The organism is Pseudomonas sp. 10C3 (assembly GCF_036346185.1).
Taxonomy (GTDB): Bacteria; Pseudomonadota; Gammaproteobacteria; order Pseudomonadales; family Pseudomonadaceae; genus Aquipseudomonas.
Window position 1 is genome coordinate 1 of sequence record NZ_JASJVE010000035.1, and the last position, 46,840, is coordinate 46,840.

Sequence of the window (46,840 nt, forward strand, 5' to 3'; positions counted from 1 at the left end):
GTTCGCGAAGCCGACATTATCAGCTTTTGCCGCGAGCATCTGGCAGGGTTCAAGGTGCCGCGCACCGTGGTGTTCACCCAACTGCCGAAGACCTCCACCGGGAAGATCCAGAAGTTCGTTCTGCGGGACATGGCCAAGAATCTTTAACCCTCGGCCCTTTAAACCTCGATAAGGCCCCTACCAAGCGACAGGTCCGACCTGTCGCTTCGGGGCTTTGCACGCCAAAGTGGCACGGCCATCCAAACGTGCCGTGCAATCCATACGCTGTTCCAACGAGGTTCACGTTATGCCTGAATTCAACGCCCCATTGCGCGACATGCGCTTTGTTCTGCAAGAAGTGTTCGACGCTCCAGCCCTGTGGGCACGCCTGCCAGCCTTGGCCGAAATCGTCGACGCCGCCACTGCGGATGCCATTCTCGAAGAAGCTGCAAAGGTCACCGGGCAACTGATCGCCCCGCTCAACCGTAGCGGCGACGAGGAAGGCGCGCAGTGGCTCGAGGGTCAGGTCAGCACGCCGAACGGTTTCAAAGAGGCCTACGCCACCTACATCGAGGGTGGCTGGGTAGGCCTTTCCGGTAATTCTGACTTCGGCGGCATGGGCATGCCGAAGATGCTCGCCGTACAGTTCGAAGAAATGCTCTATGGCGCCAACTCCAGCTTCGCTTTGTATTCGGCCCTGAGCTCGGGCGCTTGCCTGGCCATTGATGCCCACGCCAGCGAAGATCTGAAAAACCTGTACCTGCCTCCGATGTATGAAGGCCGCTGGGCCGGTTCGATGTGCCTGACCGAGGCCCATGCGGGCACCGACCTGGGCATCATCCGCACCCGCGCCGAACCTCAGACCGACGGCAGCTTTAACATCACCGGCAGCAAAATCTTCATCACCGGCGGCGATCAGGACCTGACCGAAAACATCATCCACCTGGTGCTGGCCAAGTTACCGGACGCGCCAGCAGGGCCAAGAGGCATCTCGCTGTTTGTAGTACCCAAGGTGCTGGTCAACGCCGACGGTTCGCTCGGCCAGCCCAACGCGGTCAGTTGTGGTTCGATCGAGCACAAGATGGGCATCAAGGCCTCGGCCACCTGCGTGATGAACTTCGACGGCGCCAGCGGCTGGCTGGTCGGCGAGGCCAACAAAGGGCTCGCCGCAATGTTCACCATGATGAACTACGAACGCCTGTCCATCGGCATCCAGGGCATCGGTTGTGCTGAGGCGTCTTACCAGAGCGCCGTCGCTTATGCCCGCGAACGCATTCAGAGCCGTGCGCCGAGCGGGGCGGTGGCAAAAGATAAAATAGCCGACCCGATCATCGTCCACCCCGACGTACGCCGCATGCTGCTCAGCATGAAAGCCATGACCGAAGGTGGCCGCGCCTTCGCCAGCTATGTCGGACAACAACTGGACCTGGCTAAATTTTCCGAAGACGCCCAGGAGCGGAGCGACGCGCAAAACCTGGTCGCCCTGCTCACTCCCGTCGCCAAAGCATTCTTCACCGACAGCGGTCTGGACAGTTGCGTACTGGGCCAGCAAGTGTTCGGCGGCCACGGCTATATTCGCGAGTGGGGTCAGGAACAACTGGTGCGTGATGTGCGTATCGCGCAGATCTACGAAGGCACCAATGGCATTCAGGCACTGGACCTGCTCGGGCGCAAAGTAGTCGCCAACGGCGGCGTCGCCCTGCGTCAGTTCACTCATGAAATTCGTGTGTTCGCCGACCAGCCCGACGCCAAGTATTCCGTGCCATTGCTCGACGCCGTCGAGCGTCTGGAAAACCTCAGCGACTGGCTGCAAGAACAGGCAAAGACCAACCCCAACGAAGTCGGCGCAGCGTCGGTCGAGTATCTGCACCTGTTCGGTTACGTCGCGTATGCCTACCTCTGGGCGCGCATGGCTCAGGTCGCCGAGAGCACGCGCGGCGAAGACGAAGCGTTCTATGGCGCGAAAATCGCCACTGCCCAGTTCTACTTCAGCCGCCTGCTGCCCCGCACCTTGAGCCTTGAACAGTCCATTCGGGCAGGCAGCGCCTCGCTATACGGCCTGGATGCCGAACAGTTCTAACTATTTAGCGTAACGCGGCGCCAGCCTGGTTAGGTGTCCGCGTATTTTTATCGATCTGCCCTCGCCCACTTGGCGAGGGTCGGGGTGACATTCGCCCTATGGAGTATTGAATGCGTGAAGTTGTCATTGTCGCCGCCACCCGTACTGCGGTTGGCACATTCCAGGGCTCGTTGAGCCGCATCCCCGCACCGGAACTCGGGGCTGCGGTGATCCGCCGTCTGCTGGCTGACACCGGCCTACCAGGGCAAGACGTGGATGAAGTGATTCTCGGGCAAGTACTGACCGCAGGCGCCGGGCAAAATCCGGCACGCCAGGCCACGCTAAAAGCCGGACTGCCACATACCGTCCCGGCAATGACCCTGAACAAAGTCTGCGGCTCCGGCCTCAAGGCGGTTCAACTGGCCTACCAGGCCATTGCCTGTGGCGATGCAGAGATCATCATCGCCGGTGGCCAGGAAAACATGAGCATGGCCGGCTACGTGCTGCCAGACGCCCGTACCGGGCTGCGCATGAACCACGCGTCACTGGTCGACAGCATCATCCAGGACGGGTTGTGGGATGCCTTCAACGATTATCACATGGGGATCACCGCCGAGAACCTGGCCGAGCAATACGGCATCAGCCGCGAAGAGCAAGACGCCTTCGCTGCGACCTCGCAACAGCGGGCCTGTGCTGCCATCAACGCAGGGCGCTTCCAGGAAGAAATCACCGCCATCGACATCCCCCAACGCAACGGTGAAAGCGTGCGATTCGAACAGGATGAGCAACCCCGTCCTAGCACCTCCGCGCAAACCCTGACCAAACTGCGACCGGCCTTCAAGCCCGGCGGTACCGTCACGGCGGGTAACTCGTCGTCACTCAACGATGGCGCCGCAGCCGTCATGCTGATGAGCGCAGATAAAGCCTCCGAGCTGGGCTTGCCGATACTCGCGCGAATCGTCACCGCCGCCAGCGCAGGCGTCGATCCGGCGATCATGGGCATCGGCCCCGTGTTCGCTACCGGCAAAGCGTTAAAGAAAGCTGGCTGGACGCTGGCGGATGTCGACCTCATCGAAGCCAACGAAGCCTTTGCGGCCCAAGCCCTGGCCGTAGGACGCGAACTTCACTGGAACAGTGACAAGGTCAACGTCAACGGCGGCGCCATCGCCTTGGGCCACCCTATTGGCGGATCAGGCTGTCGGATACTCGTCACCCTGCTGCATGAAATGGTCAAACGTGACGCCAAAAAAGGCCTCGCCACCCTCTGCATCGGCGGAGGCCAAGGCATCGCGTTGCTCATTGAACGCTAGGCCAGCCCCCATAAACACCCGTTTCACAGGCCCTGCAGCCTAACCGCTTGATCACACGCATAAATTTTCACTAACAACGCTTGACACATATTCGTTATCCGCGAATAATGCGCGCCACTTGGCTACATAGCTCAGTTGGTTAGAGCATAGCATTCATAATGCTGGGGTCCGGGGTTCAAGTCCCTGTGTAGCCACCAAGTACCGGTTTACAGACGTCTACAGCAGTCTATAAACCACCTCAAGAAGCCCGCCTCGTGCGGGCTTTCTTGTGTCTGGGGTATCGCGACTGGACGCCAGCGTTCTGTGGCGTTCACAAATTTCTGTTATCCAGAAAACCCGAAAGTTGATTCTTTAGCGCACCCTCATGCAGGCTTTTTTTGCCCGTCATCATCACGCGGCTTAATCTTTACGGCTTTTACCCCTCAGCAAACTCAGGGCTAATCACTCCAGTGAAGATTCACCGTACCGGTCGACGAACCTTCCAGCACGACGGTACTTCGTTTCTCATGGCCATTCTGGCTGGCGATGATGAGATAGTTATCTGCTGGCAACTTAACGTAAACGATGGGACCCACCTGACTCAACGACACTATAGAGCGGCCTTTGGCAGTCTGAATCACAACATCAACGCCACTGAGGTACTTATTGTCCGGCCCGATGGAGAAGGTGATGTGCAGGTTGTAACCCTTGACCTGCTGGATGGCCTGCGACTCGTCCTGGCCAACGCCACCAGACAGATAGGTGATGCCGTTTTGCTCCTTCGGCTCCAACTGCACAGCCGACATATCAATCGGTACTTCGCTGGCGGCCTGCAGTACCACAGGAGAGAAACTCAACAGCACGGCAAGGACAACTCTTGAAGGCGTTAACCCACGGACGGAAGTCACAATGAATACTCCTCAGTGTTATGGCCAGATTAGCGTTTGATCAGAGAGATTTTGGTTCCTTCAATGCTGACGCCCGCCATCAACCCTTGCTGATCGAACACAAACGCATACGCATCATCCTTCAGCGTCGAGCTCGACAGATTTTTTGCGAGCCCTTCATCAACGAGGACAACGGTTGGCCCTACGCCAATTTCCCAGCCCTTGGTTTCGCGCACATACTTCACCGCTTTTTCGGTCATCAAGAACAGCACATAGCCGTATGACTGCGCGCCTGCTTGTAGCCCCCATGACCCGGTCACGGAGTTGTAATAGCCCTCCACTTTCGAGCCTCTCAACAACTCGCCTTCACCATAACTGCCTCCAAACACAAGGCCCGCTTTGACAATATTAGGGAATACGAGCACAGCCTTGGCACTGCGCGAAATGGTCTCGGCAGATGGATTAGTTTTGTAGAGTGCTTGTAAGGCCTGCCGGGAGCTTTTATCCAGGTCCTCGGCAGTAGCAGCACTTGCGCTATTCAGGAAGGTCGCCGATGCCAGCGATACGGTAAGCAGGATAATCGAGAGAAAGAACCGGACTGACGTTGTCATTGCTGTACTCCTATGGTGGCAATAGAAGGGATGTGACAACAGTATCCGGCATAGACCCTACAGGCTCTGCAGCCCCAGGGTCGGAGTCCGGCGCCATGGGGGCCCGCACTACGACCCCTTACGTTGAGAGGCTGGCTCAAGAACGCCATGATCACCATCACCCTAAACATGGCTGTACTACCGGTCATCATCTACCAGCGATCTACTGTTCTCAACGCTGAGTCTAGTTGCTGTGCCACGTTTGCTCGGTAGCAAATACAGCGCCCGACGAATGGCACAGGCTCCGCACTTTCAACGTGGACGAGCACCCTGGTTAGAGGAATGGGCACGAGAGATCTTTCTGACGCCGGGCTTGCGGTATTGAACTGCTTGCCCGGCCACGTTGAAATTAACGGTCTTGTTTGGTCGTTGATATGGCCGCGTTGGACAACCCTTTGGCGTTGTGATCGCCCGGCGTGGTGCCAGAAATCGACGTTGCCTTGGACAGCCCACGAGTATTTTTAGAGTGCGCGACGCCAGAAGTGATCGAGCCGCGGTCATCCTTATCGGTAAGGGCATTGCCGATATGCTGACCGCTTACCCCTCTGTCTCTCACGGCCTTTCCATCATGATCGCTGCTCAACCCGTTGCTCTGCCCATTGCTCCCGGTTCCGCCAGAGTGCCCGCTACCTCCGCTGCCGCTGCTACCGCCGTGACCGCCAGCGCCAGCGCCACCGCCGCCACCGCCACCATTGCCGCCGCCATCTTTTGCATGGGCTGAGGAGATGAACGAAAACTCACCGGGCAGCATGGATATCGCTGAAAACACCATCAGGCATGCCGCAACAGCCATGCGCTTTTTTGTTATAAACATGACAACTCCACGAAGTTAAATTCAACGCGGATGTGACAGTTTTCACACGATTAGGTTCATAGCCAAGGAACAACAGAACGTGGTGTGTCTAGCCCGGCCCTGCGCCGGTTTTTTTCCATTTCTGCGACATGCTTTTCACGTCGCGTTCACTCCAGCCTCGCTAAATTTAATCTACTCCTTTGAAGAACTCCCTTGGCCCGCCCTCATCCGCGGGCTTTTTTTTGTGTCGCTTATTCCGTGCCAGGATTAGATCCATCCAAAGCCCCCCAGCACGGCTCCCGCCGCAATCAGCCAGAGCAAGTGGACCTTGGTTCGCCAGACAAGCAAAGCAGCGACCGCAGCCAGCAAGCTATAGCCCCATTCCCTAGCCGGATCGCCGAGCCCGACGATGAGTAACCAGCCAGTCGCCAAGAGCGTTGCAATCACAAAGGGAGCCATTCCAGTCTTGAAGGATCGAACTGCCAACAACTTGCTGTTGCGAGCGATCCAACCAGAGCAGAGATAGCTAACGATCAAAGCGGGGAGCAAAAAGCCCAGCAGGCTAAGCACCAGACCGAAACAGGCCGGAATCAGTGCCGGCCATCCAGCGCCGATCCCACCCACGGAGTTAAGGCCAACGTTCCAACCGAGCAACGCCACAAATAGAACGTTGGGGCCTGGCAGGGCTTGAGCGATGGCCATGGAAGAGGAAAATTGCAAGTCGCTAAGCCAATGCTGTTGATCGACTAAATAGCGGTGCATCTCGGGCGCCGGGCTCATCGGGTTACCCACTGTAAGCAATGAAAGCGAAACAAAATGCAGTAATAACGAGACCCAATCGAAGGCATGCATTGTGACGCTCATTCCGATGGGTCCTCAGAGGCATGACGCTCGCTGCGGACTCTGAAGTGCCGAAAATACGAATAAAGAATGCCAGCGCCCCCAACCCCCAGCAGGACCCAATACAGCGGCCATCGCATAAGTGCAAGCGCCACAAACCCGACGATCACCAACAGGATCGACGCCGTCCAACCCATTGGGTTAAGCCGCAGAGCCGAGAACAAATTCAAGCTGGTTCCCACTATCAGACCGGCCGCTACAGCACTTACGCCTCTGAAAGCGCCTTGAACGAAGGGCAGATCAATCACGTGGGCATACTGGGATGCCACGATAAGAATCAGAATCAAAGGGGCCGCCAACAGCCCAGCCAGTGCCGCGACGGCTCCGCCCAAGCCGAAGTGCCGCCGTCCGAACGCCAAGGCAAGATTCATCACGTTGGGGCCCGGCAGGATTTGCGCGACCGCAAATTCTTCGACAAATTGCTCGCGTGTCATCCATTCTTTTTTATCAACCAATACCCGTTGAGCCACAGGCATCACTCCACCAAACCCTTGGAGGGTCAGCGCAGAGAACGTCAGGAAAAGGTCCATCTTCGATTGAGGTGAATGAGTCATCGTGATTCATGCCATGCGTTGTGCTCTGAGCGGCGGCGCCCGCGGGCCGGGCTGATGGCGCAACAATCTGTATTGCGTAGAGCCCGCATTTATTCAAGCCTTACCACATCTGCGACATCCCTTTCACAAGACTTTCACGGTGTAGAACGCACATTGCAGGCTACTCTCTCGTGATAGATTTTTTAGCCCGCCATCGTGCGGGCTTTTTGTTTCTGCAGATCCCGTCATGAGTCACTGGCCTCGGTGAAATGATGGGGACCTGGATGGGGATGAGCCCGTGGCATCAGGGTTGCTTCTGATCGTCCTGCCCGCTGCCTTGCGGCTGGTCCCTCACCCATTGCCAGAACAACTGATAGCCGACCGCCAGCATTACCGGGCCGATGAACAGGCCTATGATGCCGCTGGCGACCATACCGCCCAAGGCGCCGATCAGCACCACCGGCATCGGTACGTTGACGCCACGCCCCAGCAGCAGTGGTTTGAGTACGTTATCGACCAGGCCGGCAACGAAGATATAGATGGCGAACACAATGGTCGCCGTGGTGGCACCCTGAGTGACGAAAACGTAGACGATCACCGGGAGGGTCACCAAGGTGGCCGGTAACTGCATGATGCCTATCAGCAGCACCGCCAAGGCGAGCAGACCCGCACCGGGAATGCCCATGAGCACAAAGCCGACGCCGATCAGCAGCATCTGGATGAAGGCGATACCCACCACCCCCAGCGCCACCGCACGAATGGTGGCGGTGCACAGCTCGGTGATTTGCGGCCCCTTGATGGGACCGGAGATGCGCGAAGCGATCTGCACCGCACTGCGGCTCCCCCCCTCGCCATACGCCATGACGATACCGGCGATGATCAGGGCGCAGAAGAATATGAGGAAGCCCATGCCGACGCCTGCGAGCTTACTCAACAGGGTGAGGCTGACGTTTTTGATTTGCGGTATGAATTTCTGCGTCAAACCGGGCAGGTCGGTGGCCGCTTGCAGCCAGAGACCATGCAGCGGCTTGCCCACCAGCGGCCAATCGGCTATCGAGTCGGCCGGTGGAGAAATATGAAAACTGCCGCTTTTGACCAAGGTGACGACACTCGCCACCGAGTCAGCAATCGAGGTGCCCAACAGGTAAATCGGCACCATGAGGATACTGATGGAGACCAGCACGATCAGCGTCGCGGCACGCCCCTCGCTGTGCCCCATAATACCGATGAGCCTGCCCTGCAGCGGGTAGAGAGTGATCGCCATGATCACCGACCAAAGCATCAGATCGATGAACGGACTGAATATCCGGAAACAGAACATCACCAGTACGGCAATCAGCCCGGCACGAATCAGTACATCGAGCAGACTACGGGAAAACGCCTTCTCGGAGTTGAGCGTGGGCCCCATTGATTGCCTCCTTGCAGACCGTTGCAAAGGTATGAAATCGGTAACATCAGCATAGACACCTCTCAGTAACAACAACATCAAACTCATCCACCGCGAACAGCGCAATCAGTGGCGCAAGTGATACCGGAAAATTGGAGCGAAAAATTCGAGCGTCCCCTTCTCGGCTGCACACCATAGGCTGTGCTTTACTTGATATGAATCAAGGGTGGCACTTCGAGGTAGCGTATGTTGAGTGCGCCACCACCCGTTGACCTATTGTCGGGGATGTATCATGTTCTGGTTTCGCTATCACCAATCAGCGTTCATGCGCTTCGCCATCGTGTTGTGGGTGTTAGCGTTTGGTCTGGCCGCGACCCAGGGATGCCTGACACAGCCCAGCCACAATCCCGCGACAACCCACGTCTCGCTCAACACCGTGCAAGATGACGATAGCCACGACGCCCATCCCCTTGGCTGCATCGAACACTGCGCCGATGCGGCGATTGCCGTGAGCCCTTCACAGCACCTTCAACTGTTTGACCTGTCCAGTTGGACGTTTCTGTTACTGATCCCTGCACTGCTGATTTTTTACCCCGTCAATTCCTCTGCTTTTGCCTTTCTTGCATTGCGGCGCCCTGCCCCTGCCAGACCGCCCGCTCGCCTGATTTTCGTCCGTTTCACTATTTAGACCGACCTTCTGCGCGCCGAATTCCGGCCGCACTTCTTGGCTGCGCCACTCTGGCGCGGCTTTGTATCGCCTGTGTTGCCCTTACCCTTTGGAGATTTGCCATGCATATGTCATTGAAACTGATCCTCGCTGCCCTGCTCATCAGTAGCCCACTCATGGCCTCGGCCGCCGACGAACCACAGCCAGAGCCGTCGTCGACCACGCCAGCTCAAACAAGCGAAATGCCCATGCAGAACAAAGCCATGACTGAGCAAATGCAAAAAATGCAGGCGGCGCACGACAAAGCGGCGGCGGCCAAAACCCCTGCCGAGCGACAGGCCGCCATGCAGGAGAACATGAAGACGATGAAAGACAGCCTGGGCATGGTGCAGAAAAACTGTAATGGCATGGGCATGTCCGGCAACAAAGACGGCATGGGCATGATGAGCATGATGATGAAAATGATGGATCAGCAATCGAGCATGATGGCGATGCCCATGAACCAGTGATCCTGGCGATAGCGTCGTGCATTGAACCTGTGCGACGCCTCACGGGATACCACGTCCTCAGGAGTACAAAAACATGATCAGTTCACCGCACTCAACTGATCCCCCCAACATTTTTGAGGAGTAAACCCGGCGTAGCGTTGCCCATGCGGCTGGTGATCACCTTGTTCTATCTGGCCAGGGAACACACGACCCTATGTTGGGCCTACCGATCCTAAGGAGGCCTGGCGACGCGCTGATCGGCGTCGGTGGCATTCAATGTATTGCGCCTGCGCAAGGTTTCGATGGATTGAGTGACGAAGGACCTTGACCTTGTCATAGCGACAAGGTTGAGGATAAATCCAAGGCCACAGAAAAAGCCGCATACAGCTGTCCTTCCACGATCAATTTTTTGTGAGGCGTCATCCATGAAAACCGTTGAACTGCAAGTCCAGGGCATGAGCTGTGGCTCATGCGTCAAACATGTCTCCGAATCACTACGCTCACTTGAAGGCGTCAGTGACGTGGCAGTGGATCTACCATCCGGACGGGTGAAGGTCAGCGGCGGTTCGGATAGCCATGCGCTGCTTGCAGCCCTGCAAGACGCGGGCTACCCGGCACAACTGGCGGCAGTGGAAAGTGTAGCCAGTAAAGAAATCTCAGGTTGTGGCGGGAACGGCGGTGGTTGCTGCTGCCGGTAAACGGTCTTTTTAAATTGGAGAGTTCCCATGAATACCAAACTTCGTATCGCTGTTCTTACTGCACTCTTCATGGCAGGCGCAGCACAAGCCGCTGAAGTCATCGACGTTTACCGCGACCCTAACTGTGGCTGCTGCGAGGAGTGGATCAAGTACCTTGAAGCCAATGGCTTTAGCGTGCGCGACCATGTCGAACCCAACATGAGCGAAGTCAAACAGCGCCTCGGCGTGGCTCCGCGCCTGGCCTCCTGTCACACCGCGATGATTGACGGAAAATTCGTCGAAGGGCATGTGCCAGTGGCACAGATCCTTGATCTGAAGAATCACCCCGACCTCGTTGGAATCGCGGTGCCCGGTATGGTATCGGGTTCGCCCGGTATGGAGTATGGCTCGACCAAACAGCCGTATCAGGTGATAGGTCTGACCGATACCGGTAATGATCGGGTAATCGCGGATTACCCAGGCAATTGACGATGACCTTTGGGGGGAACACATGGCGCCCGTCGGAGCGGCCAGATAACAAAAGCTGTTCAATCTCCGCGCGAGCCTGACCGCCCTTGCCAACCTGACTGAAATGTAATCATCCGCGTGCCTGTCATGTGGCATCTTGCTCGCTAAATAGCGGTTGGCAGCGGGTCCCTGAGGCGAATCCGTACCTGCCTGGATTCTGACTTATTGGATACCGTTCATGCATTCCAGAACATCAAGACGTACCTTCGTGAAAGCCTTGGCTGCGGGCGGGATACTCGCAGGCTTTGGGCTGTGGCGCAGTCCGGTGTGGGCGATTACCAGCCCGGGCCAACCGAATGTGCTTGCCGGCACTGATTTCGATCTTTCTGTCGGTGAGATGGGCGTGAATTTCACAGGTACTCCACGCACCGCCATGACCATCAACGACAGCCTCCCTGGGCCGCTGCTGCGCTGGCGCGAAGGCGACACGGTGACCCTGCGGGTCAGAAACCGGCTCAAGGAAAACACCTCGATCCATTGGCACGGGATTATTCTGCCGGTGAATATGGACGGTGTTCCGGGCCTGAGCTTCCACGGAATCGAGCCAGGTGGCCTGTACGTGTACTCGTTCAAGGTCAAACAGAACGGCACGTACTGGTACCACAGTCACTCCGGTTTTCAGGAGCAGGTCGGTGTCTATGGGCCAATCGTCATTGATGCAAAAGACCCCGAACCCTTCAGCTACGACCGCGACTATGTGGTGATGCTGTCCGACTGGACGGATGAAGACCCCGAGCGGGTCATGAAAAAGCTCAAGAAACAATCCGGCTACTACAACCAACACAAGCGCACCGTCGGCGACTTCATTGACGATGTCAGCAAGAACGGCTGGTCCGCCACCGTCGCAGATCGAAAAATGTGGGCGCAAATGAATATGAGCCCCACGGACCTTGCCGACGTCAGCGGCGCCACCTACACCTACCTGCTCAACGGACAGGCTCCGGACAGCAACTGGACTGGCCTTTTCCGGCCTGGCGAACGGCTAAGGTTAAGGTTCATCAATGGCTCGGCAATGAGCTACTTCGACGTGCGCATTCCCGGCCTGAAGATGACCGTCGTCGCGGCAGACGGGCAGCACGTGAAGCCGGTCAGCGTTGATGAGTTCCGCATCGCCGTGGCCGAAACTTTCGATGTGATCGTAGAACCCACCGAAAACGCGCACACCCTGTTTGCCCAGTCGATGGACCGCACAGGTTTCGCAAGAGGAACATTGGCGGTACATGAAGGGTTTTCAGCCCCTGTACCGCCGCTGGACCCACGCCCGCTGGTCACGATGAGCGACATCGGCATGGGTGATATGGGCGGCATGGACCATGGCGACATGAAGGGCGCTGGCCAGGATTCGATGCAAGGCATGGAGGGCATGGACCACAGCCAGATGGCGGCAGGTAGTGACGACTCCATGCAGGGAATGACGGGCATGGATGGCAGTTCGATCCAGGGCATGAGCGGCATGGGCACCATGGAACCCCACCCAGCCTCCGAAGCTAATAATCCACTGGTCGACATGCAGACGATGAGCCCCACGCCGAAACTCAACGATCCCGGCATGGGCCTGAGAAACAACGGCCGCCGGGTACTGACCTACGCAGATCTGAAGAGCACGTTTCAGGACCCGGATGGCAGGGAGCCAAGCCGGACGATCACCTTGCACCTGACCGGGCACATGGAAAAATTCTCATGGTCCTTCGACGGCATCAAGTTCGAGGATGCCGAGCCGCTTCGTCTCAAGTACGGAGAGCGCGTCAGAGTTGTCCTGGTAAACGACACCATGATGATGCACCCCATTCACCTGCATGGGATGTGGAGTGACCTGGAGGATGAAAACGGTGAGTTCATGGTTCGCAAACACACGATCGACATGCCGCCGGGAACAAAACGCAGCTATCGCGTGACCGCAGATGCCTTGGGACGATGGGCCTATCACTGCCATCTGATGTACCACATGGAAATGGGCATGTTCCGCGAAGTCCGCGTGCAAGAGTAGGAGAACGGCATGAACGTCGACAAAACCGCTAAACCTGTATTCGCCAGCCTTGTAGTTTTAGGGTTGGGCGTGATGCAGCTGCCTTTTGCCTATGCGCAAGCTGAGCCTATGCAAGGTACGGATGGCGGCCAGATGCAGGGCATGGAACCGAGTCCCCCCCAGGAAAGCCGAACGCCGATCCCGGTGCTCACAGACGCTGATCGCGCCGCTGTTTTTGAAAGTCACGCGGGACACCAAATGCCCGACCGCTCGATCAACTCGTTTTTCTTGATCGATCAACTCGAATGGCAAGACGCCGATAAGGGAAGTGCACTGAGATGGGAGGCGAACGGCTGGATTGGCACCGACACCGACCGCCTCTTACTTCGCTCGGAGGGCGAGCGGACCAATGGCGTCACTAAAAGCGCCGAAGTCCAGGCCCTGTGGGGACACGCCATAAGTCCTTGGTGGGACGTGGTAAGCGGCGTGCGGCAAGACTTCAAGCCCGGTGCGCCCCAGACTTGGGCCGCGCTGGGACTGCAGGGCATGGCGTTCTATGACTTGGAAACGCAAGCGACTGCCTACCTCGGCGAGGGGGGCCAAAGTGCACTCAGGCTCAAGGGTGACTACGATATTTTGCTGACCAATCGTTTAATTCTTCAGCCCACCGCCGAAATAAATCTCTACGGAAAAAATGACCCACAAAGAGGTACAGGATCGGGCCTGTCGGATACCGATATCGGCCTGAGGCTTCGTTATGAAGTTCGCCGCGAGTTTGCGCCGTACATCGGCGTGACCTGGAACCGTTCCTACGGGAAGACAGCTGATTACGCCCGAGAAGAAGGCGAAGACCGTAGCGAGACACGTTTAGTACTAGGCGTGCGTATGTGGTTTTAAACGCAATCGACACGTGAAATCCAAACCGGCTCAAACAATAAAACTCAACCAGCGGCCCACGCCGCCAGGAACCTTGCATGTCATATTTCAAAAGCATCACCGTCGCAACAGTACTCAGTACCGGATTGTTCCTGAGTGCTATAGCCCAGGCGCATCCAAAACTACTGTCATCTACGCCTGCGGAGGGTGCCACGGTAGCCGCGCCTGAAAAAATCGAACTGCACTTCTCGGAAAAGCTCATGACTCAGTTCTCGGGAGCGAAACTGATCATGACTGACATGCCGGGCATGCCTAATTCACCCATGGGCGTTAAGGCCCGTGTCGCAGGCGGCGCCGACCCAAAAACGATGGTGATCACTCCCGCGGCTCCGCTCACGTCAGGCACCTACAAGGTCGAGTGGAGAGCGGTCTCTTCCGATACCCACCCGATCACAGGCGCCGTGACCTTTAAAGTCAACTGATCCATGGGCGACTCAATCAATATAACGCTTCGCTTCATGCTGTATATCGACCTGATGTTGCTCTTTGGGCTGGCGGTGTTCGGTCTGTATAGCCTCAGAGGAAAAGAACGGGCCGGCGGTGCCGTTTTGAATTTTGAGTTGCTCTTGGCGGGCACCGCTGTTATCGGCATTTTGCTGTCGATGGCAGCGATGCTGCAAATGGCCAAGTCGATGAGCGGAGTGTCCAGTTTCATGGAACTCCATTACCATATTTTCCAAATGATGCTGATGGGGACTGATGTCGGGCTGACCTGGATGGTCCGAATAGCCTCGCTGACGCTGGCAGTCGTAGCCGCCCTATTCAACAGGCGCGCCCCTGCTTTCAGCCTGTGGATGGTCACTGTGTGCGGAGCCACCGCACTGGCTACTCTAGCGTGGACAGGGCATGGCGCCATGGATGAAGGCCCTCGTCGCTACCTGCATTTCACGAGCGATATTGTTCATATTCTGGGTGCTGGCGGCTGGCTGGGTGCTCTGGCCGCATTTGCGCTTTTGTTGCGTTCAAACAAGCTCACAGGCGAACTGCAAGTCCGGTTGCTGGCGCGAACGCTGACCGGTTTCGAATCAGCAGGGGCGCTCATCGTCGTCACCCTGACTATCACCGGGGTAGTTAACTATCTGCTGATTATCGGGCCGACATTCGAGACATTGACCACCAGCACTTACGGGGCCCTGCTGTCTTTAAAGGTCTTCTTGTTTGCCGGGATGCTAGTGTTTGCGGCGTTGAACCGCTTCCACCTGAGCCCGCTGCTCGAACGGTCCATTCAAACAGGGGTTTACACGGTCGCTATCAACGCCTTGCGGCGCAGCATGATTCTGGAGTTGTCGGCCGCCGTGATCATTCTGAGCCTGGTTGCCTGGCTCGGCACCCTCAGCCCGGAGATGGAGATGTCGGCTGAATAGACCACCGTAGAAGGTCTGGTGGTTAAAGATGGGGCAAAGATCGGGATTTAATCGCGGTAAGGTCTGGCTGCAGACCGATCCAGAAGCTTATGCAGCAGGACTTGCCTTATGATGAACGTCAGAAACAATACAAGGCGATCATGGGACCGTAGCGGGCTCGTGGTGCGACGTTTTTTTAGGGGGTTATCGTGGGAATCAAGAAGTCAGCGCAAGAATTGAAGCGCGACCTTAATAATGTGGCCTGCAATCTGGAGCAAACGGCAGGCGAAATCAGTCGGCTCGCCGAGCGAATTAACGATGTGGATGTTGTTGCGGTGTTGCACCTGATGAATCGCTTATACAAGGATTCCGACCGATTAAAAGCCTATGTCGATGAGATAAAGTCGGGACGGATCGTCAGGAATAAAGCCGAGTAAGGACCCTAGAGGTAACAGCCGGAGTCTTAAATCCAAACAGACTGAACGAACCGACTTCACTGACTTCTTACGTTCATGGCGTTCCACTCTGTTCGCTGTGCACACAGGGTCATTCCATGTACATCGAAAACAACTCCGCGCTGCTCCAATCCCTGATCGCTCAGCTCTCGATAGCCGAATTCAGGTCTTCGCTTGCCTTGATGGGTAACGCTGAGCGAAACCTTATGGGCTTGAGGGATCTGATTCAGCTCGATATGATTTCTGGCGACTTTACGTATGGCGGCCTAAGTGATCCGCTTGGCCTGCTGCTCGTCGCTGCGGATCACATACGGCTGACAAAGCGGGGTGCCTTGTTCAGCTATCGCTAAGTCGCAATGCTTGGCGAGTATCACTCTGCCCTCCGGTCATCGCCTGATCTCGGGTAGGCCCCTGACATTGGGTATGCTAGGGGCTCAACCGCGAGAATCAACCATGCGCAAACTCCGACCCCATGACGACCCGCTGCCAAAAATGATCGCAAATCTACTTGAATTGCGTGAGGCCCTTTCGAGCCTGAGTGCTAGCGAAAGAACACTCAGCTCATTGAGAGCAAGCGACAAGGTTTACGGGGTTATTTTGCCGATCAGCCGCAGGGCAGACTTTTTCGCCTCGAAGATCGGGCGCATGCTCGAAAGCCGGATAAAGACCATGAGCGAAGCGAACACCTCGAGCCCCCGGGCACGTCCTTAATGAGTGACCGAATAAAATAATTCGTTCTGTTCTGTCGCCTGTCATACCCCATCTAATTGTTATAGGTCACCGCACACTAAAAAGGGCTTACCTAAAGGTAGGCCTTTTTAGTCATCAGCGAAAAGTGGGCTGTGCAAGACGCCGTTGATGATGCCCAGCGCCGTTTATATTATTGCGAGCGCAGTAAGACCGATCTCTTTTTCCCTTTTTACTCAACTACATGTCCAACAGGCGACCTCGCATGAGGTACATTAAAATCCGATCCTCCCACCCAGGCGGCAGCCCTCAAGCTCAGCAAGGATGACACCGTGAATACCCATCAGAAGCTGCGAACCTTTGACCGTATCCGCGAAGCAGTGTTGCCGGAATATCGCGACCGGGTTGCCGAGTACCTGAGCCTCTACGAAGAGGCTCTACACGACGACAACATCCAGTCCGATGACTTGCGCGCATCGGCCAATCAGCTCAGGGGCTACCTGCGAGGCCTTAATACGACCAGGGTGCTGGGCATGGCTGACTGGGAAGAGTTGGACCGTCGTGTTGTCGAATCGTGGTTATGATCAATAGATCAATGGGGCAGGACGCTTAGCCTGAGTATAAAAAGTAAGCTCAGGTTATTTTATCCGGGACCAGAGCCCATGCAACGTGATCGAGGCGCCACCGATGTCAACACCAAGCCCGCAGTCCGGGCCTGTCAAAACAAAGCTGATCGACCGTGTGTCCTGGCTGGATATCATTGCCGGCTTGTCGTTGGCTGGATTGCTGTTACCGGAGGCAGTCGCTTACGCAAGCATTGCAAATCTGGCGCCTCAGGCCGGGGTCATTGCCCTGTTTGCCGGACTGGTCTGCTACGGATTGATCGGCACCAGCCGCTTCGCGATCGTCTCTGCAACGTCATCGTCTGCTGCCGTGCTGGCAGCTGCCTCCGCGTCGATGGCGGGCCCAGACAACACGCTCAGACTGGTTATTGCCATCGCCCTGGTCATGCTGACCGGTCTGTTTTTCACGGTCGCGGGACTTGCACGATTAGGCAGCATGTCAGCCTTTATTGCCAAACCGGTTTTGCGCGGGTTTGCCTTCGGCCTTGCCATCGTGATTATTTTCAAGCAGATCGCTCACGTGGTTGGCGTCCACCCCCAGCACACTGACCTGATCCGATTCTTGGTCGAGTTATTCAGTCAGACAGGATCATGGAATTGGGCCGCCGTGGCGGTGGCCGTCGCCGCGTGGTTATTGCTGTTCTTGTTTGCCCGTATGCCACACCTGCCCGGAGGGCTGCTGGTGATTGTCATCGGCATCACGGCCGGTGAATGGCTGAACTTTTCGCAGTATGGCATTAGTCTGGTCGGCTCCATAAACCTGCAACTCACCGCACCGACGCTCCCGACGCTGCTGTACACAGAGTGGCTACGAGTAGGAGAACTCAGTATCGCCATGGTGCTGATTCTCTACGCAGAGTCCTACAGTTCGATCCGCAGTTTTGCGATGAAGCATGGTGACAGTGTCTCGCCTAACCGGGATTTACTTGCCCTCGGTGCCGCTAACCTGGTGTCTGGACTTTTCCACGGCATGCCGGTGGGCGCCGGTTACTCAGCGACGTCGGCAAACGAGGCATCGGGGACTTTGTCGCGACTGGCGGGTTGGTCTGCTGCCCTTGCGCTCTTGATCATCGTGATGACGCTTCTGCCAACCATCGCCCTGACACCGGAACCTGTGGTGGCGGCGATTGTCGTGCATGCCGTCAGCCATACGCTTCGCCCATCGACTTTTGCTCCTTATTTCACGTTGCACCGCGACCGACTGGTCGTGATTGCTGCGGTATTGGCAGTGCTGTTATTAGGTGTACTGGATGGCTTGCTGGCAGCTATCGCTGTCAGCCTGGTGATGCTGTTGCGGCGGCTGTCCGAGTCATCGGTGACCATTCTTGGGCAGCTCAATCATGGCCATGATTTCGTCAGCACAACCCTTCATCCAGAGGCGCAAGCAGTCCCTGGCATTTTGATCTTGCGCCCACACACAGGTCTTTTTTTTGCGAATGCCGAACGGGTGTTTGCGCAGGTACAAAAATACATTACGGCCGCTGGCGATAGCGTGCATACCATTATCCTCAGCCTGGAAGAGTCTCCGGACCTGGACAGCTCAAGCGTGGAAGCGCTACAGGATTTTTGCAAAGTAGTCCTCGACCAGAACAAGCACTTGATGCTCGCCCGTTTAAAAACCCGGGTGCAACAGGTATTGATTCGAGCGGAGATTCCGGGACTTCCCATAGATGTGCTGTGTGCGCTCAGCGTGGATGATGTAGTCAGGGTCGCGCAGGAGCTTTATTCCGGGCCAAAAACCGGTTCATTGGATGCTATTTACAATGAACCGACTCTCTAGTTGCTGCGCTAAAAAGGCAGCGGCCCAAGGTTCCATGAACACTAGTGGACGCGTGCACACTGAATTTGCGAGAAGCTACCGCCGCTGAGCGTCACCACATTGCTGTTGGTCTTCTCTATTTCACTGGGGGGCGTAAGGTGAAGCGCGCTGACTGCTGCTGCGGGGTTCTCCCAGAGAATTTTTTTAAGGCTCACGTAGCCTGCCGCTTCTCCGTTCCCGGTGACAATACGTATCGCACTGCCGCCGGGCCGATAGTAGACAGTGGCAATGGCACCGGGGCAAACATAGGCGCTGTCGGCCACGGGCCTGGGCAGCAAGCCACCCGCGATGCTGCCAATGAAGCTGTACAAAACCCAGCTCACAAGACTTATAGCCCCAAGCCCTACCAATATCTGTACACGCCCCCCGAAGACGCGACGCCCACGGTCTGGCACTTCGGCCGGAACACTGCGCGCGACAGCTGCCGCTTCAGGCTTGTCCTGAACAGGGTTGACACTGGCGAGTACCCACTCGGCGCCTCCCGTAGAGGGCGCTGTAGCTGACGATTCTGCAGAACTGGTCGCGCCCACGCTAGCGCGCTCGGTGAGGGCATCGACGGCAACGATCAACACACTGTCCCGAGCGACTTCGGCAACTACGCTTGCCGCTATAGACTCCGATGCCGGAGGTGCTCTTCGAAGCTTTGGTGCCGGCTTGGCAACCGTCGCGCGCTGTCGATGAATAATGCGCGCTTGCAGGACCACAAAAGCCGCGCACAGGAGCGGCACCATTGTGTTCAGCGCAGGCGACTGAGTATTTACCCAGCCCACCACCGCAGGATCGGAAACGGCGATATCACCCGCAACATAGCCAAGCAGCGCGCCGCCAACCGAGACCAGAAAAGGCTGACGATGAAGCAGCCGGGTGATCTGCACGCTCCCGAACATCAACAGCGGCACGCTTAGGAGCAATCCCAGCACCAGATAGAAAATACTGCCCTGCGCCACTGCCGCCAGTCCGACCACGTTGTCCATGCTCATGACCAAATCAGCCACCAGTACGGTCGTCACAGCCCCGAACAGGGTGGTCGGCGTATTTTCGACGGAGTCACTCTCGTCATCCGGCTGTTCTTCGATCAGCAGCCGGATTGCAATGACGATCAGCAACCCCGCACCGATGAGCTTGAGAAAGGGCGCCAGCAGCAACCACCCGGCCAGTGTGGTCAGGAGCACGCGCAGCACGATGGCCCCGCCAGTACCGATCATCACCGCCTGTTTCACCTGATTCGCTGGCAACCCGCGGCAGGCCAGAGCGATCACCAGCGCATTGTCGCCGGACAAAATCAGGTCCAGCAGGGATATCTGAAAGATCATGCCTATCGCGTGCAGTAAACCTTCAAACATCATGGGACTGTTTCCAGGCAAGGAGATGTTTCATATAAAAATCACCCGAGTGAACCGGCGATGCTGGCATACAGGCCGAGTGTTGAAGTCAGTACAAAGATGACGCCGACAGCCAGTGCGTACCCTCCCCGCAATTGATGTGCTGCCGGCAAGACACTGCGCGCCAGCAAGAACAGCAACAACAGCATCACCGGGATCAGAATTGCATTAACCACGCCCACGGCAATCGACAGCCGGATGAGATTGACGCCCGAGGCCACCAGCAGCGCGCCAACGATTAGCAGCACCGCGAAAGGTCCATAGAACCAAGGTGCATCCAGTGGGTGTTGCTCCAGCGAGTGGCGTACCCCCATCGCCTCCCCCAACGCCAACACAGCTGTCAGGCAGACCACAATAGTTGCTACTAACGCACCGCCGGACAGCCCAATCGCGAAAACGACTTTGCCCCAACTGGGGCCGATCAGCGCACCAAACGCATCGCCGATCTGAGCGATGTTGTCCAGATTTCCACCCTGCTCGTGCGCACCCAGCGTGGCGGCGGCGGCGATCAATACCGAGGAAGTCAGCACCTGGCACAGCACCGTACCGACCAACGTATCGACTCGCGCCAGCCGAAGTCGGCCCGTGTCCAGCCCTTTATCGATCAGCGCCGACTGTTGGTAGAACAGCGTCCATGGCATCACGCTGGTGCCGACATTTGCCGCGACCAGATACAGATAGTCATGGTCGGCGAGAGGTATTTGAGTCATGTCGTGCAGCATCTGATGAACGTTCGGGTGGGCCTTGAACGCCATTACCAGAAAGGCAAGTCCGAACAACCCGATAGCAATGGTTACCCGCTCTACCGAGTGATAGGAGCCGGTCAGGACCATGCCGAGAATCATCACCACCAGCGCCACAAGAATTTGCCAGCCCAGGATTCCAAAGAGGCTGCCTGCACCAACCAGCCCGCTCATCTCCGTAACCAATGTACCGAAGCAGCTCAGCAGCAACACCGCTGCGGACACTATCGCGACCGCTTGACCGAAGCGCTGTCGGACCAGTTCGACATAACCTTTACCAGTGCACAACCCCAGTCGCACCGTCAGTTCCTGGGCCATGAACATCAACGGGACCAACAATAATTGCAGCAACAGCAAGCGGTATCCCCACTGTGCACCGCTCTGGGCAGCCGTCACCACGCTGCCGGCCTCGGTATCGGCCAGCATCACGACCAGTCCCGGCCCCATGACGGCGAACAAGCGTGTCAGCCGTTGCCAAAATGCTTTGTGGTCAGAAGGAAGCTCAATGACTCGCATTCTTTACTTCACGGTGGTCGCGGCAGGACCCGTGCGAAATTGCTTCAGGAACTCAGCGTCCGGCGTCAGCACCAGCGTCGGCTGACTCTCTGCCAGTGCCTGCCGGTAGGTCTGCAGCGAGCGGTATAGCTTGTAGAACGCAGGGTCTTTGCTAAACGCGGCCGACAGAATCTGGTTGGCATCAGCATCCGCTTCACCGTGAGTAATCGCAGCCCGGCGCTGGACCTCCGACAACAGGACCGTACGGTCCCGGTCAGCTTTGCCCTGGATCTGTTGCGCCCATTCAAAGCCCTGTGCACGCAGCTCCTTTGCCTCGCGCTGACGCTCGGATTTCATCCGGTCATAGATCGCCTGACTGGCCTCGAATGGCAGGTCGGCACGGTGTAGACGCACCTCGCTCACTTCGATCCCGAGTCCCACAGCCTTGCTGGCTACGTCCTTCTCGATGGTGGCGACTTCTTGCTGGCGTTCCGGCGACAACAATGATCGCAACGTCACCTGACCCAACTCACGCCGCAACGAAGAACTGACCATTTGCGTCAGTTGTGCGCTGGCCTGGTCCAGCGTACCCACCGCCTGGTAGAAGCGCAGCGGGTCGCTGATGCGAAAGCGCGTGTAGGTCTCGACCTCAATGCGTTTCTGGTCGCCCAAAATCACCTGCTCGGCCGGCGAGGTCAGTGTCTGCAACCGGCTGTCGTAGAACACCAGAGAGTCGCTGAACGGAACCTTGAACTTCAGGCCGGGCTCACCGGCCACGCCCATCGGCGCGCCGAAGCGGATAATTAACGCCTGCTGCGTTTCGTCGACAACATAGACCGACGATGCCAACACCCATAACGTAACGATGCCGACTCCGGCGATCAGCCATTTGAGCGCGGGGTTCATGGTTTGGCATCCTTCTGAACAGACTTGCCTGGGTCGGATAGCGGCATATAAGGCACCACGCCGGACATACCCTTTCCAGACGAATCGATGATGACCTTGGAGGCCTTCTTCAGCACCTCATCCATGCTCTCCATGTACAAACGCCAGGCAGTAACGTCCTTGGATTGCACATAGCTGTTGTAAACAGACAGAAAACGCTTGGCCTCACCCTCTGCCAGGTTGCCAACCTGCGACTTGTAGGCCTCGGCATCCTGTGTGATGCGCGCCGCATCGCCTCGCGCACGAGGGATCACATCGTTGGCGTAGGCCTCTGCTTCGTTACGGGCGCGCTCCTGATCCGCGCGTGCGCGCTGCACATCGTTGAAGGCATCGATAACCTGCGGCGGCGGATCGACCCGTTGCAGCTGAACCTGGGTGATGAGGATGCCAGCCTTCTCGCTGTCCAACAGCTGTTGCAGCAGTTCGCGTGTTTCATCCGCGATCTGCGCTCGTTTGTCGGACATGGCGGACTGGATCGGCGTGCGTCCAATGACTTCACGTAGCGCACTTTCGGCAATGATTTTTATCGAGCGCTCTGGATCGCTGATTTTGAACAGATACTGTCCAGCATCCTTGATTCGCCAAAAAACCGTGCAATCTGCCTCGACGATGTTCTCATCGCCCGTCAGCATCTGCTTGTCACGTGAACCGCTGTTACCCGTGGTGAGGGCACTGCTGGCGCTGCCTAGCTGCAGCTGATTGACTTGGGTAACCTTGGGCAGCAACACCGCCTCAAAGGGATAGGGCAGGTGGTAGTGCAACCCTGATTCGGTGGTGTCCACCCAACGACCAAAGCGCAACACTACGCCCTGCTCGTCCGGCTGCACTTTATAAATGCCCGACGTGACCCATGCCAAAGCGATGAGCCCACCGATCAATACCAAACCACGTCCCTGGAGGTCCAGAATGGCAACCCTGTAGTTGATCCGTTCACGCAGCGTGGAGAAGAGCCTGGCGGGTTCGGTCGAAACAGGAACAGGACTATCGGTCATGCAAGTGCTCCAGTCCGTCAAATGACGTGCGGACCTTACTTTTTGGGGGGTAGGGGTCGCCGAAGCCGCGCAGAATACCTGAACAGGCGACCGTCGTCACTGACCTGGATCATGCTAAAAATAGCCCTGAGCGGCGATGCGTTACACGGAAAAACAAGCGCTGCTGCGCCCGCTCTCCCCTGCGGACAAATCACCCGGCCCGCGCCGTCGTTTCCGACCAACCGGGCATTCACTGGCAGCCCGTGGGCCGGGCATCCGTCCGAAACGTACTCTTATCTTAAAGGCCGGGCAGACGCTGACCGATTTGTGCCGTGGCATAGCCGTCCAGAATCGCTGTCGCCAAAGGGCTGCCTTCGGCACCGGACCATGCGGCAAAGTCGGCTTCAGCTACGGGCATATACGGCCCGTGCTTCACTTCAAAGATCACACCGCCCTCATCCAGAGAGAGCACCGCATGCCAGCAGCCAGCGGGAATTTCCAGTACCGCACAGTCTTCGCCCAATACCGTGCGCTCGATGACGATACCCGCGTCGTCGAAAGTCAACACCACAAACCGACCGCGCAAGGGATAGAGCAACTCCCAGGTATGGGGATGACGCTGGGCACGTACGTAGGTGCCTGGCTCCATGGCGATAGCCAGGCGCTGGATCGGGTCAGCCAATTCCTCGTGCAGGTTGCGGTTAGCGCGCAGGCGCGGGGATTGCTGGGCTTGGGCACCTAGCGCGTCCAGGTCAGCCGGGGTGATCTGTTTCATTTGAGGTTACCGATAGAGGTAAAACGTGATTGAGGCCCCGTCCGCCTGTGCGCACAAAAGCGGCATCATCTGCCGGGGCGTGGTTGGAGGCCATTAGACACTATTCAGCGGCCGTCACGCACGCGAGCTGCTGTGTGCACAGCTCAGCGCAACAATATTTTTCGGCACGGCCAGCATAATGTTTAGTAGCTGCTACGCTAAATTTCGGCCCCCTGAGCACGCTCATGAAACGGCGATGCACGTGGGAAGCCTCAAAGTGTAACTGCCAGACGACGGATTGCGCGTTGTCTGGAAGGTCGGTGTGGCCTCTGTTCTCACGGACGACAAGCTTTGCTACACCGGTAATTGAATAGTTTAAAAGCGCTGAACGAATCGACGCACTATTAAACGTGCCCTCGGCATTATCAACCGTGCGCTACCCACGCGAGAGTGGGCATCACCCAACGCCGTTATCCATGTTGTGATGAGTGCCTACGAACGCCCCTTCTATTTCAAGAAAGTCGGGAATGTAGCCATGCAATACACAACGTTTTCAGATGAACAGATAAAGTCTCTCATTGAGGCGATCGATCTCAACGGTTATGCCGTGTTACCCGGCTGGGCGACGAGCGCAGAGCTGACCCAATTACAGGCCTTGGTCACAGACGCCGTCGTAGCGGCGGGTAACAACTACGTTGCCCTGACCGGGCACCAAGCTGTTGCCGGTTCGCTCCTGGACGAATGGGGCCGCTCCCCGTACTTCGTCGATCTATGCAAGCGTATCGTTACAGCCGCGACGGGGGAACATTCAACCGAGCAGCGTCTGTATCAGGTGTTGCGTTGCCTGACCGGTGAGCAAGGTCAACGTGAGTCCTCGATTTTCCACTACGACTCCTTCGTACTGACCACCATCATGCCGGTCTGTATGCCGGATAATCCTGGCGATTTAATCATGCTGCCAAACCACCGCCCCCTCCGGAAAACCTATGCCTTTAACCTGCTCGACAAGCTGCGCGTCGATAACCGCTGGGCACAACGTCGGCGGCTAAAGGAGTACACGAAGCACCCCGAGCGGTTCACCCGAGTCCACATGCGACCGGGCGACCTCTACCTGTTCTGGGGCTACCGTTCGCTGCACACCAATCTACCGGCTGACCCGGATGCCTTGCGCGCAACCGCTATCTTCCACTACCACAACCAGCATGCAGACAGCTCCCTCGCTGACCGGATACGTCGATCAGTTGCCTATATCAAGCCGAATCAACCCGTGCCGATGTAAGTGGTCAGGAGCAGTTTTCCTAATGCATTCCGGGATTAGCCGGCCAGGAACTGCGACGTCTTCAGCCATAACGTCACGCAGGTGCCCGAATATTTGACACTTTGCACACTCATCCGCCCACCCAGTTGTTCAACGATGCGTTTGGCGTGGGCAAAACCAAGGCCGAATGAGCTTCCATCCGAGCGTGCAGTATCCGCTCGGAAGAAGACCTGCCCTAACTGCTCCAGATCCGTCGAGGTCATACCCATGCCGTCGTCCTCGACCGACAATTGCCAATCGCCGTCCGGCGACGCGCTCAACTTCACCCATACATGACCTTGATCCGCCGTGTACTTGATCGCGTTGTCGACCAGGTTTCCAACCACCACTTCCCACTGTTCAAGCGAGCCGGGCGTCTCGTAACGTGCGCCTGCGTCAATCTGCACAGAAAGCGCCACGTTTTTGGCCTGAGCCTGCCGCTGCCAACGGGCGGCTACAACGCGAACGACATCATCCAGCCGACATTCACTATTGATCCCGGCGATTTGGGCGCCGTCCAGTCGTGCCAGGTCCATTAGCGCCGACGACAACCGTTTCAAGACCTGCATCTCCGCCAGAACATCTCGGCAGGTGTCCGCGTAGTCTTGCGCCTCACGGGGGCGCATGAGAATAACCTCCAATGCAGATGTCACTGCGGCAATGGGCGTTTTCAACTCATGAGACGCGTTGGCAATGAACAGACGCTGGTTTTCCAGAACAGTCCGCACCGCATGCACCATCTCGGCATAGCTGTCGAACAGCAGCTTTTCCTCTGCCGAATGAGGTGTAAATACCACGCGCTGAGTAAACTCAGGGGGTTTGAGCAAGCGTAACTGCCGCGAAAAACTGCGCAGATTTCGTGTGGAATAAGACACCACCAGAAAACTACCCAGTGCCGTCAGCAGCAAAATACCAATCGCCGCCAGGGTGGCCAGCCGTTTGAACTCACTCACAGCATCGAGCATGGGCTGAGCATTGAGTGCCACGGTGACCGTCGTCTGAAGGGTGGTTGCCCCGGACTGACGCTCTATCTGCCCGCTTTGAACCAGCCATTTGCCAAACTCAGTGCTCAGCAACCGGGATGCTTCGCCTGTCACCTTCAAGGTCGTCATGCGCTGGCGCAAGGTGTTGCGGATTTTCTCAGAGGGGCCTTGGGACTCAAAAATCGGAGGTCCTGCTTCGCCCCCCGCGATAAAATAGACGTCACGGTCACGATCCAGCTCTTGCGCAAACTCGCCGCTGCGCTGATAAACCAGTTGGCCTGCCTTGGGGAGGATAAGCGCCTCGATGACATCTGACTGAATATCCAGATGATGGCGCAACTCATTCAGCCGAGCCGCCTCCACCCAATGGCTCAACCAAAGGACACTCAGCGCCAACACGCTCGCCTGCACCACGAATAACGTAATCGTTATTTTGATATTCAGCGAAAGCTTAAGCCACACGAAGTGTGAACCCCTTGCCGCGCAAGGTTTCAATCTCTATGCCCGACCCCATCAGTTTTCTGCGCAGGCGCGCGAGCAGCACATCAAGGCTATTGCTGTCCGGCTCCATGTCCAGGGAGTACAGCAAACCGGTGATCGCGGTGCGTTTGACCAACTGCCCGGCTTTACTGGCAAGGGCCACGAGCAGGTCATACTCCTTGCCCGTCAGCACCAAGGGGGTTTGGTTGATCGTCACGCTCATGGTCGCAAGGTCGATGTTCAGGCCTGCCAGTTCCAGTAACGTTGCCCCACGAGCAGTGGATCGCCGGTAAAGCGCGTTGACCCGGGCAATCAGCTCGACCATGTCGAAAGGCTTGACCAGATAATCATCGGCCCCCTGATCGAGACCTTCGACTCTGTCACGCAAATCGCCCTTGGCGGTGACCATGATGATGGGCACTTCTCTTGCCTGCGCACGCACCGTCTTGACGAAATCCAGGCCCGACAACTTGGGCAACATCCAATCGAGCACGATCACGTCGTACTCGCTGGACTCGACGAAATAGAGTGCCTCCTTGCCATCCAGGGCGAGATCGACCACCCAGCCCCCCTCTTCGAGACCACGCCTGACGCTCTTGCCGAGCAGTACATTGTCCTCGACCACAAGCGCCTTCATCGATCACCTCGCCTTATCGTTCGCGACACGCTACCGCATTCGTACTTAGCCATAAAGTCGTCCCCTTTGCGTCGCTTTCTATCGTTAATGATCCATTCATTCGCACCTCAATAGACTGCCCGGCAATTACGCATGTCCGGGTACAACGATCATGACTCAATCGAAACAACGTATTTTGTTTGTGCTGCTGGTGGGCCTGCTGGCCACCTTGATCAGTTTGTCGTTCGCGCCCCTTGCTTCAAAGGTGCGATTCGGCCTGGAGTTTCGCGGAGGTTATGAGATTTATTACGTTGTTACGCCGCAGCCAGGCAAGCAGACGCTGTCCAAACAGGATGTACTCAATACCGTCGACATCCTGCGCCAACGGGCCGACAGCATTGGCATGTCTGAGCCTGATATCCGTCTCGAGGGTGAAGACCACATCCGCGTGAAGCTGGCGGGACTGACGTCGGCGGATGAGTCGCGCTCACTGCTGGGCGACACCCACGGGCTACCGACGGTACTCACGGAAAAATACACCCAAACGGTCGGGAGCGTCCTTGGCAAGACGGCTCTGACTGAAACCATGACCGCTGGGGTTATCGGTATCGCCTGCATCTTCCTCTTGCTGCTGGTGCTGTACCGAGGGGCCGGGCTGATCGCCGCATTCTGCACCGTCGTCTACCTGTGGCTGCTGATCATTCTGTTCAACGCATCACACGCGACCCTGTCGCTTTCTGCGGTAGTCGCCTTTGTCTTGGGGATCGGCATGGCGGCGGATGCAAGCATCATTTGTTTCGAACGCACCCGCGAACAGCTCGCGCGGGGCCATGACCTGAGAACAGCGGTGGTGATTGGCTTCAACGGATCATTCCCGACCATTCGCGACGCCAATCTGGTCACTGCGCTGGCAATGATCGCATTGTTTGCCGCAGGCATCGGGCCGGTCCAGGGATTCTCGCTGACCTTGCTGGCAAGCATCGTGATCAGTATTTGCACCAACTATTTCCTGGTGCGCACGCTGACCTTGTGGCTGGTGGATTCGGGTTGGTTGCCACGGACCTGGTTGATCGGTAGCGGCAAGCCGCGCAACGCGCGCAAACACTTTTTCGGCTTCGTAAAGTTCGGCAAAACAGCAATCCTTCTTTCGGTGCTGACCATCGCCAGTGGTGCGCTGTATTACCGTGCGCACGGACTCAATCTGGATATCGATTTCACGTCCGGCACTGCGCTGGATATCGACATTGATCGCCCGACAACCCAGAGCGACGCCACACAGATCATGACCGCTGCCGGGATCGTTCCGGCGACGCTGGCGGTAGGTGGCGCGCAGAACGAACACATAGCGGCCCGCTTCGATGAAGTCCTCAAGCCCGCTGAGTTGAAACAGGTCATTTCAGCCTTCCAGGCGAAATACCAGAAGGTCGAGTATGAAGAGAATACGGCGGACCCAGGCATCGCACGCGACTTCGCGACCCGTGCAATCTATGCCGTCCTGGCCGCATTCATCAGCATTACCCTGTACATCGGGCTTCGGTTTTCCTGGGCCATTGCCGTGGCCACGGTCCTTCCGATCATCCTCGACCTGCTATTTGTCTCGGCAGTTTTCGCGCTCTTCAAGTTCGAAATCGATGTGACCTACGTTGCCGCGCTGCTGACCATCATCGGTTACTCGCTGAACGATAAAATCGTGATCTTCGGGCGCATCGTCGAGAACCTCAAACGGACCAATACCCCAGACGAAGCCTCCTTGTTGAGCATGGTCAATCAGAGCATCGAGCAAACTCTGGGGCGCTCCCTGTACACAGTACTGACCGTGGTGATGGCCTCGACCAGTCTTTATTTATTCGCCTGCGAACCGCTGCAAATGTTCTCGCTGGCATTGGTGATCGGGTTGATGTGCGGCGCGGTGTCGTCGATTTTCATCTCCAGCGCCCTCTGGGCCACGCTGCACAGTCGGTCCCTAAGCAGACCCGATAGGCGCTCAACCATTCCCCGCCTGACGTCGCGCCCCTTTATCAGCCTCCTGCTGGCCGTGGCCGTCATCGGGTTGGGCGGCTGGTTTTGGATACCGACACTCACCCCTCAAGCATCGCCAAGCGCTCAAACGCTAGTAACCACAGGCTCTCTAGGCGATCTCTCGTCCTTTTCAGCCATCGCCAGCGACATCCTTGCCAAAGTAAAAGCCGGTGACATCGCAGGGGGGAAAGCCCGCATCAAGGATCTGGAAAGCGCATGGGACGCCTCGGCCAAGCAACTTCAGGCACGCAGCCAGGAAGGATGGACATCGGTGGATAAATCCATTGATCGAGCCCTCGTGCAATTGCGCTCTGGTACCCCGGACAAGGCCGCCATTGATGAATCGTTGCAAACCCTGATCGCCAAGTTCGCAAGCCAACAAGGTCAGGTCGCAGCACGCGTGAGCACTGCTGGCGGTCCTCTGGGCGATCTCTCTGCCTACCGAAAAATCGTCTTGGACACCTCTGCGCTGGTCGATGCCGGTGACATGAGCGCTGCACGTTCACGCATTACCGATCTGGAAACGGCCTGGGACCAAGGCGAAGAAAAGCTTCAACCGATGAGCCCCAGTGACTGGACCGCTGTGGATAAGTCCATCGACCGGGCCTTGTCGCAACTGCGGTCCGGTAGCCCGGACCCTAAAGCCTGCGCCTCGGCCCTGACAACGCTACTCGCCAAAATCGACAGTAAAACGACTCACTGACCGCTCTGAAACGAAGCCCTTAACGCGTCAACGTCGCAGCCACCCTTGACCGGGGGAGCGCTGCAACGAAAGACGAACCGCTTGTTTTTAAGGTTTTTTTCACGCGATTTGAACGTATTTTTGACAAATGCGACGTCATATTGCCAAGATCCAATGATTAAACGGAATCAAACGCATGCAACTTCGTATTTCCAGTCTGGTCAAAACTGTCAGTGCTGCCGCCGCCCTCGCCTTTATTTCCATGGCTCAGCCCGCACTCGCCGCTGACGCGGAGGTTTCACTGGTCATCAAGGACCATCTGTTTTCACCGAATCCATTGGAAATTCCTGCCAACACGAAGGTCAAGGTCACCCTTGAAAACCGTGATCAAACCACCGCCGAATTTATGAGCGATGACTTTAAAGGTGGCAAGTTGGTGACGGGAGGCAAAACCGTGAGCTTTTTCATTGGCCCATTGAAACCCGGCACTTATGAGTTTCATGACGAGTACAAAGAAAGCATTTCGAAAGCTCGGTTGATCGTTAAATAACCCACTTCCGGAGTAAACCCCATGCTATCGACAGCGCTCATTGTTTTCAGGGAAATCCTCGAAGCTGCGCTTGTGGTGTCCATCATCCTCGCCGCCACCAAAGGCGTGTACCGCAGAGGTTTTTGGGTGGCGTGGGGCGTTGTGGGCGGCATTCTGGGCGCAAGCCTTGTGGCGGTCTTTGCTGACGCCATCAGCGCTTGGGCCTCCGGTGCCGGGCAAGAACTGTTTAACGCGGGCGTCATGTTTATCGCGGCGCTGATGTTGGCATGGCACAGCATCTGGATGAGCAAGCACGGGCGTGAGATGGCGGTACAGCTCACCGAGGTCGGTGAAGCCGTGAGCAGTGGAGACCGCGCGTTAAGCGGGATGGCCATCGTCGTGGCCGTCGCTGTGCTGCGCGAAGGGTCCGAAGCCGTGCTGTTTTTGTACGGGATCGCGGCCAGCGACCCAAACCAGACCTGGCAAATGTTAATGGGCGGATTGCTGGGCATTGCCAGCGGCGTGGCGATGGGTATTGCGCTCTACTTCGGTTTGCTACGCGTCGCGATGCGTCATCTGTTCAAGGTGACAAACGGGATGATTATCCTGTTGGCGGCAGGCATGGCGAGTCAGGGAGTAGCGTTTCTGGTCAGCGCCAACTGGTTGCCGGCGCTGGGAGAAACACTGTGGGACAGCTCTTGGCTGCTAAAAGAAAGCAGCATCGTTGGCAAAATGCTGCACACCCTTATTGGTTATAGCGCCCAACCCTCGGGGATTCAGGTACTGACGTATCTAGCGACGCTGATCATTATCACGGCGCTGGTTCGACGATCAGGTCGCCCCGGCAAGAAGTCTCTCCCGCTTAAAAATACAGGCTCAAGCCTTACCTGATTCGGTTCCCCGTCAGAATACCGATTCACCGTTTACGCAGCGTCCTCGCATTTTCAGAGTTTATCGGCAGGCTTACTTTATCCCCCCCGGGGGGATACTATGCCAGCACTCTGAACCAGGACGCCCATCGCCATGAGCGAAGATTTACACCCTCACCCTCACCCTCACACGCACCAGACTCATGATGCGATTGTTAAAAGGCTCAAAAAGGCCGAGGGTCATCTGCGCAGCATCATCACCATGATCGAAGATCAGCGGGCCTGCGTGGATATTGCCCAGCAGTTGCACGCCGTTGAGAAAGCGGTTTGTCAGGCCAAGCGAACGCTTATTCAGGATCACATCGATCACTGCCTGGAACACACCGTGGACGCACTTGCCAATGGGGCGCGTGCGCCACTGGAAGAGTTCAAGCAAATCACCAAGTACCTGTAGGCCTGTCATGCCAAATTTCGCTGAACTGCTGCAACAGGGTGGAACTCACGCCTGGCTGTATTTCCCGAGTGCCATCTTGCTGGGGGCATTGCATGGCCTGGAGCCAGGGCATTCGAAAACCATGATGGCCGCTTTTATCGTGGCCGTTCGAGGCTCCGTCAAACAGGCGATTTTGCTGGGTCTGGCGGCGACGGTTTCGCACACCGCAGTGGTGTGGCTAGTTGCTATCGGCGGTATGTACCTGGGCAAAGGACTGGATGCGCAAACCACTGAGCCGTACTTTCAGCTGGTCTCATCAGCGATGATCATCGCGATTGCCCTCTGGATGCTCTGGCGCACGTGGCGCGGCGAACAGATGTTCAAGTTCGAGCAAGATGGCGATCACCATCATGGAGCGCATGATCACCATGATGAAACTCATCGCATCGATACCGGCCATGGGCACATCGAACTGTCGATTTTTGAAGAAGGTACCCCACCACGCTGGCGGGTGAAATCGTTGAGCGGGCATGCATGGCCTGCTGCCGAGGTCAGTGTGTCGACGACGCGTACAGACGGACTGACCCAACAGTTCGCATTCGTCGATCGCGGCGACTACCTGGAGTCAGTGGCCGAAATCCCCGAGCCTCATCAGTTCAACGCGCGCTTGAGTCTGGGGCATGCCAGTCACACTCATGATTATGATCTGGACTTCCATGAGCATGAGCACGACCACGTTCACGCCGAGCTGGAAGGGCTGGAGCTATCGATAGACGGCTATCAGGATGCGCATGAACGGGCGCACGCCAATGACATTCGCAAACGCTTCACCCACCGCGAGGTCACCACACGTCAGATCATCATGTTCGGTTTGACCGGAGGCCTGATTCCTTGCCCGGCGGCCATTACCGTTTTGTTGCTGTGCCTGCAGGTTAAAGAGGTCGCTTTAGGCGGCGTGCTCGTTCTGTGCTTCAGCATCGGCTTAGCGATCACCCTGGTCAGCGTCGGTGTCGCTGCGGCCGTGGGTGCAAAGCAGGCGTCCAATCGCTGGCCGTGGCTGGGCGCTGTGGCGCGCCGCGCACCTTACCTCTCCAGCCTATTGATCATCGGTGTCGGTCTGTATGTGGGCATACATGGCTGGCTCGGACTCAGCGGGCAATAATCAGCGAAAGGCTGGCATGTGCCTGCACGCAAGCAGGCACGGGCCCATCAAATAGCCGCTCACCGCTTGTCAGCCGGGATCCTTCCCGGCATGGACTTTTGATCTAGATCAGTTGGCAATACCTTCCGAGGCGTACAAGAGGTTCAAAGTTCCACGCTTAGAGTCCCTCCCATTTCTTGCGACGGAAGCATCAACATGACCATAAGTCCAACAAGCAATGTCAGCGGCAGCGCCGCGTTTCCAAGCGTCAACGGTGAACACTGGATCGATTTGCTGAGCAACGGGACCCACATCCTGATCAGGCCGTTGGCACCGCATGACAGGGATCGCGAGTTTAACTTCATCAAAAAGCTCTCCCCAGAGTCGCGGCACTTTCGCTTTCTCGGTTCAATGAATGAACCCAGTATTGCCCTGCTCGATCAGTTGATGGACGTTGATAACAAAAAGCGGATGGCTTACGTCGCGTTGGCGCATAAAGATGGCGACTTGATCGAAATCGGTGTGAGTCGTTATGCCGCGCTGGAAGAGGAAGGGCAATGCGAATGCGCGGTCGTGATTGCCGATGACTGGCAAAATCTGGGCATGGGGACGTTACTCATGCGGCATTTAATCGACGCCGCACGGCGTAACGGTTTTGCACAGATGATATCGATTGACTCAACAAGCAATACTCACATGCATCAGCTGACTAAACAGTTAGGCTTTGAATGCCACCGAGATCCCATGGACGCGACCCAAGTCATTTACAAACTTGCATTGAAGTAACACCGCCCTCGCAGATAGCACGGTCGTTTCAAGGTAACGTGCTATCTGTCCCGGCCTCACCTATCATTTACCCCCTCAGGCCCTCCAACCACCAAGAGGGCCAGCGTCTCGAAACCTTCGAATCAACCTCCTGCCGTCACTCCATCATCAGTAGCGTGACGTGCTGGTAATCGGGTTCATCCCATTGAATTGAAATCACGCTATGCTTCGGCCACTATCTGTAGCAGCCTATCGGTATGATTCTCGGTCCTCGACCATTAATTTTTCCAGGCAAGCGCTTCTTTATGGAACAACCCTACCCACAGTTGAGCAACTTTGTTGACCTGATGCTCGACGCTGTCTGCGTGGTGGACTCTCAGGGCCGCTTTGTATTTGTGAGCGCTGCGTGTGAACGCATTTTCGGCTATACGCCCGAGGAAATGATCGGCCGGGTCATGATAGACATGGTGCTGCCCGAAGATCGAGCGCGGACGCTGCTGGCCGCCAGCGAAATCATCGGCGGGCAGCCTAAACCCCATTTCGAAAACCGTTATGTGCGCAAAGACGGGCAAATCGTGCACATCATGTGGTCGGCCCGCTGGTCGGAAGTCGATCAACTAAGGATCGGGGTTGCACGTGATATCACTGAGCGCAAACAGTCTGAGTCGGTACAAGCCGCGCTGTACTCCATTTCTGAAGCCGCCCACGCCGCCGAGGATCTGCCCGCCCTGTTTCATCGCATTCATCAGATCATTGGCGAACTGCTGCCCGCACTGAATTTTTCCGTGACGCTGTACGACGAAAAGAGTGACCAGTTGAGCTTTGCCTACCACGTGGATGAACAGGACCAGGCACCCGATCCACAAACAGTCACCGACTCTTTGAGTGCCGAGGTGATCCGCACCGGGCTCCCGCTGCTATTGACCCCCGAGACACTGACCACCTTTCCGGAATATTTACGCGCCGAGTTCGACACCGATTCGCTGTGCTGGCTGGGCGTACCGTTGCACTCGAACCGGGGCACTATCGGTGCTTTGGTGGTCAAGAGCTACTCAGGTGGCACACGCTATACCGTGAAGGATCAAGAGCTGTTGCAGTTCGTCTCCACTCAAGTCGCCGCCGCTATCGAGCGCAAACAACTGCACGCTCGACTGCAATACATGGCCCAATATGACCAACTGACCCAGTTACCCAATCGCGGACTGTTCCAGGATCGGCTGCAGACTGCACTCGCGATGGCCCGGCGCGAACAAGGCCAGTTCGCCCTGCTCTACCTCGATCTGGACAAGTTCAAACAGGTCAACGACACCCTCGGCCATGCGGCAGGCGATCAGTTACTGCAAGAAGTGGCACAGCGCCTAAAACAATGCGTGCGCGAAACCGATACGGTTGCGCGCATCGGCGGTGACGAGTTTCTGGTGCTGCTGCACAACATCCAGTTACCGGAGGACGCCTTGCGGGTGGCTGAAAAAATCCATCGCGAGCTTAGTCACCCGCTGAACATGGAAGGTCAAGGCTTGTGTACTCTGCTGAGCATCGGGATCGCGCTCTACCCCGAACATGGCATAGAAGAGAAACAGCTGCTCAAGCACGCCGATGAAGCCATGTATTTCGCGAAAAGGAATGGCGGTAATCACTTCCGTACGAAGGCCGAGCCTAGCCCGTGCGATGCCGAGTGACCCACGACGTGCAGCCGCCGACTGGCTCGGTGCTGGCTCAGCCACCACTTTAAAAAAAGCGGATACAAGGCGACTCAAGGAATGAGTCGCCTTGCCTTTCATTCACCCAGCGGACGAAGCCGGTATTGCGGCGGCAGCTGCTCGAAACCGGTGATGGTCGCGTTCAGGCTTTTCCAGCGGCCATCCTTAATCCCGTAGATGCAGCCGTGAATCGACAGGCTCTGCCCCCGATGCCAGGCATTTTGCACAATGCTGGTGTGGCCGACATTGGTCACTTGCTGGATCACGTTTAGTTCGCACAGCCGATCAACACGCTCTTCTTCAGTTGGCAGCAGGGCCAAGGGGACGCGGTTTTCGTAATACAAATCGCGGATCGAACGCAGCCAGCCATCGATCAAGCCAAGCTGGCGATTCTGCATCGCTGCACGTACGCCGCCACAGCCATAGTGGCCAGTGACGAGGATATGTTTGACCTTGAGCACGTCCACCGCGTACTGAATCACCGACAGGCAATTAAGGTCAGTGTGCAGCACAACATTGGCGACATTACGGTGTACGAACAGATCGCCCGGCAGCATGCCGACGATTTCGTTGGCTGGCACGCGTGCATCAGAACAACCGATCCACAGGTATTCAGGCGCTTGCTGGCGGGCCAGTTTGGCGAAAAATTCCGGGTCTTTCTGCTTGATCGCGTCGGCCCAGCGCTCGTTGTTATCAATCAGATCTTGTAGTTCGTTCATGCGTTGAAGCCTCGAAAATGATGCCCAGCTTTGACTGGCGCCCGGCTGTCTGGGTCACGCTTATGTGCCACTACTTTTGCTGAGGATACAAAAGGAATCTTCATCGTTGCGGCCGGTCAATCTTTATAAGGCCCCAAAACATGAGGAATTGCCATGACTGAATCACGCCGCCCTTACGGTGCCCCACAGCCTGAACCGATCGATGACAATGAAGACCGTATGGGCTCGATGGAAGAATTGCACTTCGATGAAGAGGAGGACACCGGTCGCATCGGCGATCTTGTGCCAGAAAACGAACTCGAACATGAGTTCCCGGACAAGCGGGTTCGTGAAGCGGGGATGACCGGCGCGTCGACCCCGGATCACCACTCTACCGACGATGACCTGGACCCGGAAAACATGATCGACGAAGATGGCGCACGTTCAGCTAATGAAGCTGGCGAAAACCGCCCTACCGACTGGGATTTGAGTGTCGTCGATGAAGATGACATCGGGGGTGGTGATGGCCTGGATGAAGCCGAACTGGCTCGCCACGATCCGCTCGACGGCAAGCCAGAGTAACGACTATTCAAACAGGGTGCAGGCCATGACCAGCGCGTCTTCGCTCCCGCCGACCGCAGGGTAATAATCCCGACGGCGGCCCACCTCGTTGAAGCCGTAGCGCTCATACAGGCGATAGGCTGCTTGGTTACTCGCGCGCAGCTCGAGGAAACATTCGCGGCCGTTCATCTGGTAGGCCCGCGACATCAGGTGTTCCAGCAAGCGCAGGCCCAGACCACGGCCCTGGCTTTCTGGCTTGACGGTGATATTGAGCAGGTGCGCTTCGTCGATAATGACATTGATCACGCCGTGGCCGACTTGCTGGGCGCCTTCGAACATCAGCCATATTTCGTAGGATTTGAGCCCGTCGAGAAAGATGCCTCGGGTCCAGGGATGGCTGAACGCCGCGTATTCGATTTTCAGTACAGCGTCCAGGTCCGCTTCGGTCATCGGGCGGAAAGTTACAGCGTCGCTCATTGAGGGGCTCTTTATTGAAACGTCAGTCATCAATCGTTTTCCAGCGTGTCATCAGCCGACGCATGGCTTGCCAGACATCGGCCTTGCGTTGCGGCTCATCCATTAATAATTCCAGACCGGGCAGCGCCCAGGCACTGCCCAGACCGTCGATCTGCAATTCTTGATTGTAGGACTCGGCAGTGGCTTCGCCAGCAAATCGCACCGCAGGCAAGCCGATCAGCCACAGGCATGCACACGGCTCATCTTCCAGTCGGGCGAGGACAAATCCCTGCACGAAATCACGCGCGGCTGCGGGGCCCTGGTCCAATTGACCACGGACCAACAATGGCCAACGCACCGGCTCGCCAATGATTTGCGGGCTGTCAGGCAGACCGGCGGCACGCAACATGTCCTTGAGCAACATATAGGACGGGTCGCGACTCTGAAATGCCTCGCCTGTGGGTAACTCGACCAGCACCAGGCAACGCCCGGCCCGCAGCAGTTGCAAGGCAAAGCGTGGAGGAGGAACGGCAACGGCCTTGATTGGTGCTGGTGCAGCGACCTCTGCGTCGGCCACGGCACCATTTCGGGTGCTGGAAAGCGACGGACGGGGCACTTCGATTTTCGGCCGCTCGACTACCGGACGCGCAACAGGCGTGGCGACTGGCGTAACAGCGACGGCGGGCGCAGGCGAAGCAACAGCCTGTTCGACCGGCAACGGCAAGGGCCCGAGCAATTCCGGGCGTGAAGGTGCGGCAAAGGGCAGTTCGGTGCGCGGCAGCCAATTGACCACCTGCATGGCAGTCATATAAGCGCGGCGGCGGGACTCATTAAGCAAAGGTCAGCCACCTGTGGATAAGTTAAGTCGGCGATTCTACCGCCCTTCGCCGATTCCCGCCGCAGTTGATCGCCCGGAGGTGAAATCTCAGGTAGCCGATGCAGTACAATCGCTGCTTTTATTTGCCAACCAACCGGCCTTCCCATGATCGAACCTAAGCGCGTATTGCGCGCCCTTGCCGAACACTGGGCGCTCCTTGAGCCACTGTGCGAACACTTCGACCAAGGCACCTTGAGCCTGAGCGAACTGCGCCTGCAACTGGCCGCCCAGCAACTGGATAGCACGCCACAAGACATCACCAGCCTGCTGGACGTGTGGATTCGTCTGGATATTCTGGTTCCGGTAGCTAAAAGCCCTAACCGTTTTGAACTGAACGCACAAATCCATGACTTTCTGTCCTATCTCCGGCGTGAACATCGCCTTGGCCTGTGTCTGGAGATCGAAGCCTATCTACGCCATCTGGAGCGTCTGGCAGGCTATATCCAGGACGCTTTCGACATCCGCGATGCCAACGACCTGGCGCGGCAATTGCGTCTGCTGGACATGCGTGTGCGCGATGTTCTGAAAAAGCTGGCCAATGATGAGCAGGCGCTGGTCGCCGTGGCTGACCGGGCCAAGACCAGTGACCGGCAGATTCCGCTGCGTCAGCGCTATGCCGAGGTGCTGGCGACCTGGGACGAGTACATCGAACCGATGATCCAGTTGGTCAACGCCGACGGGGCGTTCGAACAGGGCGTGCGCAAGGTGGAAAATGTTCTGCTGCGCCTGCTCACCGAACAGCAGCGCCTTGGCCATCTGGTCGATGACGACATGTTGCTGCGTACCCACGCACGCATCCTGGAGATGCAAACCAGCGCTCAACTGACCCTGCGTCACGCCCGCGAGCTGCTGTTGCCGCTGCGTGAGGAAGCCCGCCGGCATAACGCAGTCACCCGTGGTGCGGCGCTGGCGCTTTCTGCTATCCGCCGTAAAGGGCTGGATGCCGTGCCGCAAGCGGCTATGTCGATGTTCACTCGACCACAAAGCACGTTCCTGGGCAGCGCCAGTCAGGTTGAAGCCTATGTGTATGCCTTGGCCCGCTTCGAACCGAAACCGGCGAAATTCCCCAAGGCCAACGTCACACGCAAAGGCGAACCGCCCCGCGCACCCCGCACGGTCAAAGAAATGCTGGAGCGCTGCGAAGACGCCCTGCCGATGCCGGATTTGATGGTTTGGCTGTTGGAGCAAGAACCGGACGGCGCCACCGACGAATTGCTGTACTGGTTCTCGCGCCTGTCGCGGGACAAGCGTTTTACCCGTGAGCGCCTTGAACGTCGCGATTACAACACGCAGGAGCATCAGGTCAGCCTGCGCTCCTTCGCCCTGCTCTCTAGCCGAGACGAGCACCTAGAGAATTCCGCGAGCACCCCTCATGCATCTTGATCTATCCGAACTGTCCCAGCTGGCGCCGATTTTTCGCGAGCTGTTCAAGGGTTACCACATCAGCCGCCGCGACCCGGAGCTGTATGCGCAGCTGTCCAATTGCCAGGACCAGTACCGAACGCTGTTCAAGGCCCTGGGCTTTGAACTGGTCTGCGACACCCGCGGTTTCTATTACTTCGTCCCGGAAATGGCCGCCGCACAGGTGAACAAGACCGCGCAACGCCTGGCGCTGTTCACCTTCATCATCGTCGAGCACTTGGCCGATCAGGGCCGCGACCCGGTCGCAGTGCTCGACGGCGGTAGCCTGGGCCGTGATGAGCTGCCTTCGTTGCTGGAAAAATACCGCGACCTGTTTGTGCAAGCCGAAGTACAAACCCAGGAAGAGCTGGAAGAGAAAATCATGCGCCGCATGACCCAGCTCGGTTTCGCCAACGAAGAAAACGGCATCTACCGATTCCTGCCGCCGATGCACCGTTTCCTCGACGTCTGCCTATCGGTGCAACAGGACCGTGATCTGGCGGCCAGCCTGCACAGCGTGTTGCCACTGCCCACGCCGATCCTGATTGACGATGACAGCGACAGCGACGAAAAACTCCTGAAAACCGATGACCCGCTGGATCTCGCCGAGTTCGACGAACCTGAAGAAACCGAAGCGCAGGCGTTGGCCCGGGCCATTGCCGCCGAGCAACAGGAGATGGACGCATGAGCCAGGAACGTTATGGCATCCGCCGCTTTGCCCTGCTGAACACGGCTGGCTACAGCCTCGGTCTGTTCCCGCTGGAACACCCCTTGTCGGTGTACGGCGCGAACAACCTGGGCAAAAGCGCCTCGATCAACGCCCTGCAATTCCCGATTCTGGCGCGCATGTCGGACATGAGTTTTGGCAAGTACAGCCTGGAACAGTCGCGGCGCTTCTATTTCGCCTCCGACACCAGTTACATCCTGGTGGAAGTCTCGCTGCCCCACGGCCCGCATGTGATTGGCGTGGTCGGACGCGGACCGGGCGGTGGGTTCGGTCACCAGTTTTTTGCTTACGCTGGCAAACTGGACCTGGCGCACTATCAGAAAAATGACACCTGCTTGCGGCAAAAAGAGCTGTTCAGCAACCTGGAAAGCCACGGCCTGAAAGCCTATGAGCTGAAGCCCGATGAACTGCGTCGCCTGCTGGTGGGTGGTCATACGTCGATCCCGCTGGACCTGACCCTGATCCCGCTGCGCTCCACCAGCGAACAGAGCCTGAAGACCTTCCGAGCCTTGTTCATCAACTTGCTGCATATGCGCGAAATCACGGCGGCGAAACTCAAGCAGTTGTTCCTCGATGCCTTTGAACACAGCTTGCGGTCCGGCAGCGTTGATTACATCGCCGCGTGCGAAGAAGCCTTCCGCGACGTACGCCGCATGGAACAGGACTACAACGCACTGGTTCTCGCCGGTCCACTGGTCGAAGCCCTGTCCTCTGGGGTCAAGCAGCGGGAAGTACTACGCGGCAAACTGCACCGACTGTCACCGCTGCTCGATTCGCTACTGGGCACGTGGCAGGACTATTCCAACGCGCGCAAAGAAGAGCTGGTGATCCAGGCCGAACATTACCGAAACGAGCAGGACTCGCTGCAAAACGATCAGCGTGGCGGGACTCAGGAGTTGATGCGCCTGGAGCGAGAAATCAGCGGTATTCAGCGCTGGATCGGCGAGTTGTCGGTACTCAAGCATCGTTTTGCGCTGGTCGATGACGTCAAGGTCTTGGAGCAGCAATTGCTGGCAGCCAAGGATGCTCACGATGAACTGGCCGGTGCGCAGGCCCAGTCCCGGCAGTTCAGCGCCGAGGACCTGGATGAACGCCTGCGCGATCTGGAAAAACGCCTGAAGTCGGTCAAGCAACAACTCGATCACGCTGACAACAACAGCTATGCCCGCTTGCGCGAAGAGTTCTCGCAGCCAGATGTCGAGCGGTTGATGCGTTTGTTCAACAGCGCGCTATTCAGCCTGCCACTCGGCGAGCAGGGTATTGCACTCGATGATGGCGACGCGTGGGTCAAATCACTGGAGCTGATCCTCGACAGCTTTAAAGGCGAGCGCTTCGAAGTCCCGGGCCTGACGATCAATCTTTCCCACATTGAACCGCCCGCGCTGCAAGCCCTGGCTGACCGTGCGGCACTGCGTGATCAGAAAGAACGTCTGGAAAAAGAACTCAAGCAGCTGAAAGTCCAACAGGCCGTTGCCTCGGACCGGGCGGCGAGCAAAACGCAGACCGAAGCCCTGTACCAGCAGGTATTGGACGCGCAAAAAGCGCTGGAAGACTTCCGTCGCAGCCAGACGTTGAATGCGGAAGAGCCGGAGAAACTCGAACAGCTGGCGCAAATGGAAGCCGCGCAGGACGAGCTCAAACGCTCCAGCGATGCTTTCACCGAACGTGTGCAGCAGCTCTCCGCCAAGCTGCAACTGGTCGGTCGGCAGATCGGCGACATGGAAGCCAAGCAACGCACGCTGGATGACGCCCTGCGTCGTCGTCAGCTATTGCCTGCAGATATGCCGTTCGGTACGCCGTTCATGGAACCGGTGGATGACTCGCTGGAGAACCTGCTGCCGCTGCTCAATGACTATCAGGACAGCTGGCAGGGTTTGCAGCGCAGCGATGGCCAGATTGAAGCGCTTTACGCTCAAGTGCGCCTCAAGGGTGTAGCCAAATTCGACAGTGAAGATGACATGGAGCGTCGCCTGCACTTGCTGATCAACGCCTACGCGCATCGCCAAGACGAGGCACTTACTCTGGGTAAAGCACGGCGTGCAGCAGTGACCGACATCGCCCGGACCTTGCGTAATATTCGCAGCGACTACGACAGCCTTGAGCATCAACTGGCGCTGTTCAACCGCGAGATCAACAAACGGCAGGTGTCCAACCTGGCGAGTTTCCGCATCGTTCTGGCGCCGAACAAGGAAGCACTCAAACACATCGACCAGATCATCCATAGCGCTGGTCAGTACGAAGAAGGCGAAACGCTGTCGGTATTCGACCTCAGCCAAAGTGCCGATCAGGACAACAAGAACGAAGAGGCCAAGGAATATCTGGCACGGTTGGTGGCGGCTAACCACAACCAACTCGGCCTGAAGGATTTGTTCGAACTGGCCTTCGAAATCACCAAGGTCAACGGCCAACCCGTGATTCATACCGATATCGATGGTGCGGCGTCTAACGGTACGACCATGACCATCAAAGCGCTGACCAACATGTATTTGTTGCTGCACTTGATGGATCGCGATCAAGCCGGGCGCATTCGTCTGCCTTACTACCTCGACGAAGCGGCCGACATTGACGAGAAAAACCAGGCCGCCTTGCTGGAGACCAGTTTGCAGCTAGGCTTTGTACCGATTCTGGCCAGCGTCAAACCCCAGGTCTCGGCACACGTTGCGATCGATCTGGAAGGCGGTAGCGGACCTAACGGCATTTACATCGACGAGGCCGACTGGAAATACATCCGTCGCCATGACGAGGTGAAAGCAGTGGCGGCAGATCCTGAAGCAGAGACCGTGCTGGCCTGATGTGCAGCTGAAGAAGCCAACGCGGTGTGCCTGGCACACCGCGTTGACTGCTCTACTTCCCGAGAGAAATCTTGGGCGCCCACTGCAGCCATTCATCCTCGGCTTTGTCGAACAACGGGAAGGTTTGCTCAGGTCGCGCCTGACTCCCCATGCGCTCCCCCTCCGGCGTGGCAAACGCGATGCCGCCATCGATCAGCGTCTCCAGCGACTCCGTACGGACGGTCGCACCTCTGAACAAGCCGAAGTCAACGCCAAAGCCACTGCTGTTCCAGAAACGACTGCCGCCCCGAACCAACGACGCATAACGCGGCTCGATCAGGATGTGGATCAATACACGATCAGCCGTCTGGCCCAATTCGTAGCTCATGACCTTGCCTACTGTCACTTCACGGTAAGTCACCGGCACACCCGGCTTGATTGAGCCACGACGTGGCGCGCTCAGGACCACACTCAATCCCTCGTCACGTGCGGAAGCATTCGGAGGGGCCTTCAACGCAACAAAGCTTTTCTGCGGTCCCGTGCTTTTGCTGGCCGGCAACACTTCCAGGTATTGGCCGGTGACCAAAGTCTCGAGATTCGAGGTTTTGATCAATCCCACTTCTGGCTTGACCACCCAAAACTCGGTGCCCACACGGGCGATTTTGTCGGGTACTTCGGTGATCCGCGCCGTCAGCATCACCGCCTGTAGATCACTGGTCAGATCGACGTCTTCGACCTTGCCGACATCCAGACCTTTATAGCGGATTGCCGTACCGGGATGCAGACCGTCTGCACGGTCGACTTTGATCGTGATTTCGGTCCCGCGCTGTGTGGCCAGATCACGGCTGGCAAACAAGCGGAAGCGAGGGATACGTTTTTGCAGCGGCGATTTGGCCAGCGGCGTTTCAAAGGATATGCCCCCCGCCATCAAACTTTGTAGGGACTCGCTTTTGACCTCAATACCCGATAACCCCCCCTTCAGTGTGATGCCGCTGACATTCCAGAAGCGAGTCGAGCCATTGACCAGATTTTCGTATTCCTTCTCGATATGTACGCCGAGCACGACTTGTTTCTGGTCGCGGGAGAATTGATAGCTCTGGATTGAGCCGACCTTAACCTGCTTGTAAAGGATAGGACTGCCGACATCCAGCGAACCCAGTGTGTCGCTGAACAGCACCATATGCAGACCTGGCGAGCGCAGGTCCAGTGGTGGTGCCTTGGCTCTGGCGACGAAATCGCGTCTGGGCGGCGAACCTAGATCGCCGGGACGAACCGCGATGTAGTTACCTTTGACCAATGCCTCCAAACCCGTAATGCCCGCCAGCGAAATTGAGGGTTTGACTACCCAAAACTGGGTGCCTTCCACCAGATAGTCTTCAGCCAAAGGGTCCAGGGCCAATTCGACCGTAGCGCTGGAAAGATCGGGATCGACCTTGAGCGTTTTCATGTTGCCGACCTGAATACCCTTGTACATCACGGGCGTACGGCCGGCCTGCAAACCTTCGAAGTCGCTCAGCTTGAGCTTGACCCGTATCCCGGCTTGAGCGGCGTCAAAATCCTCATACAGACGAAAAGGCAGACTGGGGTCGGTGGGTGGGCTGTCTTTTCGGTGCTCTGGCGTAGCGAAGGCAATACCGCCAGCAACGATGCTGGCCAGCGACTCGCTGCGCACCTTTACTCCAGACAGATTGGCGTCGATGCTAATGCCGCTGGCGTTCCAGAAACGTGTGTGTTTACGCACTAGATTGGCGTAGGTCGGCTGGATGTAGACTTTAATCTCGACCGTGCCTTGGTCTTCCGACAGGACATAGCTTTTGACCTGCCCAACCTGGATCTGCTTGTAGAACACCGGACTGCCTCGATTCAACGAACCCAAACGGTCGGCCTTGAGGGTCAGGTGCAGCCCCGGCAATCTGTCCGAGAGCGGTGGTGCCTCTGCCAACGCTTTGAACTTGCGTGTTGGCTCACCATCGCCAGGGCTTGCGGCAATGTAGTTACCCGACACCAAAGTTTCCAGACCGGTGATCCCTGCCAACGTGATGCTCGGTTTTACCAGCCAGAAACGGCTGTTGGCCCGCAGGGACGGTTCGACCTCTTTGTTCACTTCAATGGTTGCAATAACGCCTTTTGTATTGCCTTCATCATCTAACGTCAAGGCCTTGACCTTGCCGATCGACATGCCTTTGTAGACCACTTCGGTCTTGTTGGCCTGGATGCCTTCGCCACTTTCAAAACGCACCTCAATCTCGATGCCTGACTGGCTATATGCCCGCCAGCCGAGCCACCCGCCAATGATCAACGCAATCAAGGGCAGTATCCAGATCGCAGACCAATTGGACGCAGGGCGGGTTTTAGCGGTAGGCAAATCACTCATGGTCGTCATCCGACTCCGTGTTGTCCCAAATAAGTCGGGGATCAAAAGTTACTGCGGCGAGCATCGTCAAAATCACCACACTGGCAAAAGCGACTGCGCCAAGATTAGCTTCGACACTGGCGATGCGGCCAAAATTCACCACAGCCACAAGAATGGCGATCACGAATATGTCCAACATAGACCAGCGACCGATGAACTCAATGAAGCGGTACATGATGATGCGCTGTTGCGCCGATAAGGGCTGACGACGCTGTACCGAGAAAAGCAGTAGGCCCAGACCGATCAATTTGAACGTGGGCACTAGAATACTGGCTACGAACACCACGATGGCAATGGGGTACATCCCATGTTGCATCAGTTGAATGACGCCTGACATGATGGTCGAGGGATCACCCTGCCCCAATGAGCTGACTGTCATGATCGGCAACATATTGGCAGGGATGTACAAAATGGCCGCAGTCACCAGCAATGCCCACGTGCGCTTCATGCTGTCAGGGCGACGAGGGTGTACCTGCGCTCCGCAGCGAGTACACGTCAGGTTGTCATTGTCCGGGTCAGCTTTGTTGAGTTCATGGCATTCCGCACAAATCAGAATCCCGGCATCAATCGCCCGCATGTGCATCTCCACCTGATAACGCCTGCCAAATCTGGTGGGGCGACATGGTCACTTCAAGCCAGACCTGAACCAACAACAAGCCGATAAAACATAGCAGCCCCACGCCCAGAGTCAGCTCAGCGAGGTCGGAAAGCTTGACCAGCGCGACCAGCACGCCCATGAGATACACCTCAAGCATGCCCCAATCACGAAGGTGATGATAAATACGGTAGAGCAGCAGGCCAAAGCTCCGGCCAACATTCAAACGAATGCTCAGCAACACAGACAACTGACAGAGCAATTTGAGTAACGGGATACCCATGCTGCACAGAAACACCACCGCTGCGACGCCTTGCATGCCGGTATCGAATAATCCCAGCACGCCCGTCCAAACGGTGTCTTTCGAGGTTTGGCCCAGGAGATTGAGATGCATGATGGGCAAAAAGTTCGCGGGTATGTACAGCAATAATGCCGCGATCACTAATGCCAAGCTGTGCTGAACGACATTGTGCCTTTGGGCATAAAGCTCGTAGCCGCAGCGCACGCACTGAGCTTTTTCGCCGCGGGACAACACGGGCTTGCGCATGAGCAGATCGCATTCATGACAAGCCACCAAATCATCGAGCGGCAACTCATCTAGCGGCACTTGGGCCAGGCCGCTGGAGTTGGCTTGATCGGGCATAGAACTGGAGACTCAAAGACGAAAGGATAGCGGCCCATTCTAGTGGTCTACCCAAAAAATAGCCGCGCAAATTTTTTACCGCATGCGAGTACAGGTTCCGATGCGAGCGGACTAAGGCCTTTTTGATGGGGAGGATGTTTTCTCCGCGCATAAACAAAACCCCTGTTTGCGTAAGCAAACAGGGGTTTCGGAATTTAATCTTGACGATGACCTACTCTCACATGGGGA

General features: G+C 57.0%; 46 protein-coding genes and 1 tRNA gene. 28 read left to right on the forward strand and 19 right to left on the reverse strand.

Going from position 1 to position 46,840, the window contains the following annotated elements:
- The 4 genes from QN399_RS23855 to QN399_RS23870 form a co-directional block, all read left to right on the forward strand.
- Nucleotides 1-147, forward strand: a 147-nt coding sequence (locus tag QN399_RS23855) for a hypothetical protein (protein WP_330201805.1), incomplete at its 5' end; no start/stop codon positions are given.
- A gap of 139 nt (nucleotides 148-286) precedes the next feature.
- Entirely contained in the window at nucleotides 287-2,059 is a 1,773-nt protein-coding gene (locus tag QN399_RS23860; RefSeq protein ID WP_322278364.1) for an acyl-CoA dehydrogenase C-terminal domain-containing protein, read from the forward strand.
- 110 nt (nucleotides 2,060-2,169) lie between these two features.
- Nucleotides 2,170-3,348: an acetyl-CoA C-acetyltransferase gene (locus QN399_RS23865; RefSeq protein ID WP_322177898.1), complete on the forward strand. Its 1,179-nt coding sequence runs from the start codon at nucleotides 2,170-2,172 to the stop codon at nucleotides 3,346-3,348.
- 120 nt (nucleotides 3,349-3,468) lie between these two features.
- Nucleotides 3,469-3,545: transfer RNA gene (locus QN399_RS23870), tRNA-Met, on the forward strand.
- A 240-nt stretch (nucleotides 3,546-3,785) separates the two neighbouring features.
- On the opposite strand, the gene QN399_RS23875 is transcribed toward QN399_RS23870, so the two are convergent.
- From QN399_RS23875 to QN399_RS23900, 6 genes are all read right to left on the reverse strand, one after another.
- Complete coding sequence (locus QN399_RS23875) at nucleotides 3,786-4,190, reverse strand: carboxypeptidase regulatory-like domain-containing protein (protein WP_330201806.1); 405 nt, start codon at nucleotides 4,188-4,190, stop codon at nucleotides 3,786-3,788.
- 74 nt (nucleotides 4,191-4,264) lie between these two features.
- A complete protein-coding gene (locus QN399_RS23880; RefSeq protein WP_322177896.1) occupies nucleotides 4,265-4,825 on the reverse strand; it encodes a lipid-binding SYLF domain-containing protein in 561 nt (186 codons plus the stop codon).
- Between the two features lie 388 nt (nucleotides 4,826-5,213).
- Nucleotides 5,214-5,678 (reverse strand): hypothetical protein, encoded by a 465-nt coding sequence (locus QN399_RS23885; RefSeq protein ID WP_330201795.1) that lies wholly within the window; start codon nucleotides 5,676-5,678, stop codon nucleotides 5,214-5,216.
- Between the two features lie 246 nt (nucleotides 5,679-5,924).
- The gene (locus QN399_RS23890; protein WP_330201796.1) at nucleotides 5,925-6,521 is read right to left on the reverse strand and encodes a chromate transporter; all 597 of its coding nucleotides are present in this window, start codon (nucleotides 6,519-6,521) and stop codon (nucleotides 5,925-5,927) included.
- A complete protein-coding gene (locus tag QN399_RS23895) occupies nucleotides 6,518-7,087 on the reverse strand; it encodes a chromate transporter (protein WP_322278358.1) in 570 nt (189 codons plus the stop codon). Before QN399_RS23895 ends, QN399_RS23890 begins: the two co-directional genes overlap by 4 nt.
- Nucleotides 7,088-7,394: 307 nt before the next feature.
- Nucleotides 7,395-8,498: an AI-2E family transporter gene (locus tag QN399_RS23900; protein ID WP_330201797.1), complete on the reverse strand. Its 1,104-nt coding sequence runs from the start codon at nucleotides 8,496-8,498 to the stop codon at nucleotides 7,395-7,397.
- Between the two features lie 271 nt (nucleotides 8,499-8,769).
- On the opposite strand from QN399_RS23900, the gene QN399_RS23905 reads away from it, so the two are divergent.
- The 12 genes from QN399_RS23905 (at nucleotide 8,770) to QN399_RS23960 (ending at nucleotide 18,627) form a co-directional block, all read left to right on the forward strand.
- A complete protein-coding gene (locus tag QN399_RS23905) occupies nucleotides 8,770-9,165 on the forward strand; it encodes a hypothetical protein (RefSeq protein ID WP_322177891.1) in 396 nt (131 codons plus the stop codon).
- Nucleotides 9,166-9,266: 101 nt separating this feature from the next.
- A complete protein-coding gene (locus tag QN399_RS23910; protein WP_322278355.1) occupies nucleotides 9,267-9,653 on the forward strand; it encodes a hypothetical protein in 387 nt (128 codons plus the stop codon).
- A 404-nt stretch (nucleotides 9,654-10,057) separates the two neighbouring features.
- Entirely contained in the window at nucleotides 10,058-10,330 is a 273-nt protein-coding gene (locus QN399_RS23915) for a heavy-metal-associated domain-containing protein (protein ID WP_322177889.1), read from the forward strand.
- Nucleotides 10,331-10,357: 27 nt separating this feature from the next.
- Nucleotides 10,358-10,798, forward strand: coding sequence for a DUF411 domain-containing protein (locus QN399_RS23920; RefSeq protein ID WP_322177888.1), 441 nt, complete (start codon nucleotides 10,358-10,360; stop codon nucleotides 10,796-10,798).
- 217 nt (nucleotides 10,799-11,015) lie between these two features.
- Nucleotides 11,016-12,824 (forward strand): copper resistance system multicopper oxidase, encoded by a 1,809-nt coding sequence (locus tag QN399_RS23925; RefSeq protein ID WP_330201798.1) that lies wholly within the window; start codon nucleotides 11,016-11,018, stop codon nucleotides 12,822-12,824.
- Nucleotides 12,825-12,833: 9 nt separating this feature from the next.
- Nucleotides 12,834-13,700, forward strand: a complete 867-nt coding sequence (locus tag QN399_RS23930; protein WP_330201799.1) for a copper resistance protein B — start codon at nucleotides 12,834-12,836, stop codon at nucleotides 13,698-13,700.
- 77 nt (nucleotides 13,701-13,777) lie between these two features.
- Nucleotides 13,778-14,161: a copper homeostasis periplasmic binding protein CopC gene (copC, locus tag QN399_RS23935; protein ID WP_322177885.1), complete on the forward strand. Its 384-nt coding sequence runs from the start codon at nucleotides 13,778-13,780 to the stop codon at nucleotides 14,159-14,161.
- 3 nt (nucleotides 14,162-14,164) lie between these two features.
- Nucleotides 14,165-15,103, forward strand: a complete 939-nt coding sequence (gene copD / locus QN399_RS23940) for a copper homeostasis membrane protein CopD (RefSeq protein WP_330201800.1) — start codon at nucleotides 14,165-14,167, stop codon at nucleotides 15,101-15,103.
- A 188-nt stretch (nucleotides 15,104-15,291) separates the two neighbouring features.
- Nucleotides 15,292-15,519, forward strand: coding sequence for a hypothetical protein (locus QN399_RS23945; RefSeq protein ID WP_219063445.1), 228 nt, complete (start codon nucleotides 15,292-15,294; stop codon nucleotides 15,517-15,519).
- 116 nt (nucleotides 15,520-15,635) lie between these two features.
- Nucleotides 15,636-15,887: a hypothetical protein gene (locus QN399_RS23950; RefSeq protein WP_322177883.1), complete on the forward strand. Its 252-nt coding sequence runs from the start codon at nucleotides 15,636-15,638 to the stop codon at nucleotides 15,885-15,887.
- A 669-nt stretch (nucleotides 15,888-16,556) separates the two neighbouring features.
- The gene (locus QN399_RS23955) at nucleotides 16,557-16,808 is read left to right on the forward strand and encodes a hypothetical protein (RefSeq protein ID WP_322177882.1); all 252 of its coding nucleotides are present in this window, start codon (nucleotides 16,557-16,559) and stop codon (nucleotides 16,806-16,808) included.
- 103 nt (nucleotides 16,809-16,911) lie between these two features.
- Nucleotides 16,912-18,627 (forward strand): SulP family inorganic anion transporter, encoded by a 1,716-nt coding sequence (locus QN399_RS23960; protein WP_330201801.1) that lies wholly within the window; start codon nucleotides 16,912-16,914, stop codon nucleotides 18,625-18,627.
- Between the two features lie 41 nt (nucleotides 18,628-18,668).
- On the opposite strand, the gene QN399_RS23965 is transcribed toward QN399_RS23960, so the two are convergent.
- From QN399_RS23965 to QN399_RS23985, 5 genes are all read right to left on the reverse strand, one after another.
- Nucleotides 18,669-20,012 (reverse strand): TerC family protein, encoded by a 1,344-nt coding sequence (locus QN399_RS23965; RefSeq protein WP_322177880.1) that lies wholly within the window; start codon nucleotides 20,010-20,012, stop codon nucleotides 18,669-18,671.
- 38 nt (nucleotides 20,013-20,050) lie between these two features.
- Nucleotides 20,051-21,307, reverse strand: coding sequence for a divalent metal cation transporter (locus QN399_RS23970; RefSeq protein ID WP_322177879.1), 1,257 nt, complete (start codon nucleotides 21,305-21,307; stop codon nucleotides 20,051-20,053).
- 3 nt (nucleotides 21,308-21,310) lie between these two features.
- Entirely contained in the window at nucleotides 21,311-22,192 is an 882-nt protein-coding gene (locus QN399_RS23975) for a protease modulator HflC (RefSeq protein ID WP_322177878.1), read from the reverse strand.
- Complete coding sequence (hflK, locus tag QN399_RS23980; RefSeq protein ID WP_322177877.1) at nucleotides 22,189-23,223, reverse strand: FtsH protease activity modulator HflK; 1,035 nt, start codon at nucleotides 23,221-23,223, stop codon at nucleotides 22,189-22,191. The genes QN399_RS23975 and hflK overlap by 4 nt, the downstream gene beginning before the upstream one ends.
- Nucleotides 23,224-23,500: 277 nt before the next feature.
- Nucleotides 23,501-23,977: a WbuC family cupin fold metalloprotein gene (locus QN399_RS23985; RefSeq protein ID WP_322177876.1), complete on the reverse strand. Its 477-nt coding sequence runs from the start codon at nucleotides 23,975-23,977 to the stop codon at nucleotides 23,501-23,503.
- Nucleotides 23,978-24,491: 514 nt separating this feature from the next.
- Between QN399_RS23985 and QN399_RS23990 the strand changes: the two genes are divergently transcribed.
- Nucleotides 24,492-25,235: a hypothetical protein gene (locus QN399_RS23990; RefSeq protein WP_330201802.1), complete on the forward strand. Its 744-nt coding sequence runs from the start codon at nucleotides 24,492-24,494 to the stop codon at nucleotides 25,233-25,235.
- 35 nt (nucleotides 25,236-25,270) lie between these two features.
- Here QN399_RS23990 and QN399_RS23995 read toward each other — a convergent pair whose 3' ends face one another.
- Both QN399_RS23995 and QN399_RS24000 read right to left on the reverse strand, forming a co-directional pair.
- Nucleotides 25,271-26,698 carry a HAMP domain-containing sensor histidine kinase gene (locus tag QN399_RS23995; protein WP_330201803.1) on the reverse strand — a complete coding sequence of 476 codons (1,428 nt, stop codon included), beginning with the start codon at nucleotides 26,696-26,698 and terminating at the stop codon, nucleotides 25,271-25,273.
- The gene (locus QN399_RS24000; protein ID WP_322278347.1) at nucleotides 26,688-27,353 is read right to left on the reverse strand and encodes a response regulator transcription factor; all 666 of its coding nucleotides are present in this window, start codon (nucleotides 27,351-27,353) and stop codon (nucleotides 26,688-26,690) included. Before QN399_RS24000 ends, QN399_RS23995 begins: the two co-directional genes overlap by 11 nt.
- Nucleotides 27,354-27,504: 151 nt before the next feature.
- Here QN399_RS24000 and secF point away from each other — a divergent pair, with 151 nt between their 5' ends.
- From secF to QN399_RS24035, 7 genes are all read left to right on the forward strand, one after another.
- The gene (secF, locus tag QN399_RS24005) at nucleotides 27,505-30,054 is read left to right on the forward strand and encodes a protein translocase subunit SecF (RefSeq protein ID WP_322177871.1); all 2,550 of its coding nucleotides are present in this window, start codon (nucleotides 27,505-27,507) and stop codon (nucleotides 30,052-30,054) included.
- Between the two features lie 175 nt (nucleotides 30,055-30,229).
- Nucleotides 30,230-30,583: a cupredoxin domain-containing protein gene (locus QN399_RS24010; protein WP_322177870.1), complete on the forward strand. Its 354-nt coding sequence runs from the start codon at nucleotides 30,230-30,232 to the stop codon at nucleotides 30,581-30,583.
- A gap of 21 nt (nucleotides 30,584-30,604) precedes the next feature.
- Nucleotides 30,605-31,453, forward strand: coding sequence for an FTR1 family protein (locus QN399_RS24015; RefSeq protein WP_322177869.1), 849 nt, complete (start codon nucleotides 30,605-30,607; stop codon nucleotides 31,451-31,453).
- Nucleotides 31,454-31,585: 132 nt separating this feature from the next.
- Nucleotides 31,586-31,885 (forward strand): metal-sensing transcriptional repressor, encoded by a 300-nt coding sequence (locus QN399_RS24020; protein ID WP_322177868.1) that lies wholly within the window; start codon nucleotides 31,586-31,588, stop codon nucleotides 31,883-31,885.
- 7 nt (nucleotides 31,886-31,892) lie between these two features.
- Nucleotides 31,893-33,026, forward strand: a complete 1,134-nt coding sequence (locus QN399_RS24025) for a nickel/cobalt efflux protein RcnA (RefSeq protein ID WP_322177867.1) — start codon at nucleotides 31,893-31,895, stop codon at nucleotides 33,024-33,026.
- Nucleotides 33,027-33,227: 201 nt separating this feature from the next.
- A complete protein-coding gene (locus tag QN399_RS24030; protein ID WP_322183026.1) occupies nucleotides 33,228-33,791 on the forward strand; it encodes a GNAT family N-acetyltransferase in 564 nt (187 codons plus the stop codon).
- A 284-nt stretch (nucleotides 33,792-34,075) separates the two neighbouring features.
- Complete coding sequence (locus tag QN399_RS24035) at nucleotides 34,076-35,449, forward strand: diguanylate cyclase (RefSeq protein ID WP_322278343.1); 1,374 nt, start codon at nucleotides 34,076-34,078, stop codon at nucleotides 35,447-35,449.
- A 98-nt stretch (nucleotides 35,450-35,547) separates the two neighbouring features.
- Here QN399_RS24035 and can read toward each other — a convergent pair whose 3' ends face one another.
- A complete protein-coding gene (gene can, locus QN399_RS24040) occupies nucleotides 35,548-36,189 on the reverse strand; it encodes a carbonate dehydratase (RefSeq protein WP_322177865.1) in 642 nt (213 codons plus the stop codon).
- 153 nt (nucleotides 36,190-36,342) lie between these two features.
- On the opposite strand from can, the gene QN399_RS24045 reads away from it, so the two are divergent.
- Nucleotides 36,343-36,750 (forward strand): serine kinase/phosphatase, encoded by a 408-nt coding sequence (locus QN399_RS24045; RefSeq protein ID WP_322177864.1) that lies wholly within the window; start codon nucleotides 36,343-36,345, stop codon nucleotides 36,748-36,750.
- A 3-nt stretch (nucleotides 36,751-36,753) separates the two neighbouring features.
- On the opposite strand, the gene rimI is transcribed toward QN399_RS24045, so the two are convergent.
- Both rimI and QN399_RS24055 read right to left on the reverse strand, forming a co-directional pair.
- Nucleotides 36,754-37,206 (reverse strand): ribosomal protein S18-alanine N-acetyltransferase, encoded by a 453-nt coding sequence (gene rimI / locus QN399_RS24050; RefSeq protein ID WP_219063424.1) that lies wholly within the window; start codon nucleotides 37,204-37,206, stop codon nucleotides 36,754-36,756.
- Between the two features lie 22 nt (nucleotides 37,207-37,228).
- Nucleotides 37,229-38,023: an energy transducer TonB gene (locus QN399_RS24055; protein WP_322177863.1), complete on the reverse strand. Its 795-nt coding sequence runs from the start codon at nucleotides 38,021-38,023 to the stop codon at nucleotides 37,229-37,231.
- Nucleotides 38,024-38,167: 144 nt separating this feature from the next.
- Between QN399_RS24055 and mksB the strand changes: the two genes are divergently transcribed.
- Genes mksB through mksF form a run of 3 tightly spaced genes read left to right on the forward strand, consistent with a single transcriptional unit; the run spans nucleotide 38,168 to nucleotide 42,982 of the window.
- Entirely contained in the window at nucleotides 38,168-39,445 is a 1,278-nt protein-coding gene (gene mksB / locus QN399_RS24060) for an Mks condensin complex protein MksB (protein ID WP_322177862.1), read from the forward strand.
- The gene (gene mksE, locus QN399_RS24065) at nucleotides 39,435-40,151 is read left to right on the forward strand and encodes an Mks condensin complex protein MksE (protein ID WP_322177861.1); all 717 of its coding nucleotides are present in this window, start codon (nucleotides 39,435-39,437) and stop codon (nucleotides 40,149-40,151) included. The genes mksB and mksE overlap by 11 nt, the downstream gene beginning before the upstream one ends.
- Nucleotides 40,148-42,982: an Mks condensin complex protein MksF gene (gene mksF / locus QN399_RS24070; RefSeq protein ID WP_330201804.1), complete on the forward strand. Its 2,835-nt coding sequence runs from the start codon at nucleotides 40,148-40,150 to the stop codon at nucleotides 42,980-42,982. The genes mksE and mksF overlap by 4 nt, the downstream gene beginning before the upstream one ends.
- Before the next feature lie 52 nt (nucleotides 42,983-43,034).
- Here mksF and QN399_RS24075 read toward each other — a convergent pair whose 3' ends face one another.
- The 3 genes from QN399_RS24075 to QN399_RS24085 are packed head-to-tail and all read right to left on the reverse strand — an operon-like array spanning nucleotide 43,035 to nucleotide 46,612.
- A complete protein-coding gene (locus tag QN399_RS24075) occupies nucleotides 43,035-45,335 on the reverse strand; it encodes an MlaD family protein (RefSeq protein WP_322278338.1) in 2,301 nt (766 codons plus the stop codon).
- Entirely contained in the window at nucleotides 45,328-45,951 is a 624-nt protein-coding gene (locus QN399_RS24080) for a paraquat-inducible protein A (RefSeq protein ID WP_322177858.1), read from the reverse strand. The genes QN399_RS24075 and QN399_RS24080 overlap by 8 nt, the downstream gene beginning before the upstream one ends.
- Nucleotides 45,938-46,612 carry a paraquat-inducible protein A gene (locus tag QN399_RS24085; RefSeq protein ID WP_322177857.1) on the reverse strand — a complete coding sequence of 225 codons (675 nt, stop codon included), beginning with the start codon at nucleotides 46,610-46,612 and terminating at the stop codon, nucleotides 45,938-45,940. The genes QN399_RS24080 and QN399_RS24085 overlap by 14 nt, the downstream gene beginning before the upstream one ends.
- Between the last annotated feature and the right edge of the window lie 228 nt (nucleotides 46,613-46,840).

Bases quoted from the DNA above. Each gene is read 5' to 3' on its own strand.
- mksE (WP_322177861.1), top strand. From the start codon at position 39,435: ATGCATCTTGATCTATCCGAACTGTCCCAGCTGGCGCCGATTTTTCGC.
- QN399_RS24000 (WP_322278347.1), bottom strand. From the start codon at position 27,353: ATGAAGGCGCTTGTGGTCGAGGACAATGTACTGCTCGGCAAGAGCGTC.
- QN399_RS23900 (WP_330201797.1), bottom strand. From the start codon at position 8,498: ATGGGGCCCACGCTCAACTCCGAGAAGGCGTTTTCCCGTAGTCTGCTC.
- QN399_RS23950 (WP_322177883.1), top strand. From the start codon at position 15,636: ATGTACATCGAAAACAACTCCGCGCTGCTCCAATCCCTGATCGCTCAG.
- can (WP_322177865.1), bottom strand. From the start codon at position 36,189: ATGAACGAACTACAAGATCTGATTGATAACAACGAGCGCTGGGCCGAC.
- QN399_RS23920 (WP_322177888.1), top strand. From the start codon at position 10,358: ATGAATACCAAACTTCGTATCGCTGTTCTTACTGCACTCTTCATGGCA.
- QN399_RS24015 (WP_322177869.1), top strand. From the start codon at position 30,605: ATGCTATCGACAGCGCTCATTGTTTTCAGGGAAATCCTCGAAGCTGCG.
- QN399_RS24010 (WP_322177870.1), top strand. From the start codon at position 30,230: ATGCAACTTCGTATTTCCAGTCTGGTCAAAACTGTCAGTGCTGCCGCC.
- QN399_RS23970 (WP_322177879.1), bottom strand. From the start codon at position 21,307: ATGCGAGTCATTGAGCTTCCTTCTGACCACAAAGCATTTTGGCAACGG.
- QN399_RS23930 (WP_330201799.1), top strand. From the start codon at position 12,834: ATGAACGTCGACAAAACCGCTAAACCTGTATTCGCCAGCCTTGTAGTT.
- secF (WP_322177871.1), top strand. From the start codon at position 27,505: ATGACTCAATCGAAACAACGTATTTTGTTTGTGCTGCTGGTGGGCCTG.
- copD (WP_330201800.1), top strand. From the start codon at position 14,165: ATGGGCGACTCAATCAATATAACGCTTCGCTTCATGCTGTATATCGAC.
- QN399_RS24075 (WP_322278338.1), bottom strand. From the start codon at position 45,335: ATGAGTGATTTGCCTACCGCTAAAACCCGCCCTGCGTCCAATTGGTCT.
- QN399_RS24035 (WP_322278343.1), top strand. From the start codon at position 34,076: ATGGAACAACCCTACCCACAGTTGAGCAACTTTGTTGACCTGATGCTC.
- QN399_RS24080 (WP_322177858.1), bottom strand. From the start codon at position 45,951: ATGCGGGCGATTGATGCCGGGATTCTGATTTGTGCGGAATGCCATGAA.
- QN399_RS23905 (WP_322177891.1), top strand. From the start codon at position 8,770: ATGTTCTGGTTTCGCTATCACCAATCAGCGTTCATGCGCTTCGCCATC.
- QN399_RS23925 (WP_330201798.1), top strand. From the start codon at position 11,016: ATGCATTCCAGAACATCAAGACGTACCTTCGTGAAAGCCTTGGCTGCG.
- QN399_RS23890 (WP_330201796.1), bottom strand. From the start codon at position 6,521: ATGAGCGTCACAATGCATGCCTTCGATTGGGTCTCGTTATTACTGCAT.
- QN399_RS24085 (WP_322177857.1), bottom strand. From the start codon at position 46,612: ATGCCCGATCAAGCCAACTCCAGCGGCCTGGCCCAAGTGCCGCTAGAT.
- QN399_RS24025 (WP_322177867.1), top strand. From the start codon at position 31,893: ATGCCAAATTTCGCTGAACTGCTGCAACAGGGTGGAACTCACGCCTGG.
- QN399_RS24020 (WP_322177868.1), top strand. From the start codon at position 31,586: ATGAGCGAAGATTTACACCCTCACCCTCACCCTCACACGCACCAGACT.
- QN399_RS23985 (WP_322177876.1), bottom strand. From the start codon at position 23,977: ATGAAACAGATCACCCCGGCTGACCTGGACGCGCTAGGTGCCCAAGCC.
- QN399_RS23965 (WP_322177880.1), bottom strand. From the start codon at position 20,012: ATGATGTTTGAAGGTTTACTGCACGCGATAGGCATGATCTTTCAGATA.
- QN399_RS23895 (WP_322278358.1), bottom strand. From the start codon at position 7,087: ATGGACCTTTTCCTGACGTTCTCTGCGCTGACCCTCCAAGGGTTTGGT.
- QN399_RS23865 (WP_322177898.1), top strand. From the start codon at position 2,170: ATGCGTGAAGTTGTCATTGTCGCCGCCACCCGTACTGCGGTTGGCACA.
- mksF (WP_330201804.1), top strand. From the start codon at position 40,148: ATGAGCCAGGAACGTTATGGCATCCGCCGCTTTGCCCTGCTGAACACG.
- copC (WP_322177885.1), top strand. From the start codon at position 13,778: ATGTCATATTTCAAAAGCATCACCGTCGCAACAGTACTCAGTACCGGA.
- QN399_RS23860 (WP_322278364.1), top strand. From the start codon at position 287: ATGCCTGAATTCAACGCCCCATTGCGCGACATGCGCTTTGTTCTGCAA.
- QN399_RS23990 (WP_330201802.1), top strand. From the start codon at position 24,492: ATGCAATACACAACGTTTTCAGATGAACAGATAAAGTCTCTCATTGAG.
- QN399_RS24045 (WP_322177864.1), top strand. From the start codon at position 36,343: ATGACTGAATCACGCCGCCCTTACGGTGCCCCACAGCCTGAACCGATC.
- QN399_RS23880 (WP_322177896.1), bottom strand. From the start codon at position 4,825: ATGACAACGTCAGTCCGGTTCTTTCTCTCGATTATCCTGCTTACCGTA.
- QN399_RS23910 (WP_322278355.1), top strand. From the start codon at position 9,267: ATGCATATGTCATTGAAACTGATCCTCGCTGCCCTGCTCATCAGTAGC.
- QN399_RS23975 (WP_322177878.1), bottom strand. From the start codon at position 22,192: ATGAACCCCGCGCTCAAATGGCTGATCGCCGGAGTCGGCATCGTTACG.
- mksB (WP_322177862.1), top strand. From the start codon at position 38,168: ATGATCGAACCTAAGCGCGTATTGCGCGCCCTTGCCGAACACTGGGCG.
- QN399_RS23885 (WP_330201795.1), bottom strand. From the start codon at position 5,678: ATGTTTATAACAAAAAAGCGCATGGCTGTTGCGGCATGCCTGATGGTG.
- QN399_RS23960 (WP_330201801.1), top strand. From the start codon at position 16,912: ATGTCAACACCAAGCCCGCAGTCCGGGCCTGTCAAAACAAAGCTGATC.
- rimI (WP_219063424.1), bottom strand. From the start codon at position 37,206: ATGAGCGACGCTGTAACTTTCCGCCCGATGACCGAAGCGGACCTGGAC.
- hflK (WP_322177877.1), bottom strand. From the start codon at position 23,223: ATGACCGATAGTCCTGTTCCTGTTTCGACCGAACCCGCCAGGCTCTTC.
- QN399_RS23915 (WP_322177889.1), top strand. From the start codon at position 10,058: ATGAAAACCGTTGAACTGCAAGTCCAGGGCATGAGCTGTGGCTCATGC.